The sequence below is a fragment of the Streptomyces sp. NBC_00536 genome (assembly GCF_036346295.1).
GTDB lineage: Bacteria > Actinomycetota > Actinomycetes > Streptomycetales > Streptomycetaceae > Streptomyces.
The window spans coordinates 516,652-574,322 of record NZ_CP107819.1 but is presented as its reverse complement, the minus strand read 5'-3'; the positions used below and the strand labels follow the sequence as shown (position 1 = coordinate 574,322).

Genomic DNA, 57,671 nt, shown 5'->3' with positions numbered 1-57,671 from the left:
AACTGCCACCAGTTCATATTGAACAGGTATCCGCTGCCACCGGCGAAGCGCAGGTACAGATCGTGGGTCCCGGTCGCACCGGTAACAGGGCACGAGACCGTGCTCCAGGTCTGCCAGCCTCCGGTGCCCGACACCGTGCAGGTCCCGACCGTTGGCCCAGTAGTACTGTCCAGGTGCAGCTCAACTCGGCCGCCGCTGGTGCTTGAGGCCACCCTGGCGGTGAACGAGCCGGCACCGGCGCCGAATGCCACGCCCTTGACCTTGATGTAATCGCCGTTCTCAATCCGGCTGATGTTCATCCCGCCCTCGCTGGAGGGTTCGGTTTCGATGCCGCTGCCCCACGCGATGGTCTCGGCTTCCTGGCGGACATAAGGATCGAGCGTGCCGGCCTGCGGCGCCCCGGCCGTCGTCATATCGATCGTTGGAATGGTGCCGTCGGCGTTGTAGCTGAACTTCTCCACTGCGACCGACCGGGTGAAGCCACCGCCGCCCGGAAGAGCGCCGTTGTGGTAGAAGAAGTACGAGCCGCCGTTGAAGTCGACGACGCCGACGTGGTTGGTGAAGCTGCTGCCCTGCGAGGGCATGATCGTGCCGCGATACGTCCACGGCCCGGTCGGGCCGGGCGAGGTGGAGTAGGCGATGAACTCCGAGCAGCATTTCGCCGCGAACACCATGTAGTACAGGCCGTTCCGCTTGTAGAACCACGGTCCTTCCTCGTACAGGGTGGGGCGGTTCGCATCTCCCGTGCGGGTGCCGAACCCCGCGGTGGTCAGCGGTATCTGCGTCGGGCTGCCGGAGTACGAGATCATGTCGGCGTTGAGCCGCACAAACCACAGATTCGGGTTGCCGTAATACAGGTAGGCTTGCCCGTCGTCGTCGATGAAGACGGTGGGGTCGATTTCGGAGTTCTGGATCAGTGGACCGCCGAGCGCGTCGTGGAACGGCCCGGTGGGGCTGTCCGAGACCCCGACTCCGATGGCTTGCGAGCCGTTGGTCATTCGCACCGGCACATACCAGTAGAACTTGCCGTTGCGGTAGACGGCCTGTCCCGCCCAGGCGTCCGCGCTGGCCCAGCTGAAGGTCGCCAGGCTCATCGGCGAGCCGTGATCAGTCCAGTTCACCATGTCCGACGAGGACGACACCCGCCACTCGCGCATCGTGAAAGACGTCGGCGTCGAGTTGTCCTCATCGTGTCCGGTGTACAGATAGACCCGGCCGTTGTAGACCAGAGGTGCCGGGTCGGCGGTGTAAATGTGTTGCACGATCGGGTTGTCTGCCTGGGCCGCGTCCGGAAGAAATGCCATCATGCATAGAAGGCTTATCGTCAAGGCGAGAACGCGTTTCGACGACCGCTGAAGTGCGAATGTCACTGTTTGAGTCCCTTATTCGGTTGGGATACGAAGGGGTGGCGTCGGCGGGGACCGCCAGAAGCCGGACATCTAGCGCTGCGGTGTCAGCACGCCCGGCCGGTACGGCAGGAGGCCGTGGTCCATGCCGTCGGTGCTGGGGTCGCGCCCCTGGTAGAGGAATTGCAGATCGCGCAGGTGTTGAGTAGCCAACCGGCGGTGAAGGATGCGGTGCCGCCGCCTTGGAGCGGCGGCACCGCTTGTACCCGTCAGGCCGGCGGCCGGGTCCGGTTCATCGGTAGCCGGCGGCGGCGATGTTCGCCTGGACCGCATTTTCGGTCGCATCCGACGGGTAGCCCGAGACCATGGCACCCTCGTAGAACGTGCCCGCGCTATCGTTGATATTGCCTACGTCGGGTGAGCAGCAGTCGCCGCCACTGCCCAAGACGATGGCGCCTTGCTTCTTCATCGGGCTGTATACATTGGGCTCGTTGGGAAGCGCGCCGTCCCATAGGGTGTTCAGGCTTCCGGCCTCGGCATTGCTGCCCTTGATCGCGAATCTCGACGTCCCGTTGTTTTTGAGTGTCGCCGTGACGAACTTGCTGGTGAACGCCTGCTGGTTCGGGTTCCACGTGCTGGCGCCACCCGGGAACAGGCCCCATTCGAGGTCGGCCTGCACCCAGGGTCCGGTTCCGGAGCAGCCGCCGAACCAGCAACTCGTCCCGAAGTAGATGGCGTCCATGGCACCTGGCCCGTCGGCCTTGCGGGTGGTTTCGCTGTTGCCGTAGTCGAAGCAGCAGCCACTGTTGACATGCGTACCGCTGGTGACCATGTACATGCCCTCGGGTGCGCTGCCCGTCGGGATACCCGTCAGGTGGCCGTCGCGCCAGTAGCTGGTCCCGGGGTTGATGTACAGCGAGTAGGCCTTGCTGCCACCGACAGTCAGCGATTCGGTGGTCGCTACGGCCGGGCGGGTCTGTGGTGAGCCTGGGACCACGCCGGAACCCTGGTACCACAGGTCGTTGCCACGCCCGGACTGATCGAACAGGACCGTGATGACACACGTGGTGTTTGCGCAGAAAGAGTCCTGGGCCGCCGCGTTGGCGACGCCGCCAGGGGTCAGTACGCCGATGTTGCGGGTCGTGTTGTCCGCGCGCCTGACCTGATACAGGTCTCCGTTGTAGGCGCTGTAGAGGGCGCGCGTTGTGCTGTGCGCCGCCACGCAGGGCGTACCACCTGCGCCGTAGATGTCGCACGGGCCGGTGCCGGTGCCCCCATCCACCCGGACGAGTTGCCACTGCTGGTTGGTGCCGCCCCAGTCGGTGTACTGCACGACGTTGGCGCCGTCGTTGGTGGCCGCGTTCTGGACCTCGACCGCCTTGTTGCTGTTGCGGTTGATCAGCCGGACGTAGCCGCTGTCGGAGTCGGCCAACCGGAACTGCTGGTTGGCGCCGCCGTGGTCGGTCCACTGGTGGATGGCGGCACCGTCGGCCGTCGACCAGCTGGACACGTCGATCACCTTGCCCGAGTGCCGCGCCTTGATCCGGTAGTAGCCGCCGCCGGAGTCCACGAACTGGAACTGCTGGTTGTTGGCGTTGGTGCGGGTCCACTGGACGACGTCGGCGCCGTCGGTGGTGGAGGAGTTGTGGACGTCGAGGGCCTTGCCGCTGTTGTGGTTCACCAGTACGTACCAGGCGGTGGTGTCCACCGTGGCGGCCGACGCCGGCGTCGTGGCCACCGTGAGCAACACGCCCACGATCGCCATGGCTGCCGCGGCGGCCACACCCGACCGCCACCGACGACGCCACCTCGCGGCGCGCGCTAACCAAACCGACATAGCGTCTTCCTTCCATCATTGGGATCGCCGACATGAGACGGGCCGCATCGGCCCGGACGCCGACGACACCCGCGCACGGACAACTGCCCGGGAAGTGAGTTGTTAGCGCTAACATTTTCGGGGGCGAGTCATGCAGGAGTATGCGGGGGTGTGGGTGTTGAGTGGCCAACCGGCGGTGCGGCTGAACGCACCACGTGTACTGTGAGCGCTAACATCGGCCGCGTCAAGATGTAACGGGAAGGTTTTCGGAGGAAGTCCCTCATTTAAACGACCAACTGGCGGGGAAATCACCCCAACCCGGCGCACCGTCGCCCTCGGTGCGCACGGCGGTCTGGTCGTGTATGCGGCGCGGCCGGACCACACCGCTGAACAGGGTGCGACCCTGCCACCGGGGCGCGAGTTCTTTGAGTATCCCGCCGAAGTGTGCGCGCGGGACCCCGGACAGGGCAGGATGGGAACAGGTCGTACGGGCCCGGGTAAACCTCACAACTCACTCAACCCATACGGCCGTTCTCACGTCACGGGCCAGTGCCACAGCACTCTTGATCGTTTACTAAGTGGAGCCTAAGCTCCTGTGCCCATGGAGATGGGGGAACCGGACCGCGGGCGGCGGGCATGGCGCGACGGGCTGGTCAGGCGTCGTACAGCCGTGGCTCTGCTGGCCGGGGCGGCGGGGCTGGTCGGTCTAGGGGCAGTGTTCGTCCTACTGCCCGGTGTGGTGGTCGACCACGATCTCGCCGGGGCGAGCGTCGCCGCACAGGATCGACTGAAAGCGGTGAACGATGTCCGTACGACGCTTCTGCAGGTGGTCGGCGGCCTGGTCGTGCTCTTCGGCGCGTATGCCACCTGGCGGCAACTGCGGGTGAGCCAGGACGGTTTGCGCGCCACCCAGGAGGGCTACGTCACCGACCGATTCAGCCGGGCCGTCGACCAGCTCGGCAGCGACAAGCTGGATGTGCGCATCGGTGGATTGCACGCGCTGTGGCGGATCGCGGAGCAGTCCGCCCGCGACCGGGAGGCCATCATCTCCATCCAGGCCGCGTATCTGCGTACGCACCTGCCCTGGCCACCCGCCGGGCTGGAATCACCGGCGGCAGACGTGCCCATCAACGACATCGCGCCCCTGGAGACTCGCGCCGCCGACGCCCAGGTGGCGCTGACCGCGCTCGGCGTGCTGTGCCAGCACCGGGAGCAGTCCTGGGTCAATCTCAGCATCACCGACTTGCGCCGGGCCGACTGCGACGGACTCTGGTTCCCCGAGGTCAACTTCGACCGCGCTTGCCTGGAGGCCGCGGGCCTGTACCACGCCAATCTGACCCAGGCCTCCCTGGTCTCGGTCAACCTGCGGCACGCCGACCTCACGACTGCGATTCTCCGCCGGGCTCGCTGCATTCTGGCCGACCTACGGGGCGCGAAGCTGGTTGAAACCGACTTGCGTGACGCCGACTTCACTGAGACCGACCTGCGCGAGGCGAACCTGCGCAAGGCCGTCGCCCACGGCGCGGTCTTCCAACGCGCCGATCTCCGCATGGCCGACTTGCGCGGCACCGACTTGAGCACCGCCAACCTTGTCGAAGCACGCCTGACCGGCGCCGTGGCCAGCGAGCACACCCGCTGGCCCGCCGACTTCGACCACACGGCCGCCGGAGTCGTCGACACCGATGACCCCGGCCCCGAACCCTCGCCCCTACTCCAGCCCCCGGGGATGACGCGGCAGGCGCCGCCGCTGCGGTCCACTCCCTGACCAAGACGCGCCGGTCAAGACAGCGGCGACCGCGATCCGCCTGACGGCACCACTCCTCCTCAGCGGCGTCCTGATCGCGCAGGGGCCTCACACCCCGGCGAACCGGGAACAGGTCCGAACGCCGGTTCACGCCATGCGGGCGCTCAGCGTGCGGACCACCTCGGTCAGGACCTTCGCGCGCCAGTTCTCGTCGGAATCCGGGTACTTGCCGACGCCGTCCGCGGTCGACATGCCGCCCACCTCGAACTGGTAGGGGCCCTGGTGGCAGATCATGGTGGTGGTCAAGCTCTTGGTGTAGCACCCGGCCGCACCCAGCGAGTTCCCCAGGTCCCGGAACTTCTTGGTGTCCCCGGCGGCCCGCTTCGCCTCGTCGTCGCGGTCCTCGGTGTAGGCGGCATCCACGAGAGCGGGATCCGCGACGGCCTTGAAGACGATGCGGATGTAGCTGTTGTGTTTGCCCTTGTACTTGGCCGGCAGGCTGAACTCGGTCTTGCACCCACCCGCCGGCACGTCGCCCGTGGTCCCCGGATCCGACTTCGCCATCGGGTTGAAGTTGAGGACGGTCACCTTGACCGGCTCGCGCTGGAAGTCCTTCGCCTGCGGCAGGATCGCGCGGACCTCCTCATCGCCCAGCACCTCGCACGCGTTGGGCCACTGGGCGAGGGGCACCGAAGCTCCCCGCGGGGGCTGCGCGCTCAGCCGCGCACCGGACGGCTTCGCCGCCCCGAAGGTCAGCGCGGGCGGCTCGCTGCTGCACCCGGACAGCACGACCGCGGCGGACACGACGGCCACGGCGGCCAGGACGGAACGGTTCGGATTCATGCTCGGCACGCCCAACTCCCCTATGCGGACACGGGGGATTCCCCCTCTTCAGTCCCCATTCTGGCCGGGCGCGCCGCCCCGCCCCGCCCGTTCCCGCCAGCTCCCCTGTGATCTTCCCGACAGCACCGTCCGGTCGGTACGCTCGACCCCGGGCGACGGGAGGCCACCGATGAGCGCAACGCCGTACGGGCACGAGGGCGCGGATGATGGTGCGGACCAGGGTGCGCGCGAGGGTACGAACAAAGGTACGGGCGCGGGCGCCGACCCCGGGCTGTACGGCCCCGGATCCGTGACCTGGCAGTGCCACGGCGACCCGATCATGTGGATCGCCGGAGTCCGCGCGCTCTACCTCCAGGCCCTCCACCCGCGCGCCGTCCGCGGAGTGATGGAGAACTCGGACTTCCGGCAGGACGCCTGGGGGCGGCTGCTGCGCACCGCCGACTTCGTCGGCACCATCACCTACGGCACCACCGAGGCCGCCGAACGCGCCGGGACCCGCGTCCGCAAGATCCACCGGACGCTGTCCGCCACCGATCCCGCCACCGGCGAGCGCTTCCCCGTCGACGATCCCGAGCTGCTCCTGTGGGTCCACTGCGCCCAGATCGACTCCTTCCTGCACATACTGCGCCGCTCCGGCGCCACCCTCACCGCCGCCCAGGCCGACCGGTACGTCGACGAGAACCGCACCAACGCCCGCCTCGTCGGTCTCGACCCCGCCAAGGTGCCCGCCACCACCGCGGAACTGGCCGCGTACTTCGAGGAGGTCCGCCCCCGCCTCGCCGCCGGAGCGGACGCCCGCGCCGTCGACGACTTCCTGCGCTCCCCGCCCGTCCACCCGCTCCTCGTGCCTGGCCGAAACCTGTTGTGGCGGCCGCTCGCCGGACTGGCCTACGGATCCCTCCCGGCGTACGCGCACCGGCTGTACGGGCGCCCCGCACCCGCCCCGCGCACCGTCACCCGGCGCCTGCGCCTCACCGGCCTCGCCCTGCGCAGCATTCCCGCAGGTCTGCGCTGGCAGCTGCCGCCAGGTCACATCTTGAGAGCGATGCGCCGCATGGGCCCCGGGAGCCGCCCCTCGACGCACGCACTGCGCACTTCAGCGGCCATACTGGACCGGCCGGGGAGGGTGGCGCACGACAACGGGGGCGGCAGTAGGACATGGCTGAGTCCAGACTGATCCAGGGCCGGTACAGGTCGCTCGATCTGATCGGTCGCGGTGGCATGGGCGAGGTGTGGCGTGCCCGCGACGAGTCGCTCGGCCGGCATGTCGCCGTGAAGTGCCTCAAACCGCTCGGCGCCGAACAGGACGCCCACTTCACGCAGGTCCTGCGCGAGCGCTTCCGGCGCGAGGCCCGCGTCGCCGCCTCGCTCCAGCACCGGGGCGTCACCGTGGTCCACGACTTCGGTGACGACAGTGCCACGGGCGGACCCCTCTACCTCGTCATGGAGCTGCTCGAAGGGAGCAATCTCAGCCAACTGCTGGAGGAGAACGACGCCCGCCCGCTGCCCGTCGACGACGTCGTCGACATCGCGGAGCAGCTGGCCGCCGCCCTCGGATACACCCACGACCAGGGCGTCGTCCACCGCGACCTCAAACCCGCCAACATCATGCGGCTCACCGACGGCACCGTGAAGATCTGCGACTTCGGGATCGCCCGGCTCGCCGCCGACATCGGCTTCACCGCCAAGCTCACCGGCGGCGGCATGGCCATGGGCACCCCGCACTACATGTCGCCCGAGCAGATCGCGGGCGGCGAGGTCGACCACCGCAGCGACCTCTACTCCCTCGGCTGCGTCCTCTACGAGATCGCCACCGGGGCCCCGCCCTTCGACCTCGGCGACTCCTGGTCCGTCCTGGTCGGCCACCGGGACACCGCGCCGGTGCCGCCGCGCGAACACCGCCCCGAACTCCCCGTCCACTTCGAGCAGGTGGTCCTGGACCTGCTGGCCAAGCGCCCCGAGGACCGGCCCGCCGACGCCCGCACCCTGCACCGGCGCCTGGCCGGGGCCCGCCGCGGCCCCGCCGCCGAACCCGCCACGACCGGAGCGCTGCCCGCATGGGCGCTCGGCATGACCGCCGGACGCAAGGCGGGCCTGGAGGCCCGCCCGGCGAGCGGCGCGTGGGCCGTGCTGACCGGTTCGTGGACCGCCGCGCGCCCCGCCGTGCCCGTCCGGGAACCCTCCGAGGCCCAGTCCACCCGCGAATCGGCCCCGCAGCCGCTCCCGGTGCCCGTCCCGCAGCCGGAGCCCGCCCCGGCGGACCCCGCCGCGGCCGACCCCCTCGCCGCCGCGACCTCGCCCGCGGCAGGCACCGTACGTCCGCCCGCGCCCGAGGACCCGCGGCTGACGGCCGCCTACGGCCAGGTCCGCCCGCGCCCGCTCGGCCCCGACCACCCCGAGACCCTGGCCGCGGTCTCCGCGCACGCCTTCGCCCTCAGCCGGGCCGGACGCCCCGCCGACGCCCTGGCCGCGCACACCCAGGTCGCCGAGGGCCGCGCCCGCACCCTCGGCCCCGACCACCCGGACACCCTCGCCGCGCGCCAGGAGACGGCGTACGTCCTGGGCCAGCTCGGGCGCCACCAGCAGGCGCACGAGGTCTACCGCACGGTGCTCGCCGCCCGCGAGCGGATCATGGGCGCCGACCACCCCGACACCCTGCGCTGCCGCCACAACCTGGCCTTCAGCCTGTCCCGCCTCGGCCGGCTCGCCGACGCGCACCGGACCGCCGAGGAAGTGGCCGCCGCCCGGGCCCGGGTGCTCGGCCCGGACCACGCGGACACCCTCCTCACCCGCTACGAGGTCGGCTACGCGCTGGGCCAGCTCGGCCGCTGGCAGGAGGCCCTCGCCGCCTACCGCGAGGTCGCCGCGGCCCGCGAGCGGATCCTGGGCCGCGACCACCCCGACACGCTCGCCGCCCGCTACGAGGTCGGCATCGGCCTGGGCCGGCTCGGCCGGACCCCGGAGGCGCTGGACCTGTTCCGCTCGCTGGCGCGCGACCGCACCCGCGGCTACGGCGCCGCCGACCCCGAGACCCTGCGCGCCCGCCACGTCGTCGGCGTCAACCTCGGCCGCCTCGGGCGCTGGGAGGAGGCGGTCGCCGAGGCCCGGCAGGTCGCCGCGCTGCGGGCCCGGTCGCTCGGCCCCGAGCACCCCGACACCCTGGTCAGCCGCCGCGAGGTGGCGGTGGGCCTGGGGCGCCTCGGCCGCTGGGACGAGGCGCTGCCCGTGTACCAGGAGGTGGCCGGGGCCCGGGAACGGGTGCTCGGAGCCGACCACCCCGACACGGTGGCGGCGCACGCGGACGAGGCGCACTGTCTGGAGCGGCTCGGGCAGGTGTGCTACCAAGAGCCATGACCAAGGAGCAGCGGTTCCAGGGCGTGTACGACGCGGTGATCGTGGGCGGTGGGCACAACGGCCTGGTGGCCGCCGCCTATCTGGCCCGCGCGGGACGCTCGGTCCTGCTCCTGGAACGGCTCGGGCACACCGGCGGCGCCGCCGTCTCCACCCGCCCCTTCGCCGGGGTCGACGCCCGCCTGTCGCGCTACTCCTACCTCGTCTCCCTGCTGCCGGACAAGATCGTGCGGGACCTGGGGCTGGAGTTCGCCGTCCGCAAGCGCACGGTCTCCTCGTACACCCCCACCGAGCGCGCGGGCCGGCCCGGCGGACTGCTCGTGGGCGGCGGGGAGGACCGTACGCGCGCGTCCTTCGCCCGGCTCACCGGCTCGGACCGGGAGTACGAGAACTGGCGGGCCTTCTACGCGAGCACCGCCCGCCTCGCCCGCAGGGTCTTCCCCACCCTCACCGAACCGCTGCCCACCCGGGCGGAGCTGCGGGCGCGCATCGACGACGAGGACGCCTGGCGGATGCTGTTCGAAGAACCCCTGGGGCGCGCGGTCGAGGAGCGGTTCGCCGACGACCTGGTGCGCGGCGTCGTGCTCACGGACGGCCTGATCGGCACCTTCGCCGACGCCCACGACCCCTCGCTCGCCCAGAACCGCTGCTTCCTCTACCACGTGATCGGCGGCGGTACGGGCGACTGGGACGTCCCGGTCGGCGGCATGGGCGCCCTCACCGACGCCCTCGCGGCCGCCGCGCGGGCGGCCGGGGCGCGGATCGTCACCGGGCACGAGGCGGTACGGATCGACGTCGACCCCGGCGCCGGATCGGAGCCGAGCGGCCCCGTGGAGGTCACGTACCGCACCGAGCGCGGCGAAGGCCGGGTGGGCGCCCGCAAGGTTCTGGTCAACGCCTCCCCGCAGGCGCTGGCCCGGCTGCTCGGCGACACCGCGCCGGACGCCCCCGAGGGCGCGCAGCTCAAGGTCAACATGCTGCTGCGCAGGCTGCCCCGGCTGCGCGACACCTCGGTGGATCCGCGCGAGGCCTTCGCCGGCACCTTCCACATCGCGGAGGGCTACGAGCAGCTCGCGCGCGCCCACCGGGAGGCCGCCGCCGGTGAACTGCCGTCCGCGCCGCCCTCGGAGATCTACTGCCACTCGCTGACCGACGCCTCGATCCTCGGCGCGGACCTGGCGGGGCGCGGCTACCAGACGCTCACCCTGTTCGGGCTGCACACCCCGGCCCGGCTGTTCGAGAAGGACAACCGGGGGACCCGGGAGGTGCTGCTCGCCGCGACCCTGGCCCAGCTGGACGCGCACCTCGCCGAGCCGCTCGCCGACTGCCTGGCCGTCGACGCCGACGGCCGCCCCTGCGTCGAGGCCAAGACGCCGCTCGACCTGGAACGCGAACTGCGGCTGCCCGGCGGGCACATCTTCCACCGGGACCTGTCCTGGCCCTTCGCGGAGCCGGAGACGGCGTCGGCATCGGCATCGGCGCAGGGTGCCGGGCGCTGGGGCGTGGAGACCCGGCACCCCGACGTGCTCCTGTGCGGGGCGGGCGCGGTGCGCGGCGGCGGGGTCAGCGGGGTGCCGGGGCACAATGCCGCGATGGCGGTCCTGGGCCGCTGACCTGCCGGCCGCGCGCCGCGCCCGCCGCGCGCCTGCCCGCTACGCGCCGAGCGGCTCGATGACGACGACCGGGATCTCGCGGTCGGTCTTGGTCTGGTACTCCTCGTAGGCGGGCCAGTGCTCGACCATCAGGGACCAGGCCGCGGCGCGCTCGGAGGAGTCGGCGGTGTGGGCCGTGCCCTGGATGATCTCGGGACCGACCTGGATGCGGACCTCGGGGTGCTCGGTGAGGTTCAGGTACCAGAGCGGGTGCTCGGGGGCGCCGCCCTTGGAAGCGACGATGAAGTACCGCCCGTCCTTCTCGCCGTAGATGAGCGGGGTGCGGACGGGGTTCCCGCTCTTGCGCCCGAGAGTGGTGAGAAGCAGGGTCTGGGTGCCGTTCCAGAACTGGCCTTCGGCCCCGCGGGAACCGACGTACTGCTTGACGTGGTCCAGCTGCCAGCCGGGCTTGGGGTCGGTCGGGTGGTCCCAGTCGATGCCGGTCATGTGCGGTCCGCCTCCAGATGTCGACTATCGGTGTTGAACCCTCAACGATCAACAACGCCCGGGGGCACGGCGTTTATGCCCCAGGTGTTCGGACGGAACGCCTGCGTCACCCGGCGCGCAACCGGGAAGATGACCCGGGGGCCCGTCAAGTGGCGTCCGCACGGCCACACTTACGGGAGCAGCTGGTGTCCTCGCAAGAGATCCCCATATCGATCACCCCACAGCAGGCCACCTACGGGGTGATCCTCTCCGTACCCCTCGCGACCGGCACCGCCCGGCTCAGGATCCCGCCGTCCCAGGACGGCGACCTCGTCCGGGCGCGCGTCGGCGACGCCGAGGTGCTGCTGCGCATCCAGGTGAAGCCGGCCGTGGGTGAGGGCCCGGTGGAGTGGCTCGGGCAGCCCGCACCGGCGCGGAACCCGGGCTCGCGGGCCGGCTGGTGGGTCCTCGGGGTCGCCGCCGCCGTGATCATCGGGCTGGTCGTGGCGAACAGCGGCGACCACGGCGCCGACACCGCGTCCTCCTCCCCGACGTCGAGCCCGACCGCGACCGCGACCGCGACCGATACCGCGAGCGTGACGCCCGTGCCGTCGTACAGCGCGTGGACGCCCGCCCCGGCCCCGCCCCCGCGCCCCGTGGAGACCCCGGCCACCGCCCTGCCCGTCCCCGGCGTCCCGACCCCCGAGGCGGCCCCGAGCCCCTTCGACCGGGGCACCTGCCTCAACGGCACGCTGCCGGACTCGACGACCGCGCAGCGCGTGGACAACGTGCGCGAGGTCCCGTGCTCGGCGTCGGACGCGCACTACAAGGTGATCGAGAGCATCCCCGGCACCTCGGACATGAACCGCTGCAACTCCAACCCCAAGACGCAGTACGGGTTCTCCTACCGCTACTCGCGCGGCGCGGTCACCCTCAACGAGTACGTCTACTGCCTGGTCGGCCTCGGCTCCTACGCCCGCTGAGGCCCGCTGAGGCGCGCCGTGAGTTCGCCGGTCAATTCGGCGACCGCGGACTCGGCGGCGGGGGAGACGGCGAACATGTTGAGGAAGCCGTGGACCAGCCCGTCGTAGTCGCGGACGAAGACGTCCACACCGGCGTCCTTCAGCGCGTCGGCGTAGGCCAGGCCCTCGTCACGGAGCGGGTCGTACGCGGCGGTGGCGATGACCGCGGGGGCGACGCCCTCGTGGCTCGCCGCGCGCAGCGGGGAGCACCGGAAGTCGTCGGCGGTGCGGGCGTCGTCCCGGGTGAGGATCGAGGTGAGGTCGCGGAGGTCCTGGAGGGTGAGCAGGTAGCCCTCCGCGTTCTCGGTGTAGGAGGGGTACTCGGCGGCGGTGCGGTCCGTCGCGGGGTAGGCGAGCAGCTGGGCGGCGAGCGGTTCCCCGTCGTCGCGGAAGGCGAGGGCGACGGAGGCGGCCAGGGCCCCGCCGGCGCTGTCGCCCGCGACGGCCAGCCGGTCGCGAAGGCCGCCGTAGGCGTCGATGTGTCCGGCCACCCAGCGGGCCGCGGCGAGGCAGTCCTCGAAGGCGGCCGGGAACGCGTCCTCGGGGAGCCGCCGGTAGTGCACGGCGACCACGACGGCCCCCGCGTCGCGGCAGATCCGGCGGGCGACGTGATCGTGGGTGTCGAGGTCCCCCACGATCCATCCGCCGCCGTGGAAGAAGACGACGGTCGGGGCGGACCGGGTGGCGCCGCCGGGCCGGTAGACCCGCACCGGTACGGGACCGGCGGCCCCCGGGACCGTGTCGTCCGCCACGGACCCGACCTCGATCGGAGCCGTCGGCGCCACCATCGCGTTCGAACGACGCTCCCCCTCGCGCAGGACTGCCGGATCGGCGTCGGCGATGCGCCCCCTGGGGGCCGCGTTGACGCTTTCGAGGAGTACGGCGAGGGACGGGTCCAGGGGCATGACGGAGAACCTTCCGGGGGCGGGAGGGGGGACGTCGACGGGTGCAGTGTCCCCCGGCCGACCGGGGCCGGCGCGGCGCCACGGCGATCAGGGGGTGTCTGGTGGATTTCCGTGGGGCGTCGCGACGCCGCGGAGATCCACCAGACACCCCCTGGGGCGGAGCGGGATCCCGCCGTCGGCGTCAGTCCGCCGAGCGGGTCCAGCCCGAGGCCACGAGGCGGGACGCGTCGGCCGGGCGGTCCTCGGCGAAGAGCAGGCGGGTGCGTTCCGACACGCGGATGACGTCGACGTACACCCCGCGCCCGACGTAGCGGCCGGTGGCCTCGTACCGCAGGCGCAGGTGGACCTCGCGGCCGGCCCACGCGGTGAGGGGGGCCTCCAGGCGGTGCCAGATGCGGCCCGACCAGCCGGTGACGGCGCCGTCCGGCCACTGTTCGGGGCTGCCCCCGGTCGAGCGCACCGTGCTGAACGGCAGCGGCTGCCACGGCCCGTCCGGTCCGGGCGCGGCCTCGGCCCGGAAGCCCCCCGCGCCCGGGACCGTGTCCCACCACAGCGCGCAGCGCAGCCGGGCCTCGGCGGTGGCGGGCGTGAGCGGCGGCAGCGTGAGCGTGCCGGACGCGCCGGGGGTGGTCCCGGAGAACCACGCGGGCCCGCCGTGCCGGGTGCGGACGGGGACCGCCCGGGCGAAGCTGTTGCCCACCGCCACCCGCGGTGCGCTGCCGGCCCGCCAGGTCCGTACGGGATGCACCGAGTTGCCCAGCAGGATCAGGAAGGAGTCCGTGGAGGGGTCCAGGACCAGTGAGGTGCCGGTGAATCCGGTGTGCCCGGCGGAGTGGGGCGTGGCCATCGCGCCCATGTACCAGTGCTGGTACAGCTCGAAGCCGAGGCCGTGGTCGTCGCCGGGGAAGGCAGTGTTGAAGTCGGTGAAGAGCAGTTCGACGGAGGCGGGGCGCAGGATCCGCTTCCCGGCGTACGCGCCGCCGTCGAGCAGGGTGCGGGCGAGGACGGCCAGGTCCCAGGCGGTGCCGAAGACCCCCGCGTGACCGGCCACCCCGCCCAGCGCGTACGCGTTCTCGTCGTGCACCTCGCCCCACACCAGCCCGCGGTCCAGCCCGGACCAGGGCGGGCGCTGGATCTCGGTGGCGGCGGTGACGCGGCGCCACGAGAGCGGGGGATTGAAACGAGTGCGGTGCATCGCGAGCGGAATGGTGATCTCGTCGCGGAGCAGGACGTCCAGCGTGCGGCCGGTGATCCGTTCCAGGAGCAGTTGCAGGGTGATCAGGTTCAGGTCGGAGTACCGGTAGACGCTCCCGGGAGTGTCCTGTGGCCGCACCGACCACAGCAGCCTCAGCTGCCCCGCCCGCGTGGACTCCTGGTAGAACGGCGCCCACGACCGCAGCCCCGAGGTGTGGGTCAGGAGCTGGCGGACCGTGATCGCCTCCTTGCCGCCGCCGGTGAACTCCGGCAGATAGCGGGCCGCCGGAGCCTCCAGTTCCAGGCGTCCCCGCTCCATCTGCTGCACCGCGAGCACCGAGGTGAACAGTTTGCTCAGCGAGGCCAGGTCGAAGACGGTGTCCTCGCTCATCGCGATCTGCTCCGCCGCCGGGAACTCCCGGACCCGGTCGGTCCGGCCGTCGTAGTCCGCGTACCGGACGGCGTGGCCCATCGCCCGGTGCAGGGCCACGGTCCGGCCGCGCCCCGCGAGCACCACGGCCCCCGCGTAGTAGGGGTGTTCGGGGGAGGGGCCGAGGAAGCGCCGGGCCTCCTCCGCCGTCGCCTCCAGGTGGCGCTCCAGCAGTCCCGCCTGGCGGGCCGACCCGTACCGCAGGCGCAGTCCCTGCAAGGCGCGCCGTTCGACCGGATTCCCGCCCGCGCCGGAGCCCGTGCCGGGGCCCGCCGCGGCGCCGTCCGCTCCCCGGGCCCCCCACCCGGACGCCCCCGCCGCTCCACCGGGCAGCGCCGCGTGCACGAGCAGGACCCCGCCGAGCGCGAGCAGCCGCGCCCCGAGCCGACGGCGGCTCAGGCCGTCACCTTCGTACGGGCGGCGGCCCGGGCCCTCGCCCCCGGAGGAGGGCCGTCCACTCCCACCGGCCCCTCCGCCCGCACCGGCTCCTCCCCCCGCACCGGCTTCCCCTCCCTCGTCACTCCCGCCCCTGACGACCCCCGTGCCCTGGTTCATGACCGGCCCTCCTGTCCGCTGTCGAGCGCGCCACCCAGTATCTGCCCGCGCATCCCGTCGACCCCGTCACGACCGGCCCGCAAAGAATCTGACACAGCATCAGAAAATCTCTTCCCTCGCGTCGCGCCCTGCGGCATCCTGCCGCCCATGGAGACGGAGCTGAGCAGGAAACTCGGAGTCGAACACGCCATCTTCGGCTTCACGCCCTTCCCGGCGGTCGCCGCGGCCATCACCCGCGCGGGCGGATTCGGCGTCCTCGGCGCGGTCCGCTACACCGCCCCCGACGACCTCAAACGCGATCTCGACTGGATGCAGGAGCACACCGACGGCAAGCCCTACGGCCTCGACGTCGTCATGCCCGCCAAGAAGGCCGTGGACGGGATCTCCGAGGCCGACATCGAGGCGATGATCCCGGCCGGGCACCGCGAGTTCGTCCGCGAGACCCTCGCCAAACACCAGGTCCCCGAACTCGCCGACGGCGAGGCCTCCGGCTGGCGGATCACCGGCTGGATGGAACAGGTCGCCCGCAACCAGCTCGACGTGGCCTTCGACTACCCCATCAAACTCCTCGCGAACGCCCTCGGTTCCCCGCCCGCCGACGTCATCCGGCGCGCCCACGACCACGGCGTCCTCGTCGCCGCCCTCGCGGGCACCGCCACCCACGCCCGCCGCCACGCCGAGGCGGGCATCGACATCGTCGTCGCCCAGGGCTACGAGGCCGGAGGCCACACCGGCGACATCGCCACCATGGTCCTGGTGCCCGAGATCGTCGAAGCCGTCGCCCCGCTCCCGGTCCTCGCCGCGGGCGGCATCGGCAGCGGCGAACAGATCGCCGCCGGACTCGCCCTCGGCGCCCAGGGCGCCTGGCTCGGCTCGCTCTGGCTCACCACCACCGAGGCCGACCTGCACTCCCGCGCACTCACCGAGAAGCTGCTCGCCGCCGGTTCCGGCGACACCGTCCGCTCCCGCGCCCTGACCGGCAAACCCGCCCGCCAGCTGCGCACCGAGTGGACGGACGCCTGGGACGATCCGAGCGGCCCCGGCGCGCTCCCCATGCCGCTCCAGGGCCTGCTCGTCGCCGAGGCGGTCTCGCGGATCCAGAAGTACGAGGTCCAGCCCCTGCTCGGCACCCCCGTGGGCCAGATCGTCGGCCGGATGAACAGCGAACGCAGCGTCCAGGCCGTCTTCGACGACCTCACCCGCGGCTTCGAGCGGGCCATCGACCGCATCACCCGTATCGCCGGCCGAGCCTGAGGAGCGGACAGGATGACCGACAGGATGACCGACACACCCCCCAACGGTTTCTGGGCCCAGGCCGCCGCCGACCCCGACCGCACCGTGCTCATCACCCCCGAGGGCGAGGAGTGGACCGCCGCCCGCCTGCACGGCGACGTCAACCGCCTCGTCCACGGCCTGCGCGCGGCGGGCCTGGAGCGCGGCGACGTCTTCGCCGTCGTCCTGCCCAACGGCGTCGAGTTCTTCACCGCCTACCTCGCCGCTGCCCAGGCCGGTCTCTACCTGGTACCGGTCAACCACCACCTGGTCGGCCCCGAGATCGCCTGGATCGTCTCCGACTCCGGCGCCAAGGTGCTCATCGCCCACGAGCGCTTCGCGGAGGCCGCCACCGCCGCGGCCGACGAGGCGGGGCTGCCCGCGAGCCACCGCTACGCCGTCGGAGCCGTCGACGGCTTCCGCCCGTACGCCGAACTCCTCGACGGCCGGAGCGCCGAGCCGCCCGCCGACCGGACCCTCGGCTGGGTCATGAACTACACCTCCGGCACCACCGGCCGCCCCCGCGGCATCCGCCGCCCGCTGCCCGGCAAGCTCCCGGAGGAGACCTACCTCGGCGGGTTCCTCGGCATCTTCGGCATCCGCCCCTTCGACGGGAACGTCCACCTCGTCTGCTCCCCGCTCTACCACACCGCCGTGCTCCAATTCGCGGGCGCCTCCCTGCACATCGGCCACCCGCTCGTCCTCATGGACAAGTGGACGCCCGCCGACATGCTGCGCCTGATCGACGCGCACCGCGCCACGCACACCCACATGGTGCCCACCCAGTTCCACCGCCTCCTCGCACTCCCGCAGGAGGTCAAGGACGGGTACGACGTCACCTCGATGCGCCACGCCATCCACGGGGCCGCGCCCTGCCCCGACCACGTCAAGCGGGCGATGATCGAGTGGTGGGGCAGCTGCGTGGAGGAGTACTACGCGGCCAGTGAGGGCGGCGGCGCCTTCGCCACCGCCGAGGACTGGCTCAAGAAGCCCGGTACGGTCGGCAAGGCCTGGCCGATCAGCGAGCTGGCCGTCTTCGACGACGACGGCAACCGGCTGCCGCCCGGGGAACTCGGCACCGTCTACATGAAGATGAGCACCGGCGGCTTCAGCTACCACAAGGACGAGGGCAAGACGAAGAAGAACCGGATCGGGGACTTCTTCACCGTCGGCGACCTCGGCCTGATGGACGAGGAGGGCTACCTCTTCCTCCGCGACCGCAAGATCGACATGATCATCTCGGGCGGGGTCAACATCTACCCGGCCGAGATCGAGTCCGCCCTGCTCACCCACCCGGCCGTCGCCGACGCCGCCGCCTTCGGCATCCCGAACGGCGACTGGGGCGAGGAGGTCAAGGCGGTCATCGAAGCGGCCGAGGGCCACGAGCCGGGCGAGGCGCTGGCCGCGGAGATCCTGGCCCACTGCGAGGCGCGGCTCGCGGGCTACAAACGGCCCAAGACGGTGGACTTCATCGAGACCATGCCCCGCGACCCCAACGGCAAGCTGTACAAGCGGCGGCTGCGCGATCCCTACTGGGAGGGTCACGAGCGCGCTCTGTGAGACGCGGGCGGGGTGCCCGAAACAGAGGGTTGCCCGAAGCGGAGGGTTGCCCGAAACGCCCGGACAACGTGTGAGATGTTCCACCTCGGGGCCCCGGCGGCGCGCCTTGCGCCGCGCCGCGGCGGCCGGTCTGGCAGCGTGGCCGTATGAGTACGGCAACCCGCACGTCCCCCCTGACCGACTGGACCCTCGTGGTCCCCGTGGTGGCGCTCGTCGCGCTCGCCTTCAGCTGGGGGCGCGACCTGCCCTCCTTCGCGGTGGCGCTCGTCGCCCTGTGCCTCGGGGGAGCGGTGCTGGCCGCCGTCCACCACGCCGAAGTGGTCGCGCACCGCGTCGGCGAACCCTTCGGCTCCCTCGTCCTGGCCGTCGCGGTCACCGTCATCGAAGTGGCCCTCATCGTCACGCTGATGGCCGACGGCGGGGACAAGACGGCCTCGCTCGCCCGCGACACCGTCTTCGCCGCCGTCATGATCACCTGCAACGGCATCGTCGGCCTGTCGCTCCTGGTCGGCGCCCTGCGCAACCGCGTCGCCGTCTTCAATGCCGAAGGCTCCGGGGCCGCGCTCGGCACCGTCGCCACCCTCGCCGTGCTCAGCCTGGTCATCCCGACCTTCACCACCAGCAAGCCGGGCCCCGAGTTCTCCACCGCGCAGCTCGCCTTCGCCGCGGTCTCCTCGCTGGCCCTCTACGGACTGTTCATCGCGGTCCAGACGGTCCGTCACCGCGACTACTTCCTGCCCGTCGACACCGACGCGAAGAAGCGCCGCGAGGCCGCCGGAGAGGAAGAGGAGCACGCCGAGCCGCCGACCGCCCGGGCCGCGGTGCTCAGCCTCGGCCTGCTGCTGGTCGCCCTCGTCGCCGTCGTCGGCAACGCCAAGGCCGTCTCGCCCACCATCGAGGCGGGCGTCGCCAGCGCGGGCCTGCCCAACGCCGTCGTCGGTGTGATCATCGCCCTGCTCGTGCTCGCGCCGGAAACCCTCGCCGCCGTCCGCGCGGCCCGCCGCGACCGCGTCCAGACCAGCCTCAACCTCGCCTACGGCTCCGCCATCGCGAGCATCGGCCTGACCATCCCGGCCATCGCGCTGGCCTCGGTCTGGCTCACCGGCCCGCTGCTGCTGGGCCTCGGCCCGATCCACATGGTGCTGCTCGCCCTCACCGTCGTGGTCAGCGCCCTGACGATCGTGCCGGGCCGGGCGACCCTGCTCCAGGGCGGGCTCCACCTGGTCCTGCTGGCCTCCTACCTCTTCCTCGCGGTCAGCCCGTGAAGCCCTGACCGCACGCGGGCCCCCGCGCCGGGGCCCGCGTACGTCGCTGCGTACCCTCAGCGCCGCTCGCGCGGCCGGACCACCCGCAGGGCGGGCGAGCTGAGGATGTCCTTCTCGCAGTAGCGCGAGGTCACCCAGCGCTCACCCGAGAACATCCGGGTCTGGTCGGCGTAGTACGGCGAGTTCGGGTTCGAGGACTGGCTGTACGACAGCAGCGTGCGGGCCACCGGGCAGCGGCTGCCGTCCCAGCCGACCGCCTGGATGTGGCTGGACCCGTGGAACACCTCCGTGTAACCGCCGCCGGCCGGGTTCCACACCGCCTCCACCTTGTCCCACACACCGAGCGCCTCGGTGCCGCCGCCGACCGGGATCCGTTCGCCGCCGCGCACCACGAACTGGTGCTCGCCGAGCGGCGCGTCCAGCGCGATGCCCGCCGCCTTCAGCTCCACGACCGTGTCCGCCAGGGCCCGCCCGACGCCGGGCGCCGCCTGGTTCAGGGTGCGGGGCGTGTGCACCGGATCGGCCGCCGAGAACGGCACCAGCCACAGGTCCTTCGCCGCCGCCGTCGACGCCGTCAGCCGACGCCAGAACCGGTCGAAGAGCAGCGCGCCCCGGCTGGCCGTCTCGGCCGTACGGTCCCAGCGCGCCAGCACCGGGCAGGCCGCGGCGACGTCCACCACGGTCCCGTCGCTCGCCGTCGCCGTACCGCCCGGCAGGGCGGCGCAGGCCTTCGCCGCGTCGGCGGCCGCCAGATCACCGGCCGGAACCCGGTTCGCGAACTGCTGCTTCTGCAGGTCCGCCACCGTCAGGCGGCCCTTCGCCGCCATCGCCGACACGTCCTCCAGCGCGCCGCGCGTGCGCAGCGAGCGGGCCGTCCCCGTAGTGCCCCACACCCGCTCGTAGCCGGTCAGCGGGTGCTCGGCATTGGCCAGCCAGGCGCTGTCGTTGGAGTTCTCCGCGTACACCGCGTCCCGCAGGGTCGGCGCCTTCGCCGGGCCGAACACCCCCGGCTGCACCGCGTCCGGGTCCGAGCCCAGCGCGCAGTCCCCGCGCGAACCGTCCAGCACCGCGAGCCCGGCCGCCGGATAGGTGGCCCGGCCCAGCGGGGTGGAACAGCGGGCCGCCAGCTCGTCGGTGATCCGGGGCACGATCTGGGACTGGGTGAACAGGGTCGCGCCCGCCGAGTCGGCGGCCAGCGTGTTGACCCAGGGCAGCCCCTGGGTGCGCCGCTGCGCGTCCTGGATCCCGGCCACCGAGTGCGCCTTGCCCATCGCGAGCGAGGTGTCGAAGGCCCGCAGGTTCACCGCGTTCGGGTCGTTCAGCGCGTAGGCCGTGGTCGCGGACCACGGCAGCGGCAGGGACGCCCCGAGCGAGGTGACCACCGGGCCGAAACGGGTCCACCACTGGGTGCGGCTGACCGGGGCGCCGCCCTTGACCGGGACGCTGACCGTCCGCGGGACCATCTTCTCGGACACGCCGTCGACCACGTAGGCCGTCGGGTCCGCCGGGTCCAGGGTGAGCTGGTGCAGATTGACGGGGACGCCGGTGGCCACGGTGTGGCTCCAGGCGACCTTGTCGTTGAAGCCGATGTTGACGACCACCGTGCCGAGCAGCGAACCGCCGGAGACGTTCAGCTCGCCGGGGATGGTCTGCTGCGACTGCCAGAACCGGCGCCCGCCCTGCCAGGGGTAGTGCGGATTGCCCAGCAGCAGACCGCTGCCGTTCGCGGTGGCCGAACCCGCGAAGACCACCGCGTTGGACCCCATGTCGTAGCGCGAGGTGTCGAAGAGCTGCCGGGCCGCCTCGGCCGCGGCCGCCGGGTCGATCCCGCCGCCGGGCGCGGGGGCGCTCGTACGGGCCCCCGCCCCGGAATCCCCGCCGATGGCCGTACGGGCTCCCGCGGCCCCGCCCGGCGGCTGCGCCGCGGTGATCCCGTCGATCCCGCGGCCCTGGCCGCCGAGCACCGCGACCGCGTACCCGCGGGCCGCCACGTCCACGGCGGTCACCGGGTGCACCCAGCCCGCGCCCTTGCAGGCCGGGTCGGTGATCTTGTTCTGCGCCAGCCAGGCGTTGTACCCGGCGGCCCAGCCGCGCATCAGCTCCTTGACGTCCTTGCCGGGACCGGCGGGCGCGGGCGTGGCCAGCAGCTTCTCGACCGTGCGCGATTCCCGTATCCCCTTGAAGTACAGGTCGCTGGAGAGGTTCCCGGCGGCCGAGGAGAGGGAGCCGTCGGGAGCGGCGTCCGGCCCGAACCAGCGCGAACGCTCGCCGGACACCGTCAGGAACCCGTCGGCCAGCACGCACACCTGGTCGGCGGCCTGCGCCCAGCCGGTGCCGAAGCCGAGGTTCGCGTAGTCCTTGGCGAGGATGTGCGGGACGCCGTTCTCCGTGTAGCGGACGAGGGCGGACAGACCGCCCCCCTTCGGCGCCAGGTCGGCCCCGCCGTCCGCGGCGGCCGAGGCCGCCGCCGGGGGGACCGCGGCGGCCGCCACGAGCAGCGCGGCGCCGGTCAGGGCGATCCGGCGCAGTGCCGGGCGAGTGCGGAATCGCAACATGCCTCCCAAGTAGCCTGCGAATGACTGTGGTTGCGCGTGAAACCGGTGGTGCGGCCGTGCTGTGCCCCCACACTCACGCAGGTGTGCTGATGCTCTGTCAACAACCCCTGATGCAAGACGAGATGAGGATCGCTTCATGACACAGGTGCGGGACAACACGGTCGACGGACTGCTGCGCGACAGCGCCCGGCGGGTCCCGGAGCGGACCGCGGTCCGCTACCGCGACCGGAACTGGACCTACCGCGCGCTCGACGGGGCGGTCAGCGCCGCGGCCGCCTGGCTCACCGGGGAGTGCGGCCTCGGCCCCGGCGACCGGGTCGCCACCTTCGCCCACAACTCCGACGCCTACCTGATCGCCTTCCTCGCCTGCGCCCGGGCCCGCCTGGTGCACGTCCCGGTCAACCAGAACCTCACCGGCGAGGACCTCGCGCACATCCTGGACGACTCCGCGAGCGCCCTGGTGCTCGCCGACCCGGACCTCGCCCCCCGGGTGCCGGACGGCCATCCCGTACGGGCGCTGCGCGACGCCCCCGGGTGCCTCCTGGCGGCGGCGGCCGGGCGGGCCCCGTACGAGGGCGGCGGCGCACCGGGGGAACTCGTGCAGCTGCTGTACACCTCGGGCACCACCGCGCTCCCGAAGGGCGCGATGATGACCCACGCCGCGCTCTGCCACGAGTACGAGAGCGCGATCGAGGCGCTGGACCTGACCGAGGACGACCGGCCCCTGCACTCGCTGCCCCTCTACCACTCCGCGCAGATGCACGTCTTCCTGCTGCCCTACCTCGCCGTCGGCGCCGAGAACACGATCCTCGACGCGCCGGTCGCCGAGGAGGTCTTCGAGCGGGTGGAGACGGGCGGGGCCGACAGTCTCTTCGCGCCGCCCACGGTGTGGATCGCCCTGGCCAACCACCCCCAGTTCGCCACCCGCGAGCTGGGCGGGCTGCGCAAGGCCTACTACGGGGCCTCGGTCATGCCGGTGCCCGTACTGGAACGGCTGCTCGCCCGGCTGCCCGGGCTCGCGTTCTACAACTGTTTCGGGCAGAGCGAGATCGGGCCGCTCGCGACCGTCCTGGGACCCGCCGAACACGAGGGGCGGATGGACTCCTGCGGGCGGCCGGTGCGCCACGTCGAGGCGAAGGTGGTCGACGAGGACGGCGCGGAGGTGGCCGACGGGACCGCGGGCGAGGTGGTCTACCGCTCCCCGCAGCTGTGCCGGGGCTACTGGAACGACCCGGCGGCGACGGAGAAGGCCTTCCGGGACGGCTGGTTCCGCTCCGGCGACCTCGCGGTGCGCGATGCGGAGGGTTACTTCACCGTGGTGGACCGGGTGAAGGACGTGATCAACTCCGGCGGGGTGCTGGTGGCCTCGCGCCAGGTCGAGGACGCGCTGTACACGCACCCGGGCGTGGCGGAGGCGGCCGTGGTCGGGCTGCCCGACGAGCGCTGGATCGAGGCGGTCACCGCCGTGGTGGTGCCGCGCGGGGCGGTGACCGAGGAGGAGCTGATGGCGTACGCGCGGGAGAAGCTCGCCCACTTCAAGGCCCCGAAACGGGTCCTCTTCGTGGACGCGCTGCCCCGCAACGCCAGCGGCAAGATCCTCAAGCGGGAGCTGCGGGACCGCTTCGGGGGTGCGGGCGCGGCCGGAAGGTAGGAGCGGGGCTCACGACCGCGGGCGGCCGGGCTTCGCGACCGCGGGCGGGCGGCCTTCAGGGGCCGCGGAAGGCCGTGGCGCGGACGGAGGAGCCGCAGAGGGCGAAGGCGCCGCCGTCGTCGGGCGCCAGCCGGAGCCCGCCCCCGCCCACGCCCAGCACGACCGAAGGGGCGACGGCCGGCTCGGCGCCGGAGGCGCAGTACCCCCGGCCTCGCCGAGGACCGGGGTGAAGGCGAGCCGTGTCGAGGCCTGGCCGCCGACCGCCAGCGGCACGGTGTGCGCCAGCCCCTCACGGACCACCGTGACGGGCTTGCTCCGGTCGGGTGAGTCGTTGCCCGGCCGTGGCCCGTGCCGTCTCCTGCGCCGCGGCGCCCGGGCCCGCGGCCAGCAGCAGGCCGCAAGTGAGGGCGCCCGCCACGAGGCAGAGGCCGCTTCGCGTCGTACCCGCCATGGGGGCCTCCTCGCGGTGCGCCGCACGGTCCCTCCCGGCGTCCCGCCGGCCCGCGACACCCGCGTGCGGCCGGCTTTTACCCGGTGATGCGATGCCCGTCAAGTCCCGAATGTCCGGAACGTGACCCGGGTGTCCCCGCCGGGGCTTACTGGTGACACGGAAAGGGACGGAACACCGGAAGACCTCCTCGGAGGAACTCCTCCTCCCCCCGGATGAATACACCGAATACAACCTCTGAGCAGTAGGAGAAGGCCATGAACCGTAAGACTCGCACCAACAACGTCGTCCGCACCAACCGCCGCGGATTCCGCCTGGCGACGCTCTTCGCTTCGGCGGCCATGGTCTCCGCAGGAGTCCTCATTCCGGCCTCCATGGCCTCGGCGGCTCCGATGCCCGCTCACGTGGCTGCGGCCTTCCCGTCCGCCGGTGGTGCCGGCGGGGACGGCGGTGAAGGCGGCGGCGGCCTGATCGGCGGGGGCGGCGGCTCCGGCGGCTCCGGCGGCGGCAGCGTCCTCGGCACCGGCGGCGCCGGCGGCAACGGCGGCAAGGGCGGCACCGGTGTCCTCGTCGGTGGCGGCGGCGGTGGCGGTGGCGGCGGTGGCGAAGGTGTCATCGGCGGCAACGGCGGCAAGGGCGGCGACGGCGGCGGCGGTCTGTTCGGCGGCAGCGCCGGCAACGGCGGCGGCGGCGGCGACGGCATCCTCCGCGGTGGCAACGGCGGCAAGGGCGGCCACGGCGGCGACGGCGTCTTCCAGGGCGGCAACGGAGGCAAGGGTGGCAAGGGCGGCGGCGGGATCTTCGGTGGTCTCGGCGGCGGCGGTGGCACCGGTGGCTCCAGCATCTTCTGACCGGCGCACCTGATCCGATGATCCGACGGGGTGGAGGCCTCCGGGCCTCCACCCCCACCCCCCACTCCTTTTCTCACCCCACCCCTTTTCTCGCCCCCGCAGTGCCCGAAAGCGGCACACGTGCTCACGGATACGGAGTACCTCCCATGTTCACAAGCTCCTGGCAGCGTCCGCTCATCCTGGCGGCGGCCTCCCTGGCTTTCGTCACCGGTACGGCGTGCGCCGCGCAAGCGTCGCAGTCCCAGGCCCCTGCGGGCGTCGCCTCCTCGGCCCTGGCAGGACAGCCCACCCACTGCGTCGCCAACGGCGGCGAGGGTGGCGAGGGCGGCGAGGGCGGGGCCGGCGGCCAGGGCGGTCAGCCCGGTCAGCCCGGTGAACCCGGCAAGCCCGGCGGAGTCGGCTGCTTCACCTTCAAGGACCTGCCCGACAAGCCGAAGGAGGAGCTGACGGTGGTGGACCGGGTGCGCATCGTGATGACGCTGCTGGCCGACGACTCCAAGGACAACAAGGAGAAGATCGCCAAGAAGTACAAGATCACGACCGAGCAGCTCGACACCTGGAAGAAGAACTACCTCGACGGCGACTGGTTCGCGCTGACGGCAGGCTCCCTCAGCGGCGTCATCTGACGCGGGAACGCCGCCTGAGGCGGAAGGAAGACGGAAGGTCCGGCCGCTGGGCGGCCGGACCTTCCCGTTCAGGAAACCGCCCCAAGACGCCCCGAACCGCCCCACTCGATCGGCCAAGGAGAATCCCATGCGTGTGCGTTCCTGGAAACTCAGTCTCGGTTTCGTCATCTCGACCACGGTGCTGGGTGTCGGCGCGCTGGTGCCCGCCGCCTCGGCCGCCACCGCCACCGCGGCCCCGGCGCACATGGTCCAGGCAGCCTCGGTGGTCAGCCACCGGCACGTACCCGGAACCGGCGGCGGAAGCGGCGGGTCCGGACTGGGCAGCCGGATCGGCGGCCAGGTCCAGGTGGGCAACGGCAGCGTCCAGGTCGGCGGCAAGGTGTGCGCGGGCAACTGCAACGGGACGGTCAACGGCTCGCAGGGCGGCAACGGCGGGGTCTGTGTCGGACTGTGCAACGGCAGCGCCAACGGGGGCGGAGGCACCCAGGGCGTCCCGGGCGGCGACGGCGGCAAGGGCGGCAACGGCGGAGTCTGCGTCGGCCAGTGCGGCGGCAGCGTCAACGGGGGCAACGGCGGCAACGGCGGCTCCGCACCCCCCGGGGGCGACGGCGGCACCGGGGGCCGGGGCGGCAACGGCGGCATCTGCGTCGGCGCCGGCTGCGAGACCAGCGGCCAGGGCGGCCGGGGCGGCACCGGCGGCGACGGCTGACCGGGGGTGAGCAGGTGGTGACCGGACCCGGAGCCGGGGCGAGCAGCGCTCGCCCCGGCTCCGGGTCGCTGGCTAGACTTTCCGCGGAGGCGCCTGATGGGCACGGTATCGAATCGAAGCCTGTACACGGGCCGGCCCTCCGGTCTGATCGGGCAGCAGATCGCGGGCTACCGGATCGAGCGCTTGATCGGCCGGGGCGGCATGGCCGTCGTCTACTGCGCCAAGGACCTGCGCCTGGACCGGATGGTCGCGCTCAAACTGATCGCCCCGGAACGCGTGCGCGACGAGGTCTTCCGCCGCCGCTTCACTTACGAGTCGCAGGTGGCCGCGCGGATCGACCACCCGCACATCGTGCCGGTCTTCGAAGCCGGTGACACCGACGGCGTGCTGTACATCGCCATGCGGTACGTCGCGGGGCTGGACCTGAGGGCCATGCTGGACCGGGACGGCCCGCTCCCCGTCACGACCGCCGTGCGCATCGCCGCCCAGGTGGCCTCCGCGCTGGACGCGGCCCATGACCACGAGCTGGTGCACCGCGACGTCAAGCCCGCCAACATCCTGGTCGCCGCGGGCACCGACAGCGACCACCCCGAACACGTCTACCTCACGGACTTCGGGCTGACGAAGAAGTCGCTGGCGCTCAGCGGGTTCACCACCGCGGGCGAGTTCGTCGGCACCCTCGACTACATGGCGCCGGAACAGATCGCGGGCCGGCCCGTGGACGGCCGGTGCGATCAGTACAGCCTCGGCTGCGTGGTCTACGAATCCCTCACCGGCGGCCCGCCCTTCGTGCGGGACGACGCCCCGGCGCTGCTGTGGGCGCACCAGTACGACCAACCGCCTCCCCTGGCGGAGAAGCGGCCGGACATCGCGCCGGGGGCGGGGGCGGTGCTGGCGAAGGCCCTGTCCAAGGTGGCGGAGGACCGCTACGGCTCCTGCCTGGAATTCGTGGCGGCCCTGCGCGTCGCGGCGGGCATCGGTACCGGCAAGGGCAACGGCATCGGCATAGGGAGTGGCGTCGGCGCCGGACAACGCGGAGACCGGGCATCCAGTTCGGATGCCCGGTCTGCCGGGATGGCGGGGAGCCGTGTGCCGTCTCCGGAGCCCCCGCCGGAACCGCCGTCGTGGGCGATGCCGGTCTTCGTCGGCCCGCTCGGTGGGCCGTAGGCCCCGGGGTCACAGCCCCAGGGAGATGGCGAGGCGGACCATTTCCGCCGTGGTGTTGATGTTCAGCTTGGCCCGGATGCGGCGGAGGTAGGCGTCGACCGTGTGCCGGGAGAGGCCCATCGAGCGGGCCGTCTGCACGTAGGTGCACCCTGCGGCGATGTAGCGCAGTGCCTCCTGCTCACGGGGGGCGAGTGCGGTGGCGCTGGCTTCGGTGCGTTCCATGGTGAGGGTGAGGCTCATGGGACTTCCTCCGACACATCGGCTCGGTCAGCGCTGCTCACATCCTCGGAAGCAGGGGACGAAATCCGTAAATGTGGATGTATGTCCCTGTTAAAGAGCTTGTCGGTGGGACTTCATGGTGGTGTCCGGCGATTGTCACAGGCGTGTCACACGACCCGTGTCACACGATGAGGGACTGCTCGGCCCAGATGGTCTTGCCGACCGTCGTGTGCCGGGTGCCCCAGCGCTGCGCGAGCTGGGCGACCAGCAACAGGCCCCGCCCGCCCTCGTCGAAGATCCGGGCCCGCCGCATGTGCGGAGCGGTACCGCTCGCGTCCGACACCTCGCAGATCAACGACGTGTCCTCATGGATCAGGCGCAGCTGGATGGGCGGTTCCCCGTAGCGGATGGCATTGGTGACCAGTTCGCTGACCACGAGTTCGGTGACGAAGGCCGCGTCGTCCAGCCCCCAGGCCGTCAGCTGGTCGGTGGCGTCCCGCCGGGCCTGGGCGACGTTCGCCGGGTCCGGCGGTACGTCCCAGACGACGACCTTGTCGGAGTGCAGGGCCCGGGTCCGGGCGATGAGCAGGGCGACGTCGTCCTCGGGCGGGTGGGTCATCAGAGCGGTCAGCACCCGGTCGCAGACCGCGTCCAGGGTGGAGGCGGGACGTACGAGGGCCGTGAACATGTTGTCCAGGGCCTCGTCGATGTCGTGGTCACGGGCCTGGAGCAGCCCGTCCGTGTACAGCGCGAGGATGCTCCACTCCGGCAGCTCCACCTCGACGGTCTCGAAGGGCAGGCCCCCCAGGCCCAGCGGCGGACCGGCCGGGACGTCGAGGAGGTACGCGGAGCCCTCCGGGGAGACCACCACGGGCGGCGGGTGGCCCGCCCGCGCGGCGGTGCAGTGGCGGGTGATCGGGTCGTAGACCACGTACAGGCAGGTGGTGCCGATGCCCCCGGCGGTGTCCCCGTCGTCCCGGCCGCCCTCGTCGGCGGACAGGTGGATGACGAGGTCGTCGAGATGGGTGAGCAGCTCGTCGGGCGGCAGGTCGACATCGGCCAGGGTGCGCACCGCGGTGCGCAGCCGGCCCATGGTGGCGGAGGCGCGGATGCCGTGGCCGACGACATCGCCCACGACCAGGGCCACCCGGGCGCCGGAGAGCGGGATCACGTCGAACCAGTCGCCGCCCATGCCCGACTCGCCGCCCGCGGGCAGGTAGCGGGAGGCGGTCTCCAGAGCCGAGTGCTGGGGCAGCCTGCCCGGGAGCATGCTGCGCTGCAGCATCATCGTGGAGGTGTGCTCCCGGTGGTGCCGGGGCGCGTTGCGGATGCTGGCCGCCGCCTTGTTCGCGAGCTCCTCGGCCAGCCACAGGTCCTTCGGCAGGAAGGGCTCCGCGCGCCGGTGGCGGCTGAAGAGGGCCACCCCGAGCGTGCTGCCCCCCGCGCGCAGCGGCACCACCATCAGCGAGTGGGCCCCGTACTCGGCGATCCAGGCGGCCGCCGGGTCCTGCGCCACCCAGCGGGCGACGCTCGGGTCGGCCGTCGCGTACACCGCGCCGCGCCCCGCGGCCAGGCATTCGGCGGGAGGCGACTGCGGCGGATGGACGGTCCGCTCCCCGACGGCGACCCGGGATTCCGGGTTTCCCGGCAGGACCGACCGTACGGCGGCACGGCGTACGGTCACCGGCCCCGCCACCACGACGGCGGAGGGTTCGGTGCCGCGCGGGAGGGGATCCAGCAGGTCGACCACCGCGAAGTCGGCGAGCCGGGGAACGGCGACGTCCATCAGCTCCTGCGCGGTACGGGCGCTGTCCAGGGTGGTGCCGACGCGGGCGACGGCGCTCGCGTCGTCGTCCGGCGCGAACGGCCGCCGCCCGTCCTCCCCGGTCCCGGAGGTGTGGTGCGCGGCCAGGGACACCGCGCGCACCAGACCGTCGGGATCCCGCAGCGGGGTCAGCGAGGTCGCCCAGCCGTGCTCCGCTCCCGGACCCGTCAGGGGGACGAAGGGGGCGTCCACGTACTGCGGCTCACCGGTCTCCAGCACCCGGCGCATCATCCGCTCGGTCTCGTCGCTCACCGGGTCCGGGGTGATGTCCGGCAGGCGCAGCCCCCGCAGCTCGGCCTCCGTGCGGGAGAGGGCGCGTTTGGTGCCCGCGTTCGCCCGTACCAGCCGCAGGTCCTCATCGAAGATCGCCAGGGGGAACGGCGACTGGGCGAACGCCCACTCACTCAGCGGTTCGCCCCAGGACGGGCGGGACGCGCCCGGCTCCTGCGGCCGCTCACCAGGAGAGGTGGGAACTTGCTCCATCGCCGCTCATCTCGCCCTCGCTAGTACTGCGCCGGGACCCACGGCACCCCGCAAGGCCAGGGGCTCCACTGACAAGCATCATCCGGCGGGGCGAGGAGCACCAACGCAGTGCCGTCACGGGCGCGCGAGGACCAGGGCGAGGACCGCGTCCCCCGCCTGCCACACCATCGCGCGGCGCCGCCCGCCGAGTACGGGCGGGTCCAGGCCCAGGATCACGACGCCGCGCGCGGCGGCGCCGAAGATGCCGCTCCGGTCGGCCTTGACCGCGGCCTCCTTCAGGGCCCAGGCCCCCGCCGCGAGAGCGGGCCGGTCCGTACCGATGAGTGAACGTTCCCGCGGTGACAGGACGTGGTCCGCGACCCGGTACACCGCGGCGGCCGAGCCGTTCTCGCACAGGTCCACCCCGACCGGTTCCGGTGCGAGGGCGGCGGCGACGTGGTGGGCGGTGTGGCTGATGGAAAGGTACACGCCGGGCACCGGGCTGCCGCTGACGAGGACCCGGGGGCTGCCGTCGTCGCGCGGGAGGATCTCCACGTCGTGCGCCGTCCCGGTGACGGCCACGCCGACCAGGAGCTTGGCGAGCAGCCGGCCGGCCAGCCACTCGGCCTGCCGCCAGGGCGGCAGGGCCCGCACCACGCGCTCTTCGGCCGGGGAGAGCGGCGGCGCCCGGTGGAGGTCGGCGCGCCGGGCCACGATGAGCCGGGCCCCGCCCCACCGGTGGACGGGGCCCGGTGCGATCGGCGGGAACGGGGGGTCCGTGACGACGGGGTGCGTGACGGCCGGGTGCGTGACCTTGGCGTCCATGACGGCGAATCCCATGACCGCGGGCTCACGCGGCCCGGGCGGCGTCCAGCTGCCGCAGCTCGTGCTCCAGCGCGGTCACGGCGTCACGGATCTGGCCGGGCGTGTGGTCACGGGTGACGAAGAAGCGCAGCCGGGCCATGTCCTCGGGGACGGCCGGGTGGAGGATCGGATTGACGCTGATGTCCCGCCGGAACAAGGCCTCCGCCAGCCGCAGGGTCCTCATCGAATCCCCGACGATGCACGGGACGATCGGTGTGCCGTGACTGTCCCCGATGCCGATCCCGGCGGCACGCGCGAGACGGACGAACAGCGCGGCGTTCTCCGCGAGGCGGCCCACCCGCTGCGGCTCGGCGCGCAGCAGCCGCAGTGCGGTCAGCGACGCCGCGGTGTCGGCCGGGGTCATGCCGGCGCTGTAGACGAATCCGGGAACGGTGTAGCGCAGGTACTCGATGACCGGGCGCTGCCCCGCGACGTAGCCACCACAGCTGGCCAGGGCCTTCGACAGGGTGCCCGACCACAGCTCGACCGACGGGCGGTCGACCCCGAAGTACTCGCCGATGCCGCGGCCCGTCGCGCCGATCGTTCCGATGCTGTGCGCCTCGTCGATCATCAGCAGCGCGCCGTGCCGCCGCTTGACCTCGATGAGGGCGGGCAGATCGGCGATGTCGCCGTCCATGCTGTACACGCCCTCGATGACGACGAGCACCCGCCGGTACTGGTGGCGGACCCGCCCGAGGAGGGCGTCGAGGGCGGCGGCGTCATTGTGGGGGAAGGGCCGTCGGGTCGCCCCGGACAGCGTGCAGCCTTGCAGGATGCTGTCGTGCGCGAGGGAATCGTGGACGACGAGGTCCCCGGGGCCGACGAGGTGCCCGATCACGGTGACGTTCGTGGCGTGCCCGTTGGCCAGGGTGATCGCGGCCTCGCTGCCGAGCAGACCGGCGAGTTCCGCCTCCAGTTCCAGGTGGACCGGACGGCTGCCGGACAGCAGCCGGCTGGCGGACGCGGACGTACCGCAGCGTTCGATCGCCTCCTTGGCCGCCGCGTGCACGTCGGGGTGCGTGGCCAGGCCCAGGTAGTTGTAGCTGGAGAACGAGACGAGTTCCCTGCCGTCGATGACGGTCGTGTCCGTCATACCGCCCTCGTGGACGAGGAAGTACGGATTGGACAGCCCCGTACGGGAGAGCGCGGCGAGGCGCTCGCCGTGGGCGGTGACCTCGGGGAAGCACTCGATCCGGGTGTGCTCCTCGGGCAGCGGGGCGGCCGGGGTGGCCGGGGCGGACGCTTCCACGGGCGCCGGCATCGCGGCGTGGCCCGCGCGCTGGCCGGGGACGGCCGCCGGTACGGCTGCCAGTACGGCGGGTACGGCGGGTACGGAGGGTACGGCGCCGGGCTCACCGGTGGCGATCAGCGCGGCGATCCTCCCGATGGTCGGCCGGTCGGCGACCCGTTCGTCGAACCTCCACCCCGGCCACTGCCGCTTGAGGGAGGTGAACAGGTCGGTCAGCATCAGCGAGTCGAACCCGAGGTCCTCGACCAGCAGCTGGTCCTCGCGCAGATGATCCACGGGAAAAGCGCTGATCCGGGCCACCTGTGCGGTCACGGAGTCGGTGACGGCGTCGCTGACCGAAGGGGTGACGGAACCGGTCACCGCGTCGGCGACCGGAGCGGGCGGGTCCGTGGGCGCTACGGGCGCGGCCGGGACGGCAGGGGTCGCGGGGACCGGCGCGTCACACCCGGCCGGGGCGACCGTCGTGTCCGGGGTGGCCTCCTTCGCGGGCCCCTGGCCCGCGATCCAGTAGGAGCGGGTGTCGAGCCGCGCCACCGGCAGGTCCAGCAGGCGGCGGTCCTCGCGGGGAACCAGGGCGCGCGGGTCGACCGGGACGCCCAGGACCGCGAGCCGGGCCAGGGCCCGTACGAAGGTACGCCCGCCGTCCGGCGCCTCCCCGTCGACCGGGACCACGTGGACGTCGCCGTGACCGCTGAGGTTGCGGCGGACCGAGGTGAGCAGCGAGCTGCCGCCGGTCACCTGGAGGAAGACGCGGGCCCCCTCGTCGTACGCGGTCCGGACGGCCGCGCCGAAGCGGACCGGTGCGGACGCGTGCCGGGTCCACAGCGCGCGCAGCCGTTCGGGGTCGGCGGTGACCCGCGCGTCGACGGAGGACACGAAGGGCACGGTGGGGCTGCTGATGCGGCGGGCCGCGAGGCCCGCGCGCACGCTCTCCTCGGCGGCGGCCAGCCGCGGCGAGTGGAAGGCGTGGGACACCTCCAGCGCCGCCGTGACGACCCCGGCACCGGCGCAGACCTCCCGCAGGGCGGCGAGCCCTTCCGCCGAGCCGCTCACCACGATCTGCCGCGGCTGGTTGAAGCAGGCGAGCCACACGTCCTCGATTCCGTCGACGAGCCGGCGGCAGGTCTCCTCGTCGCTCTGCACGGCGAGCATCCCGCCCGGGAATCCGCTCTCGGCCCGCCGCAGGGCCGCGCCCCGGTGGAGGAGCAGCCGGACGGTGTCCACGGGGGTGAGCGCTCCGGCCGCGGCGGCCGCGGCGAACTCCCCGACGCTGTGGCCGAGGGCGAGGCCGGGGGTGATGCCGCAGTCGGCGAGGACGCGGGTGGCGGCGATCTGGACGGTGCCGAGCAGCGGCTGGCACACCTCGGTGGCGGTGAGCCGCAGCCTGCGCTCCTCGGCCGCGCCCCGGGACGCCGGGGCCTCGCCGTACAGCAGATCGCCGAGATCGAAGCCGAGGTCCCGGCGGGCCACGGCGCCGAGGACGTCGACCGCGGACCGGAAGGCGGGGAACCGCTCGTGCAGGTCCCGCATCATGCCCGGCCGCTGGCTGCCCTGGCCGGGGAAGAGGAAGGCGATCCTGCGCTGTGCGGCGGGAAGGGGGGCGTCGGCGGCGAAGGCGCCGTCGCCGAGATCGCCCCGGGCCCCGGCTGCGAGCTGTTCACGGGCGTCGCGCAGCCGCAGCAGAAACGCTTCCGTGTCATCGGCCACGACCACGAGCCGGGACTTCAGGGGCGCGCGGGAGCCCAGGGTGTGGGCCACGGCTGCCAGCGGGGGGCGGTCCGCCGCGTCGAGTGCGCCGAGTACGTCGAGTACGTCGTCGATGTGCTCGGCCAGGAGCTCCGGGTTCCCGGCCGAGAGGAGGACGAGCTGGGGTCCGGTGCCCCGGGCGTCGTCGGTGCCTGCGCTGCCGTCGGCGCGTTCCGGGAGGAGGCCCGGGGCCGGGGCGGGCCGCTGCTCTTCGAGCACCACGTGGACGTTCGTGCCGCCGAAGCCGAAGGAGCTGACGGCGGCGCGCCGCGGGGTGCCGGTGCCCGGAAAGGGACGGGCGGTGTCGGCGAAGCGCAGGCCCGTGGCCGCTATGCCCAGGTCCGGATGGGGGGCGGTGTCCGGCTGCGGCACGATCGTACGGTGATGGACGACCAGGGCCGTCTTGATCAGTCCCGCGATGCCCGCCGCGGCCAGGGAGTGCCCGATGAGGGCCTTGCCCGAGGCGAGGTAGCACAGGCCCGGGTCGTCGTCGGGGTACTCGGTGCGCAGTCGGCGCAGTGCCTCCGCCTCGGCCCGGTCCCCGGCGGCGGTGCCGGTGCCGTGGGCTTCGAGGAAGCCCACCGAGGAGGGGGGAATCCCCGCGTCGTCGTAGGCCCGGCGCATGGCGCGCAGCTGGCCCTCGGCGGTGGGGACGAGGGGTCCGGGAGAGGCTCCGTCGTTGGCCGAGCCGATGCCCTTGATCACCGCGTAGACGCGGTCGCCCGCGGCGAGCGCGTCCACGAGCGGCCGGATGACGACCACCCCGGCGCCTTCGCCGAGGACGAAACCGTCGGCCCGCCCGTCGAACGGGCGGCACACCCCGGTGGCGGACAGCGCGCGGAGCTTGGAGAAGGCGACCAGGCTGTCGGGCGTCAGGTTGAGGTACACACCGCCCACGAGGGCGATCCGGCAGGTGCCCTGGCGCAGCTGGGCCACCGCCTGGTCGAGGGCGACCAGCGAGCCGGAACAGGCGGCGTCGACCGCGAAGCTGGGGCCACCGAGGCCGAAGTACCGGCTGACCGTGCCGGACGCCATGCTGAGCAGGCTGCCGGGCAGGGTGAAGGCCTCCAGGGTGGCGACGTGCGCTGTCTGTTCCGTCTGTTCCGTACCGGTTTCGAGGGCGCGCATGTGGCCCGTCATGAGGTCCTTGTAGTCGGACACCGACAAGCCGAAGAAGACCCCGGTGTTCTCCCGGTCGAAGTCGCCGCGGCCCAGCCCCGCGTCGTCGAGCGCCTCGCGGGCGACGCCGAGCATCAGCCGGTGCTGCGGGTCCATGGCCCGGGCGCGCGCGGGGGGCACCCCGAAGTGGAAGGCGTCGAAGCGGTCCACGTCGTCGAGGAAGGAGACCTGATCGGTATAGGCGGCATTGGGCGCCGACGGGTCGCCGGGTGCGTGGAAGGCCTCGTGGTTCCATCGCTCCCTCGGGACGGGTGCGAACTGCCGTTCCCCGCTGAGCAGGAGCTTCCAGTAGGCCCGGACGTCCGGGGCGGCGGGAAAACGGCAGCCGATCCCGGTGATGGCGATGTCGTTCATGAGGGGGCATCCTTCGGCGCGGTGGCACAGAACGGTGGATTTCCACCGTGCCCGCAAAAGGCGTGGGCCCGTAGCCCCGGCTATTCGTCACTTGACAGGAGGCCGTCCGCGTACAGGCGGCGCAGGGTCCGGCGCTCGTGGACCAAGCGCCCGACGAGCGCGCCGCCGTAGACGACGAAGCCGACGCCGACGAGCCAGGACTGGACGACCAGCAGGGTGCCGAAGGGGCCGTAGGTGACGGCGTTCGAGGCGATGAGGGGGGAGAAGACCAGCTGGGAGAAGATCCGCAGCCCGAGCAAACCGAGGCTGGTGGCCACCGCCCCGGGCAGCAGGGCCCGCCAGCGGACCCGGCCCCCGAGCAGCAGCCGTTGCGAGCCCCAGAAGAACAGGCAGGTGCCGAAGAGGTCGCCCGCCGTGCCCAGGACCGTCCCGATCGCGTCGTCCGAGGGGGAGGGGATGACGACGAGCAGGGCGATGTAGAACACGAGCAGGGCGAGCCACACGACGTGCCGCCACATCGTGTGCCAGCGGGCGGTCGGCAGGTCCCAGACCTTCTCGTACCCGGTCTGGACCGCCGAACCGAAGGTCAGGCCGAAGACCGCCAGGGCCGCCAGGCCGAAGGCGGTGGTGCGCTCCAGCGCCTGGTTCGCCGTCCCGAAGAGGACCTCGACCCGGGCCCGCGAGGACATGCTCACCCCGAGGGCCTGCCCCAGCCAGCGGCCGAACCCCTCGCCGCTGCCCGGCGAGGCTGCCGCCACGACGATCAGCAGCGGCACGAGGGTGAGGAACCCCAGGGCCGCGAAGCCCATGGCCCGGTGCATCAGCTCCATCTCCCGGCCACGGCTCCAGGCCAGCCCGGCGAGGGACGCCTGGAGCCGGTCGTGGAGCAGCCGGAGGGACGGGGTCACGCACCATGGCCTACCCGCGCGCGCCCCCCGCTTCCCGGATGCGGCCCGGAATTGCGCCCGATGGGGCGGTTTCAGCCGCCCGAAGGCGTGTCCTCACGGCCCCGGAGGTCCACGATGCGTTGCAGCTTGCCGACCGAGCGCTCCAGGGTGTGGGGGTCCACCACCTCCACGCGGACGGAGACCCCGATGCCCTCCTTCACCGCCCGGACCACGGTGGCGGCCGCCGCCTCGCGCTCGGCAGGGGTGGCCTCCGGGCGGGCCTCGGCGCGGACCGTGAGGGCGTCCATCCGGCCCTCGCGGGTGAGGCGGAGCTGGAAGTGCGGGGCGAGCACCGCCGAGGACGTCCGCAGGATGACCTCTTCGATCTGTGTGGGGTAGAGGTTGACCCCGCGCAGGATGATCATGTCGTCGCTGCGGCCCGTCACCTTCTCCATCCGGCGGAAGGCGGGCCGCGCGGTGCCGGGCAGCAGACGGGTCAGGTCCCGCGTGCGGTAGCGGATCACGGGCATGGCCTCCTTGGTGAGGGAGGTGAACACCAGCTCGCCGGGCTCCCCGTCCGGCAGCACCTCGCCGGTGAACGGGTCGACCACCTCCGGCAGGAAGTGGTCCTCCCAGATGGTCAGCCCGTCCTTGGTCTCGGCGAATTCCTGGGCGACGCCGGGGCCGATCACCTCCGACAGCCCGTAGATGTCGACGGCGTCGATGCCGAGCCGTTCCTCGATCTCCCGGCGCATCTCCTCGGTCCACGGTTCCGCGCCGAATATGCCCGTCCGCAGGGAGGTGGACCGGGGGTCGATGCCCTGGCGTTCCATCTCGTCCAGCAAGGACAGCATGTACGAGGGCGTCACCATGATGATCTCGGGGCGGAAGTCCTGGATCAGCCGGACCTGGCGGGCGGTCATCCCGCCGGACGCGGGCACGACCGTACAGCCCAGGCGCTCGGCGCCGTAGTGCGCGCCGAGCCCGCCCGTGAACAGTCCGTACCCGTAGGCGATGTGCACGATGTGGCCGGGGCGGCCGCCCGCCGCCCGGATCGAGCGGGCGACCACCTCGGCCCAGGTGTCGAGATCGCGCTCCGTGTAGCCGACGACGGTCGGCGCCCCGGTCGTCCCGCTGGAGGCGTGCAGCCTGCGCACCTGGGAGCGGGGGACGGCGAACATCCCGAACGGGTAGTTGTCGCGCAGGTCGGCCTTGGTGGTGAAGGGGAACCGGGCCAGGTCGGCGAGCGAACGGCAGTCGTCGGGGTGCAGTCCCGCCTTGTCGAAGGACTGCCGGTAGAAGGGGACGTGGTCGTAGGCGCGGCGCAGGGTCGCGCGCAAGCGGCTCAGCTGGAGCTCCGCCAGGGCATCGGCGGTCAGCCCTTCGCTGAGGTCCTTGAACCCGCGGTCCTCGATACCGCCGTCCTCGAAAGCGGAAGCATGGGAAGCAGCCATCTCGTCACCCCGTTGTGAGCCCATCGACGCCAACCGACCGATCATTCGGTAGCCTGCCGGAGCCCGTGGCGGAAATCAATGACTCGAACGAGTGATCGCCTGATTGGATGGCGATCATGTCCCTCTCGCACACGCGTTCCGACGCGCACTCCGACACCCGTTCCGGTTCCTTCACGGCCCACGACGGCACCCGCCTCGCCTACCGCTCCATGGGCGAGGGGGAACCGCTGATCTGTCTCCCCGGCGGGGCCATGCGGGCCTCCGTCTACCTGGGCGACCTCGGCGGGCTCGCGGCGACCCGCCGCCTGATCCTTCTCGACCTGCGCGGCACCGGCGACTCCGAGGTGCCGGCCGACCGGGCGACGTACCGGGTGGACCACCAGGTCGCCGACGTAGAGGCGCTGCGGGTCCACCTCGGCCTGGAACGCATGGACGTACTGGCGCACTCGGCGGGCGGCAACCTCGCCCAGCTCTACGCCGCCGCCCACCCCGGACGGCTGCGCGCCCTGGTCCTGGTCACCCCCACGGCGTGGGCGCTGGACGTACCGGTCACCCCGGAGCTGCGGCTGGAGGCGGCCGAACTGCGGGCCGGGCGGGAGCCGTACGACGCAGCCATCGCGGCCTACCGGACCATCCTCGACGGCGGTGGCGGCGATGCGGAATGGGACCTCGCCATGCCCCTCTTCTACGGACAGTGGGACGACGCGGCCCGCGCCCACGCGGCGGCCGGCGTCGAGGAGCAGAACGAGGAGGCGGCGGGCGTCTACGCCGCCCCCGAGGCCTTCGACCCGCCCGCCACCCGGGCCGCCCTCCAGGAGGTCACGGCCGACGTCCTGGTCCTGTCGGGGGAGCTGGACGGCAACCCCCGCCCCGAACCGGCCGCGCGCATCGCCGCGCTGTTCCCGTACGGGGTCCACGACGTCCAGCCGGGAGCGGCGCACTTCCCGTGGCTGGACGACGCGCCGTGGTTCGCGGCCCGGGTGGAGCGGTTCCTGGCAGGGGCGGAGGCGGAGGCGGGGGCGCGGACGCGGGTCTGAGGGCACCTCCCGCGCGACGGCGGGCCCGTCGGCGTACCGTCGGAAGCAGGTACCCCCCTGAAGGGAGGCCGTGGCGATGTCCGTCATCGACCCCGCGGTATCGGTGCGGCTGAGCGCCTCCGGCGCGCGGCGCCTGGTCGGGTTGCTGGCCGAGGTGTCCCGGCTGCTGGAGGATCCCGGACCGCCGCGGCTGACCGACGAGCAGGCCGAGGTGCTCGGCCAGGGCATCGGCCGCCAGGAACTCGCGCACTGGAGCCGTGCCCTGGCCGCGGAACTCCGCGTCGACCTCTGACCCGGCCGGACCCGCGCGCCGGTTCGCCCGCGTCAGGCCTGCGCCCGCTCCGCCTCCGAGGCCACCGCCTTCGCCCACCGGTAGTCCGCCTTGCCGCTGGGGGAGCGCTGGATGCTCGGCGCGATGACCAGCTGGCGCGGGATCTTGTACCCGGCGAGCCGGGTGCGGCAGTGCACCTGGATCTCCTCCAGGGTGGGTTCGGCCGCGCCCGCGCGCACCTGGACCACCGCCGCGACGTGGTTGCCCCACTTCGCGTCGGCGACCCCGGCCACGAGGGCGTCGTAGACGTCCGGATGCGACTTGAGGGCCTGCTCGACCTCCTCCGGATAGACCTTCTCGCCACCGGTGTTGATGCACTGCGAGCCGCGCCCGAGGATCGTGACGATGCCGTCCCCGTCGACCGTCGCCATGTCGCCGAGCAGCACCCAGCGCTCCGCGCCCTTCCGGAAGAAGGTCTCCGCCGATTTGACGGGGTCGTTGTAGTAGCCGAGCGGCACGTGCCCGCGCTGCGCGAGCCGCCCGGGTTCGCCGACCGCCACCGGCTCGTGCGTCACCGGATCCACCACCTGCGTACGGTCGTTGACCTCCAGCCGGAACCCCTTCTCCGGGCCGGAGTCGCTGGTCGCCCGGCCGTTGGAACCGGACTCGGACGAGCCGAAGTTGTTCAGCAGCATCACGTGCGGGGCCAGCGCCTGGAATTCGGCGCGCACCGTCTCCGACATGATCGCCCCGGAGGAGGAGACGCTGAACAGCGACGACAGGTCGGCGCCCCGCAGCGGCCCGCGCAGCGCGTCGATGAGCGGCCGGAGCATCGCGTCGCCGACCAGGGAGACGCTGGAGACCTTCTCCTTCGCGATCGTGCGGATCACGTCCTCGGGCGTGTACTTGCGGTGGATCGCCACCCGCTGCCCGTAGTTGAAGGCGACGAACGAGGTCAGCGTCGAGGTGCCGTGCATCAGCGGGGGAGCGGGGAAGAAGGTCAGCCCGGGGCTGTTCTTCGCGACCCGCTCGGCGAGTTCCTCCGGCCGCCGCACCGGCTGCCCCGAGGGCTCGCCGCCGAACAGCCCGGCGAAGAACAGGTCTTCCTGGCGCCACATGACGCCCTTGGGCATGCCGGTGGTGCCGCCGGTGTAGATGATGAAGAGGTCGTCGGGCGAACGCGGGCCGAAGCCGCGCCCGTCGGACCCGGCCGCCTCGGCCTCGGCGTACGGTACGGCGTCCAGGTGCGGGGCGTCGGCGGGAGCCGTCCCCACGCGGATGAGGTGGCGCAGCTTCTCGGTCTGCGGCAGGGCGCCCGCGACCCGTTCGGTGAACTCGGCGTCGAAGACGAGCGCCGCGAGGTCCGCGTCGCGGTAGAGGTAGACCAGTTCCTCTTCCACGTAGCGGTAGTTGACGTTGACCGGGACGAGCCGTGCCTTGAGGGCGGCCAGGACGGTCTGCAGGTACTCGACGCCGTTGTAGAGGTGAAGGCCCAGGTGCTCGCCGGCCTTCAGCCCGCTGTCCAGCAGGTGGTGCGCGATCCGGTTCGCCGCCGCGTCCAGCTCTCCGTACGTGAGGCGGCGCTCCGCGCCCGTGCCCGGGTGGTCCACGTACACAAGGGCCTCGCGGTCGGGAACCACGTCGACGACCGACTCGAACAGGTCGGCAAGGTTGTACTCCACCGTTCCTCCTGACCCCGGAAAATCCGCATGACAGAGCCGCGCTGGGCGGCACGGCGGCCATTAGAGCGCCGTGCCTGCCAAGTGGGAAGGGTGCCACCCAAGAAATCTGACTGGGTGTCAGAAAACTATTGAACTGCACCCGCCCCTCCTGCAACCTGTTCTAGGTCTTGAGAGGGAGGACGGCAATGGGTGGGACAGAACACCTGACCGTGGAACGGCACGGCGCCACGCTGGTGCTCACCATGAACAGGCCCGAGGCGAAGAACGCGCTCTCGCTGCCGCTGCTGGTCGGGCTGTACGACGGCTGGCTCGAAGCGGACGCGGACGACGGGATCCGGTCGGTCGTCCTGACCGGCGCGGGCGGCGACTTCTGCGCGGGCATGGACCTCAAGGCCCTCGCGGGCCGGGGGATGGCGGGCGACCAGTACCGGGACCGGCTGAAGGCCGACCCCGACCTGCACTGGAAGGCGATGCTGCGCCACCACCGCCCGCGCAAGCCCGTCATCGCGGCCGTCGAGGGCTACTGCGTCGCGGGCGGCACCGAGATCCTCCAGGGCACGGACATCCGGGTGGCCGGAGCGGGCGCCACCTTCGGCCTCTTCGAGGTCAAGCGGGGCCTGTTCCCCATCGGCGGCTCGACGGTCCGGCTGCCCCGGCAGATCCCGCGCACGCACGCGCTCGAAATGCTGCTGACCGGGCGGCCGTACGGGGCCGAGGAAGCGGCCAGGATCGGCCTCATCGGGCAGGTGGTGCCCGACGGCACGGCGCTGGAGAAGGCGCTGGAGATCGCCGCACTGGTCAACGCGTGCGGGCCGCTCGCCGTCGAGGCCGTCAAGGCGTCGGTGTACGAGAGCGCCGAGCTGACCGAGACGGAGGGACTGGCCGCCGAACTCACCCGGGGCTGGCCGGTCTTCGACACGGCCGACGCGAAGGAGGGCGCCCGCGCCTTCGCCGAGAAGCGACCGCCGGTCTACCGCCGCGCCTGACGGCGTCGGCTCTGTCGTCACCTTCCCGTCTGCCCCGGAGAATCGGAGAGCACCCATGACAGCCGCCCCCACACCGGACGTGCTGCGCGCGCCCCTCGTCGTCGAGTTCCCCTTCACCCGCTCCCTCGGGCCCGTGCAGAGCGCCTTCCTCACCGGGCTGCGCGAGCGCGTCGTGCTCGGGGTGAAGACCGCCGACGGCCGGGTGATGGTGCCGCCCGCCGAGTACGACCCGGTCACCGCCGAGGAGATCCGGGACCTCGTCGAGGTCGGCGCCACCGGTACCGTCACGACCTGGGCCTGGAACGCCGACCCCCGCCCCCAGCAGCCCCTCGCCACCCCCTTCGCCTGGGTGCTCGTACGGCTCGACGGCGCCGACACCGCCCTGCTGCACGCGCTCGACGCGCCCGGCCCGGAGGCCGTCCGCAGCGGGATGAGGGTCCGGATCCGGTGGGCCGCGGAGCGGACCGGGGCGATCACCGACATCGCCTGCTTCGAACCGTACGAGGACGAGCACGGGGACCCGCACGAGGGAGAGGCCGCTCCCGCCGGGCAGCCGCACGACGGCGTCTTCGAGGACGCGGTCACCGGCATCGTCGCCGAGGCCCGCCTCGACTACGTCTACAGCCCCGGCCGCGCCCAGACCGCGTACATCAACGGGCTCGCCGAGCGCCGCACCATCGGCGAACGCTGCCCCTCCTGCCACAAGGTGTACGTCCCCCCGCGCGGCGCGTGCCCCACCTGCGGCGTCGCGACCACCGACCGGGTGGAGGTCGGTCCGGCCGGCACCGTCACCACCTACTGCATCGTCAACATCAAGGCCCGCAACCTCGACATCGAAGTCCCCTACGTCTACGCGCACATCGCCCTCGACGGCGCCGGTCTCGCCCTGCACGGCCGGATCGGCGGCATCCCCTACGACCAGGTCCGGATGGGCCTGCGCGTGGAGCCGGTCTGGACCGAGGGCGGCAGCCACCCCGACCACTACCGGCCCACCGGTGAGCCCGACGCCGACTACGACGTGTACAAGGAGCTGATCTGATGGCCCGCGCACGCGCGTCCCGCGAGGTCGCGGTCGTCGCCTTCGCCCAGAGCGACCACCTGCGCCGCACCGACGAGCTGAGCGAAGTCGAGATGGTCATGCCGGTCCTGCACCGGGTCCTCGCCCAGACCGGGCTGAAGGCCGGGGAGATCGGCTTCACCTGCTCCGGCTCCAGCGACTACCTGGCGGGCCGGGCCTTCTCGTTCACCATGACCCTCGACGGCGTCGGCGCCTGGCCGCCGATCTCCGAGTCCCACGTGGAGATGGACGGCGCCTGGGCGCTCTACGAGGCCTGGGTCAAGATCCAGACCGGCGAGGCCGACACCGCGCTCGTCTACGCCTACGGGAAGTCCTCCCCGGGATCCGTCCGCGACGTCCTGACCCGCCAGCTCGACCCGTACTACGTCGCCCCCCTCTGGCCCGACTCGGTGGCCCTGGCCGCCCTCCAGGCGCAGGCGCTGATCGACGCGGGGGAGACCGACGAGGAGGCGCTGGCCGCGATCGGCGCCCGCAGCCGGGCCGACGCCACCGGCAACCCGCACGCCCAGCTCAGCGGCGCCGTCCCGCAGGGCGACTACCAGGTCCGGCCGCTGCGCACGGGCGACTGCCCGCCCATCGGCGACGGCGCGGCCGCCGTGATCCTCGCGGCCGGTGACACGGCGCGCGCCCTGTGCGCGCGCCCCGCCTGGATCACCGGCATCGACCACCGCATCGAGGCCCACAGCCTGGGCCTGCGCGACCTCACCGACTCCCCGTCCACCCGGCTTGCGGCCGAGCGCGCCGGGGTCTTCGACGCGCCCGTCGACACCGCCGAGCTGCACGCGCCGTTCTCCGCCCAGGAAGTGGTGCTGCGCAAGGCCCTCGGGCTCGGCGACGCCGTGCGCGTCAACCCGTCCGGCGGGGCGCTCGCGGCCAACCCGGTGATGGCGGCCGGGCTCATCCGGATCGGCGAGGCCGCCGCCCGGATCCACCGCGGCGAGTCCGACCGGGCCGTCGCGCACGCCACCTCCGGCCCCTGCCTCCAGCAGAACCTGGTCGCCGTCCTGGAAGGGGAACGGGCATGAGCACCCCGGGCAAGGAACCGGTCGCCGTCATCGGCATCGGCCAGACCAAGCACGTGGCCGCCCGCCACGACGTCTCCATCGCCGGACTGGTCCGCGAGGCGGCCGTCCGCGCCCTGGCCGACGCCGGTCTGACCTGGGCGGACATCGACGCCGTCGTCATCGGCAAGGCCCCCGACTTCTTCGAGGGCGTGATGATGCCGGAGCTGTACCTGGCCGACGCCCTGGGCGCGGTCGGCAAACCGATGCTGCGCGTGCACACCGCCGGGTCGGTGGGGGGCTCGACCGCGCTGGTCGCGGCCAATCTGATCGCCGCCCGGGTCCACCGGACCGTGCTGACCCTGGCGTTCGAGAAGCAGTCCGAGTCCAACGCCATGTGGGGCCTGTCCCTGCCGGTTCCCTTCCAGCAGCCGCTGCTGGCGGGCGCGGGCGGCTTCTTCGCCCCGCACGTGCGGGCGTACATGCGGCGGACCGGCGCGCCCGACACGGTCGGCTCGCTCGTCGCCTACAAGGACCGGCGCAACGCGCTCAAGAATCCCTACGCGCACCTGCACGAGCACGACATCACCCTGGAGAAGGTCCAGGCGTCGCCGATGCTGTGGGACCCGATCCGCTACTCCGAGACCTGCCCGTCCTCCGACGGGGCCTGCGCGATGATCCTCACCGACCGGGCGGGCGCGGCCCGTTCGCCGAAGCCGCCGGCCTGGGTGCACGGCGGGGCGATGCGCAGCGAGCCGACCCTCTTCGCGGGCAAGGACTTCGTCTCGCCGCAGGCGGGCAAGGACTGCGCCGCCGACGTCTACCGGCAGGCGGGCATCACCGACCCGCGCCGCGAGATCGACGCGGTGGAGATGTACGTGCCCTTCTCCTGGTACGAGCCGATGTGGCTGGAGAACCTCGGATTCGCGGACGAGGGCGAAGGCTGGAAGCTGACCGAGGCCGGGGTCACCGAACTCGACGGGGACCTCCCGGTCAACCCGTCGGGCGGCGTCCTGTCCACCAACCCCATCGGCGCCTCGGGCATGATCCGCTTCGCGGAGGCCGCCCTCCAGGTGCGCGGGCAGGCCGGAGAACACCAGGTGGAGGGGGCCAGACGGGCGATGGGGCACGCGTACGGCGGCGGTGCGCAGTTCTTCGCGATGTGGCTGGTGGGAGCGGAGGAACCGGCCAACTGAGGCCCCTGGGACGGAAATCGGTTTCCGGACAGCGGAGCCGGGCCCGCCGCCCGGTGACGCACCGCGCCCTGTCCGGCACGGCCGGTGGTGGTTAACCTGGCCCCCGGACGACGTACCGGGAGTACCGGGAGGAGCACGCACGTGGCCGAGAGCATGACTTCGAAGCCCTTCGCCGGCTGGGACAAGCCGGACCTCGATCTCAGCGGGGCGGACTGGCAGTCGAGCAGCCGGGGAGCCGGTGACGTCCAGATCGCCTTCGTCGAGGGCTTCATCGCGATGCGCAACAGCGAGCGGCCCGAGAGCCCCTCGCTGATCTTCGCGCCGGACGAGTGGCGCAAGTTCGTGCTGGGCGCGCGCGGCGGCGAGTTCGACCTGACGTAGCGCGGCGCACCACCGGGGCGCGGAGCCGCCGCCCCCGGTGGCGCCGCGCGCCCCCGCCCACGGCGCCGAACCGGTCATAGCGGGACGATCGGTAGGGTGTCGGCATGAGCGGAGAGAGCGACCTGAGGAAACTGCTGAGCGGCATGCGCCCCGAGCTGAACGAGGGGCGGTACGTCTTCTGCACCGTGCCCGGACCGGCGGCCCCGGCCGGGGTCACCCCGGTGGCCACCGTGCTGGAGTCCGAGGGCCTGACCCTGGTGCTGCGCCAGGAGGACGCCGACGCGGCCGCACTGGCGTACGAGTACGTGGCCGGGTGGATCACCCTGCGCATCCACTCCGCCCTCGACGCCGTCGGACTCACCGGTGCCTTCGCCGCCGCCCTCGCCGCGCACGGCCTCAGCTGCAACGTGATCGCCGGCTACCACCACGACCACCTCTTCGTGGCCGTCGAACGGGCCGCCGAGGCGGTCGCGGTTCTGGAGGCACTGGCCGCCGAATCGGCTGAATGACGCCGTACGGAAAAGAATCCGATCTTTCCCGAACGACGGGCTTCCGCCAAGGTCACGCGGGCGTACGCTGATCCCCCGAACAGGTCTGGGGGGTACCAGTCATGACGGAACGCCGGACCCGTACGCGGCGCGAATTGTTCGAACGTGAAGCCGAACTGGCCACCGTGGACGAGGCCTTGGACCAGCTCGCCGGACCCCGTCGCGGTACCGGTACGGGCGCCCGCGCCGCGCCCCGTCCCGGAACCGGTCCGGGGACCAGCGGTGGCGCGCTCCTCGCCTTCTCCGGCCCCGCCGGACTCGGCAAGACCACCCTGCTCGCCGAAGTGCGCCGCCGCGCCCGCGCCCGCTCCTGCACCCTGCTGGCCGCCCGCGGCGGCGAACAGGAACAGAACCAGCCCTTCCACGTCGCCCGCCAGCTCATCCAGCCCCAGCTGGCCGGCCGCTCCGAGGACGAACTGCGCGCCGCCCTCGGCAGCTGGTACGCCATCGTCGGCCCCGCCCTTGGCCTCTGCGCGCCCGAGGAGGGCGCACCCCCCGACCCGCAGGGTCTGCGCGACGGCCTCGACTGGGTCCTCACCCACCTCGCCGTCCAGCGCGCCCCGGTGGTCCTCGTCCTCGACGACGCTCACTGGGCCGACCCCGAATCACTCGGCTGGCTCGCCGCCTTCGCCCCCCGCGCCGAACAGCTCCCGCTGCTCCTCGTCGTCGCCTACCGCCCCGACGAACTGCCCGCGCACGCCGACGCCTTCCGCACCCTGCCCGGCCGGGCGGGCAGGCGCCCGCTCAGCCTCGCCCCGCTCACCGCCGCCGCCGTCGGCGCACTGCTGCGCGACCGGGTCGGCGACCACGCCGACGACGCCTTCTGCCGGGAGGCCTGGGCCGTCACCGCGGGCAACCCCTTCGAGGCCGTCGAACTGAGCGCCAAGGTCCACGACCGCGGCCTCGACCCCGTCGAATCCAGCGCCCCACTGCTGCGCGACCTCGCCGCCGCCCAGCGCGGCAGCGGCCTGGTGGCCCGCCTCGAACGCCTGGGGCCCTCCACCGTCCGCTTCGCCTGGGCCTGCGCCGTCCTCGGCACGGCCATCCCGCGCGACCTCGCCGCCCGGGTGGCCGGGCTCGGCACCGAAGAGGCCGTCGACGCCACCGAACGGCTGCGCGGCGCCCGCATCCTCTGCGCCGCGGCCGAACAGGAGGGCGGGCCCGCAGCCGACGGCGGTCCCGAGCCCGACGGCGGCCTCGAATTCGTCCACCCGCTGATCGCCACCGCCATCTACCGGGCCATCCCCGACGGCCTGCGGGTCGCCCTGCACGGCCAGGCCGCCGTCGCCGTCGTCGACGGCGGACTCGGCCCCTCCGCGGCCGCCCGCCACCTCCTGGAAGCCCACCCCGACAACGACCCCTGGGTGGTGCGCACCCTGCGCGAGGCCGCCCGCGAGAACCTGCGGGCCGGAGCCCCCGAGGCCGCCCGCCGCCAGCTCGCCCGCGCCCTGCGCGAACCCCCGGACTTCGACGAGCGGGCCGCCGTCCTGTACGAACTCGGCTGCGCCTCCCTGCTCACCGAACCCGCGAACACCGTGAACCACCTGCGCGCCGCCCTCGCCGAACCCTTCGACGACCCGGCGCTGCGCCAGGGCATCGTGATCCGCCTCGCCCAGGTGCTCGCGCACAGCGACCGGCTCGCCGAGGCCTGCGAGGCGCTGGCCCGGGAGATCCCCCGCACCCCGGACGTCCGGGGGCGGCTGCGCCTGCAGTCCGAACAGTTCATGTGGGGCGCCTTCAACGCCGCCGAACCCGACTCCCCGGCCCGCTCCCGCCGCCTCGCCCGGCTCGCCGACCGGCTCACCGGCCGTGACCTGACCGAGCGGTACGTGATCGGGCTGCGCGCCTGGGACGCGACGCTGCGCGGCGAACCCGTGGACGTGGTCCTGCACCACGCCGGGCGAGCCCTGGGCGACGGCTTCAGCTGGGCGCACGAGGACCGCGGCTTCGAGGTCCCGGTGCTGGCCGCGATGGCCCACATGTACGCCGACCGGCCCGAGCGGGCCGAGGAACTCTTCGCGGCGGGCACCGCCGAATTCGAGCGCCAGGGGTGGCGCGGGGCGCACCTGTCCTTCGCGTACAGCCTGCGCGCGTACATCCGCTACCGCGGCGGGCGGCTGGTGGAGGCCGAGGAGCTGGCCAGGGCCGGACTGCGGCTCGCCGAGCGCGTGGGCCGCCGTACGCCCGTGCACTGGTACGCCATCGCCATCCTGATCGAGACCCTGCTGGCCCGGGGCCGGGCCGAGGAGGCGTGGGACCTGGCGCGCGCCCACGGCTACGGCGAACCGTTCCCGGCCGCCGTGGTCTTCCCGGACTCCCAGACCGTCTACGCGGAACTGCTGCTGGCCCGGGGCAACACCAAGGCGGCGGCGGCCGAGTTGGAGGCGGTGGACCGGCGGCTCACCCCGCGCGGCATCCAGAACCCCGCCTGGTGCCCCTGGCAGCTCCACCTGGCCGAGGCCGTGGCGGCCGAGGAGCCCGCACGGGCCCGCGCGCTGGCCGCCGACGCCGTCCGGCGGGCCCGGGTCTTCGGCGCGCCGTCGGGGATCGGGCACGCCCTGCGGGTGGCGGCGCGGGTGGGACCGCCCGAGGAGCGGGTGGCGCTGCTGGAGGAGTCGGTGACCCTGCTGAACGGCTCACCCGCCGGGTACGAGCGGTGCCGCTCGCTGCTGGACCTGGGGGTGGCCCGGCGGGACCCGGCCCTGCTGGAGCGGGCGGCGGCGGTGGCGAGGTCCTGCGGGGCCGACGGCGTGGCCGCCGAAGCCGAAGCCGCCACCGCCACGGCCACCGCCACGGCGACGGCCGCCGTGGTGCCCGGCCCGTAACCGCGCGCCCCCGGGCCGGGCACCTCGGACCGCGCGCCCCGGGCCGGGCGCCCGAACGGCGGCTCCGGAGGCGCTTCCCGGGCGGTTCGGGGCCCCGGGGCGGAAAACTCACGCGGCCACGTACCATGGCCGCATGTCCTTCCTCCGCCGCCGCAGCGCCGCCACTCCCGCGGGCCCGGACTTCGATGTCCTCGCCATGGACCCGGGCGACTGGCCGGGCAACCTCGGGGCCGGGCTGCTCCCCGCCCCCGACGGCAGCTGTCAGGGTGTCTTCCTGCGCTACGACCTCTTCGGCGGCCGCGGCCCCGCGATGATCATCGGCAACCTCCCCGAGGGCTCCCCGGCCCGTGAGCTGGCCGACAAGGAGGTCCCCTTCGAGGTGGCCCAGCTCCTCCAGGCCCTGGAGAACGACGAGGACGTCGAGGTCACCGGCGCCGAGGACTGCCCCGTCATGCAGGGCGACAACCTCCTCATCGTCCGCAAGGTCAAGCTGTCGGAGTCCCGGATCTCCTGCGTGCAGTTCGACCGCAGTGACAACGTCCTGGTCACCATCGCCAGCTGGGACCGCCCGATCACCGACGACCTCTACGCGCTGCTCAAGCCGCTCCCCGCGGAGCTGTTCCAGCAGGGCTGAGCCCCCGGGCGCATTCGCTCACGCGTCCGCGATGTCGTTCGCCGCCACATGGCCGAACGTCATCGCGGGACCGATCGTCGAGCCCGCCCCCGCGTAGCTGTGGCCCATCACGGCCGCACTCGCGTTGCCCGCGGCCCACAGCCCGCGGATCACCGAGCCGTCCTCCCGCAGCGCCCGCGCCCGTGCGTCCGTCACGATGCCGCCCTTGGTGCCCAGGTCACCGGGCACGATCTTGAACGCGTAGAACGGCGGCGCCCACACCGGGGCCAGGCAGGAGTTCGGCTGCACGCCCGGGTCCGTGTAGTAGTGGTCGTAGGCGGTGTCGCCCCGGTGGAAGTCCGGGTCGGTGCCGTTCCACGCCTGTGCGTTGAACCGGTTGAGGGTGGCGCGCAGCGCGGCCGCCGGTACGCCGATCTGGCCCGCGAGGGCGTCCCAGGACCACGCCTTCTTCGCCGCGCCCGCCTGGTACCAGGAGTCCGGGAAGACGATCGTCGGCAGGACGTCCTTGAACAGGTACTTGTTGCGGTAGTTCTGGTCGACGATCAGCCACGCCGGGATGTGCGACCCCGTCCCGCGGTCCTTCTCGTACATCACGTGCACCACATCGCTGTACGGGGCCGCCTCGTTGACGAACCGGGCCCCCGCCCCGTTGACGATCAGGCCGCCGGGCAGGGTGCGTTCGGCCAGACAGAAGTACGGTTCGCCCGGCAGCGGGATCGAGGGACCCCACCACGCGTCCTCCATCAACGCGAGCGCCGCCCCGGCCCGTTGGCCCGCCCGGATGCCGTCGCCCGTGTTCTCCTTCGCGCCCACCGACCACTGGGTGCCGATCGGCTGCTGCTGGTACTGCGCCCGCATCTCGGCGTTGTGCTCGAAGCCGCCCGAGCCGATGACCACGCCGCGCCGGGCCCGTACGGTCCCGCGCGCGCCGTCCTTCTCCACGACCACCCCGGTCACCGCGCCGCCCTCCTGCACCAGGTCCACCAGCGGGCTGTTCAGCCAGAGCGGCACCCCCGCCCGGATCAGCCCGGCCCGCAGCCCCGTGGCCAGCGCCTGGCCCATGGTCAGCGGCTTCTGCCCGCAGGCCGCGGCCGCGGCGCCGCGCGCCAGGCACTCGGTGGACACCGCCAGGCCCTTGGCACTGACCGCCGCCAGGTTGAGCCACTTGTAGTCCTGGCTGAACACCACCATCCCGGCCGGGACCGGCAGGTACGCCGGGTTCAGGTGCGCGAGTTCGGCGCCCAGGATGTTCCCGTCGATCTGCCCCGGCTCGATGGAGCGCCCGTTCGGCAGGCCGCCGGGCAGGTTCGGGTAGTAGTCGCTGTAGCCGTCCATGAACCGGAACGTGAGCGGGCTGTGGGCCATGACGAAGTCCAGCATCCGCGGCCCGTTCGCCAGGAACGCCTGCTGACGGGCGGCCGGTACGCCGGGCCCGACCACCGCCGACAGGTACGCGGCGGCCTTCTCCGGGGTGTCCGGCACCCCCGCCCCGAGGATCACCGAGTTGTTCGGCAGCCAGATCCCGGCGCCCGAACGCGCCGCGGAACCACCGAAGGTGGGCGCCTTCTCCACCACCAGCACGCTCAGGCCGCGCCCGGCGGCGGTCAGCGCGGCGGTCATCCCGGACGCCCCCGAGCCGACCACCACGACGTCGTACTCGCCGAGCACGGGGACGTCGGCGGCGCGCGCGAGGGCGGACGGCAGGCCGGCGGCCAGCATCCCGGCGCCGGTGCCGGCCAGGACCGCGCGCCGGGAAGGGGAGGTCGCTCTGTCGGACATGGGCAGGCTCCAGCGGTGTGGGGAGGAAGGGCGGCTCTCCAGCATTTCTGATGCTGAGTCAGAAAAGGTGTTCGGGGGATCATGTGATGTCAAGACATGCGCAGGGGCGGCGAGATACCCCCTAGTGCTCCCGAACGTGCGAAATCCCGTGGTGCGCACACTGGGTGTGCGCACCACGGGACCGTCGGAGCCGGGTGTCAGCGCGTGCCGACCGCCGCCCGGACCGCCCTGCGGGCCATCCCACAGTCGTCGTGCAGCCTGCGCAGCAGCAGGCGGTGCTCCTCACCGCTGGACAGGGCGCCCGAGGGCAGCGGCTGGGCCGGGGCGGCCGCCAGGATCGACCGCTGGACCGCGGTCTCCGCCATCCGGATCTCCCGGGTCAGCACCAGCATCAGGTTGACCAGGAAGGCGTCCCGGGACGCCGGGCCCGCCGACTGGGCGAGCCTGCTGATCTGCCCGCGGGCGGCCGGGGCGTCGCCCAGCACCGTCCACAGGGTCGCCAGGTCGTAGCCGGGCAGGTACCAGCCCGCGTGCTCCCAGTCGAGGAGCACCGGCCCCGCGGGGGAGAGCAGCAGGTTCGACAGCAGCGCGTCACCGTGGTTGAACTGCGGCTGCACGCCGCCCATCTTCAGCCCGTGCAGCAGCTTCTGCAGGTCGCCGAGGTCCCGGTCGGTCAGCAGGCCCAGCTCGTGGTAGCGCGAGATCCGCGAGGCGTACTCCAGCGGCCGGCCGAACAGCTCACCCGGCGGACGCCACTGGTTGACCCGGCACACCGCGCCCAGCGCCGCCCGTACGTCCGGCCGCGGCGGGGCCTCGACCGGGTGCCGCTGCAGTGCTGCGACCCGGCCCGCCATCCGCTCCACGATCAGTACGCAGTTCTCGGGATCCGCGGCGATCAGCCGCGGCACCCGGACCGGCGGGCGGTGCCGGACGAAGGCCCGGTACGACGCTATTTCGTGCCGGTACCGCTCGCGCCACTCCGGCGAATGGTCCAGTAAAACCTTCGCGACGGCCGTCATCCGTCCTGTGGTGCCCACCAGGAGGACCGAACGGCCGCTGCGGCGTAGCACCTGCACCGGCGCGAACTCCGGACAGATCCGCTGCACCGAGGCGAGCGCGGTGCGCAGTTGCGCGCCCTGCGGGCCCGAGAGGTCGATTCTGCCGCTGATCGGCTGGGCCCCGTTGCCCGGCATCCGCCGTGCCCGTACGGCGGCCTGTGCCGGGTTGGAGGGGCGGCCGGGCTCGAGGTAGGGGCCGCCGCCCGCCTGGAAGGTGCGGTGCGGCCGGACGGGCGCGGACACGGAGGACGTTGCTGCGTACATGATGATACGGATCCCTTCGTGCGCCGACGAGTTGCGTACGCCGCCCCGCTCGATCCCGTACATCACCCTGGGGAGTTCCGCCGGTGACCGGGTCGGGGAGGCGCATTCCTACCTGACACCCAGGTGTGGGTGGCACACCATCTGGCGCACCCTGGCGAACCCTGGCGAATAGTCGCTCGGCATCTGACGGGGGGTTACTGTCAACTCAGCCGAGAACCTGGGGGCTTGACGTGAGCAAAGGACCCAACACCCGCCTGTCCGATCTGTTCGGGCTGGCCGGGTGGTCCAAAGGCGAACTCGCGAGGATGGTCAACCGGCAGGCGGCGGCCATGGGCCACCACCAGCTGGCCACCGACACCTCGCGGGTACGGCGCTGGATCGACGTGGGGGAGACCCCGCGCGAACCCGTGCCGACCGTACTGGCAGCCCTGTTCACCGAGCGGCTCGGTCGTGTCGTGACCATCGAGGACCTCGGGTTCGTACGGCAGCGGCGCACATCGCCACGGCAGCAGGACGGGGCGCAGGAGAACCCCGACGGCCTGCCGTGGGCGCCCGAACGCACAGCCGCGGTCCTCACCGAATTCACGGGAATGGACCTCATGCTCAACCGTCGCGGTCTGATGGGCGCGGGCGCCGCGCTCACCGCCGGCTCCGCCCTCACCAACGCCATGCACGACTGGCTGCACTCCGACCCCCTGCCCGCCACCCCCGCGCCACGCTTCGGCGGGGACGGGTTCCAGGCCGATCCCGCGGGCTACGACCGCTACGAGGCCGCGCCCATCGGTTCCCAGGAGATCGAAGCGCTGGAGCGCTCGGTGGAAGTCTTCCGGGCCTGGGACGCCTCCAGGGGCGGTGGCCTCCAGCGCAAGGCCGTCGTGGGCCAGCTGAACGAGGTGGGCGGCATGCTCGCCTACCACCACCCCGACCACCTCCAGCGCAGGCTCTGGGGGGTGGCGGCCAACCTGGCGGTCCTGGCGGGCTGGATGTCGCACGACGTCGGCCTCGAACCCACCGCGCAGAAGTACTTCGTCATCGCCGCGCACGCGGCCCGCGAGGGCGGCGACCGGCCCCGGGCCGGCGAGGCCCTGTCCCGGGCGGCGCGCCAGATGGTCCATCTGGGCAAGCCCAACGAGGCCCTGGACCTGATGAAGCTGGCCCAGTCCGGCTCGGGCGAGGAGACCCTGCCGCGCACCCGCGCCATGCTGCACACCATCGAGGCGTGGGCGCAGGCCGCGATGGGCAAGGGCCAGGCGATGCGGCGCACCCTCGGCGAGGCCGAAGACCTGTTCGTCTCCGACAAGAGCGATGTCCCGCCGCCCAGTTGGATGCAGCACTTCGACGAGGCCGACCTGCACGGCATGCAGGCGCTGGCCTTCCGCACCCTGGCCGACCACGATCCGAGCGCCGCGCCGATCGCCCAGCAGCACGCCCGCGAGGCGCTGCGGCTGCGCGCGTCCGGGCACCAGCGTTCGCAGATCTTCGACTACATCTCGATGGCCTCGGCCTGCTTCCTCGCCGACGACCCCGAGCAGGCCGACCGGTACGCGCGGCTCGCGCTGGTCTCCATGAACGAGACCTCCTCGCACCGCACATGGGACCGGCTGCGCGAGATGTACCGCCTCACCGGGCAGTACTCCGGCTACGGGCGGATCGACGAGCTGCGCCAGGAGATCAAGATGGCCCTGCCGACGCGTCCGGTGCGAGGAGGCCGGGGCACCCAGGTGTGACGACCACGGAAACGATCACGGATACGACGAAGGCCGCGCCCGTCGGCGCGGCCCCGGACCTCTGCTCCACCACCTCTTGGATGGTGCGGCTCACTCCCCGACCCTGGCGACCAGGACGCACGCGTCGTCCTCGCGCCCGGTGTCGCCGAACTCCTCGATGACCGTCCGTACGCAGTCCTGGGCCGAGCGGGCCACCGCGAACCGGGGTGCGAGCGCCAGCAGCCGCTCCGCGCCGTCCGCCCGGCTGAACTCGATGCTGCGCGGCGTCAGTCCGTCCGTGTGCAGGACGAGGACGTCGCCCGGTTCAAGCCGTTCCTCGCGCTGCCCGTACGCCGCCCCGGAGGTCGCGCCCAGCAGGATGCCCTCCGGCGGCTGCAGGGCGCGGCCGTGGCCGCCCCGGAAGAGCAGCGGTGCCGGGTGCCCGGCCTGGGCCCAGGAGAGCACCCGGCGGGCGGGGTCGTAGCTGCAGCACACGGCGGAGCCGAGCGCGGGCTGGACGGAGGTCTCCAGCAGTTGGTTCAGCCAGCCCATCAGGGGGCCCGGCTCGATCCCGGCCATCGCCATGCCGCGCAGCGCGCCGAGCATCATCGCCATGCCCGAGGTGGCGGTGACCCCGTGTCCGGTCAGGTCTCCGACCGTGAGCATGGAGCGCCCGTCGGGCAGTTCCAGGGCGTCGTACCAGTCGCCGCCGATCAGGGCGCTCGTCGCCGAGGGGAGGTAGTGGGCGGCCACGTCCAGGGCGCCCGCGGCGGCGTGCGGGAAGCGCAGGGTGCCGCCCCACGGGGGGAGGACCGCCTCCTGGAGTTCCACCGCCAGGCGGTGTTCGGTCTGGGCGATCTGCCGCTGCTGCTGGAGGGAGTCGCGGGTCTCGCGCACCGCGCGTTCGCTGCGCCGCAGGTCGCTCACATCGCGCAGGACGGCCCACATGGACGCCGTACAGCCGTCGGACTCGTCGAGCACGGGCTCCCCGCGCATGTGCAGGGTGCGAACCCGGCCGTCCGCGCGGACGATGCGGAACTCGCCGTCGATGGCCTTGCCGTCGACCAGACAGGCCGTCACCATCGCGGTGAGCAGGGGCTGGTCCTCGACGAACAGGGTGGAGCCCAGCTCGTCCAGGGAGAGCGGGCCGGCCTCGGGGGAGCGGCCGAAGATCACGAACAGCTCGTCGGACCAGCTGACTTCGTCGGTGAGCAGGTTCCACTCGGCGCTGCCGACCCGGGTCTGCTGCGCGTGCTCCGTGCCGGGCTCCGGCGCGGGCTGGTGCGCGGCCGTCCGGTACGGGGCCCCGTTCGCGGGCGAGGGAATGGCGGGCAGGCCTTCCTTGAGCTGCCCCAGGTGCTCGCCCAGGTCGTCGAGGTGGTGCACGGCGAGGTCGCACAGCGCGCGCTGCCAGCGCCCCTGCGGGTCGTCGTCGTCCACGACGGTGTCGCGGCGCACCGCGTCCACGTCTCCGCGCAACCGACGGGTCTGCGTGATCAGCGCGTCCACCGACCCGGGCCGGGGGGGCTGCGCGGGACGGCCCGCGAACAGGTGGGACGGCATGAGAACTCCGATACAGGCGCGGCACGGCCAAGTCTGAAGGAAGGACCGGTTACGACTGTTGCACAGACGGCAATGGGCTGTAAGCCGTTTGGCAACATCAGCGCCGTTCCTGCCTCCGTCATATGTCAAAGGCCTCCCGGCCCCCCCTTGGCTGTACGAACAGATCCGGTCAGGGCGTCAGACGCTGACCGGAACCGGGTGGATCTCCGTGGCCGGGTGCCCGGCCCGCTCGTGGATCCGCTGGACCGCCTCGGCCGAAGGCGCCTCGGAGAGGCAGTACACCGTGCCCGACGCCGGGTCGGCCCAGGCGCGCTCGAAGTGCACGCCCTCTTCGGCCTCGATCGCCAGGTCCGCCCGGTGGGCGGCCGACAACTGCTCCTCGGTGATGCCGTGCATGCCCTGGTGGACATCCATGAACAAGCTCACGGCGCTCCACCTCCTCACTGTCCTGTGGTGTCTGCGGTGGTGCTCCTTCCATGGTCCGCCCGGACGGGCGGCTCGGCGCGCCGCACCGGGGACGTGGGGTGGGGTGGCGCGGGTGGGGTGGCGCGAGGTGGCGCGGGACTGGCCGGAATCCGCCGACCGGCGCGGCGCATTCGTGCGTACGGCCGAACCGTGCGAGTGGGACCCGCCACCGGTCCGTCCGGACCCCGTGTCACGACGCCCCGCCGCACGCCCCCCGAACGGAGGACCCCGCGTCCCGGCCATGACTTCCCTGCACCCGCGGTGATCGCTACTCTACGTGCCGGTAATGAGCCAAGTGGGGTACGGCGAACAGGGCGGGGCGCAGCCATATGACGGGAACGACCGGAGCGAGCGGCACGACGGGGCAGGGGCAGAGCCGCCGCGGCTTCCTCACCTACCTGGTCGCCGCTCCCACCCTCGCCCTGGTGACCCGCGCCGGGGCCGACGCCCTCGCGCCGCAGAGCGCCCACGCCGCCATCCCCACCCTGCCCGCCATCGCGGACCTGGTCGACCTCGGGGACATCTTCATCCTGGCCGGGGCGCCGACCTCCGCCCTGCTGCTGCTCACCGTCGAGGCCGACGGGACCATCCGGTTCCGGCTGCCCCGCGAAGAGGTCGGCCAGGGACTCACCACCGCGGTCGCCATGCTGGTGGCCGAGGAACTCGACGCCCCGCTGGCCGCCGTACGCGTCGAACTGGACGACGCCCGCCCCGAGCTGCTCTTCAACCAGCTCACCGGCAGCTCCAACGCGATCCGCTCGCTGTACGGACCGGTCCGCCAGTGCGCCGCGACCGCCCGCGCCCGCCTGGTCGCCGCGGCCGCCCACCGCTGGAACACCCCGGCCGCGGGCCTGACCACCGCGAACGGCGCCGTCCGCGCCCCCGACGGCCGTACCCTCGGCTACGGCGCCCTCGCCGCGGCCGCCGCCGACCCGGGTCTGATCGTCCTCGGCGCCGCCCCGAAGCCCGCCGCGCGACAGACCCTGATCGGCACGCCCACCGGCCGGATCGACGCCCGCGCCATGGTGACGGGGAAACAGCAGTACACCCTCGACCTCGACGTGCCCGGCGCCAAGCCCTGCGTCCTGCGCCGCCCGCCCACCCTCGGCGGCTCCGTCCGCTCCGTCGCCAACCTGGCCGCCGTCAAGGCCATGCCGGGCGTCCTGGACGTGGTCACCGTCGCCACCGGGGTCGCCGTCGTCGCCGAGACCTTCGGCCAGGCCATCGACGCCAAGGCCGCCCTCCAGGTCACCTGGGGTCCCGGGCCCGCCGACGCGCTCTCCGACGACCAGGTCCGGGCGAAGCTGCGCACCGCCAACCCGGTGCCGCTGCTGCCGCCGCTGCTCACCCCGTACGTGGACGGCGAGTTCGACTTCGCCTTCGTCAGCCACGCCCCGATGGAGACCAACTCGGCGGTGGCCGACGTGCGCGAGGACCGCGCCGAGATCTGGTCCGGGCTGAAGTCCCCGATCGTCGCCCGCGAGACCATCGCCGCCGAACTCGGCCTGCCGCTCGACAAGGTCACGGTCCATGTGGTCCAGGCCGGCGGTTCCTTCGGACGCCGGCTGTT

Annotated in this window: 43 protein-coding genes (2 of these 43 only partly in view); 25 read left to right on the top strand and 18 right to left on the bottom strand. The window is 72.9% G+C overall.

The window, feature by feature from the left end:
- Both OHS33_RS02500 and OHS33_RS02495 read right to left on the bottom strand, forming a co-directional pair.
- Positions 1 to 1,307, bottom strand: the 5' portion of a protein-coding gene (locus OHS33_RS02500) for a family 43 glycosylhydrolase (protein WP_330328721.1). The gene continues 466 nt to the left of window position 1, outside the view; 1,307 of the gene's 1,773 nt are visible here — the first part of the coding sequence; the start codon lies at positions 1,305 to 1,307; its stop codon lies off the left edge, out of view.
- A 331-nt stretch (positions 1,308 to 1,638) separates the two neighbouring features.
- Positions 1,639 to 3,111: an arabinofuranosidase catalytic domain-containing protein gene (locus tag OHS33_RS02495; protein WP_330334872.1), complete on the bottom strand. Its 1,473-nt coding sequence runs from the start codon at positions 3,109 to 3,111 to the stop codon at positions 1,639 to 1,641.
- 727 nt (positions 3,112 to 3,838) lie between these two features.
- Between OHS33_RS02495 and OHS33_RS02490 the strand changes: the two genes are divergently transcribed.
- Positions 3,839 to 4,927 carry a pentapeptide repeat-containing protein gene (locus tag OHS33_RS02490; protein WP_443065408.1) on the top strand — a complete coding sequence of 363 codons (1,089 nt, stop codon included), beginning with the start codon at positions 3,839 to 3,841 and terminating at the stop codon, positions 4,925 to 4,927.
- 126 nt (positions 4,928 to 5,053) lie between these two features.
- On the opposite strand, the gene OHS33_RS02485 is transcribed toward OHS33_RS02490, so the two are convergent.
- Positions 5,054 to 5,758: a hypothetical protein gene (locus OHS33_RS02485; protein ID WP_330328719.1), complete on the bottom strand. Its 705-nt coding sequence runs from the start codon at positions 5,756 to 5,758 to the stop codon at positions 5,054 to 5,056.
- Positions 5,759 to 5,918: 160 nt separating this feature from the next.
- Here OHS33_RS02485 and OHS33_RS02480 point away from each other — a divergent pair, with 160 nt between their 5' ends.
- Genes OHS33_RS02480 through OHS33_RS02470 form a run of 3 tightly spaced genes read left to right on the top strand, consistent with a single transcriptional unit; the run spans position 5,919 to position 10,713 of the window.
- Complete coding sequence (locus OHS33_RS02480) at positions 5,919 to 6,926, top strand: oxygenase MpaB family protein (protein WP_330328718.1); 1,008 nt, start codon at positions 5,919 to 5,921, stop codon at positions 6,924 to 6,926.
- Positions 6,908 to 9,103: a serine/threonine-protein kinase gene (locus tag OHS33_RS02475; protein ID WP_330328717.1), complete on the top strand. Its 2,196-nt coding sequence runs from the start codon at positions 6,908 to 6,910 to the stop codon at positions 9,101 to 9,103. The genes OHS33_RS02480 and OHS33_RS02475 overlap by 19 nt, the downstream gene beginning before the upstream one ends.
- Positions 9,100 to 10,713 (top strand): phytoene desaturase family protein, encoded by a 1,614-nt coding sequence (locus tag OHS33_RS02470; RefSeq protein ID WP_330328716.1) that lies wholly within the window; start codon positions 9,100 to 9,102, stop codon positions 10,711 to 10,713. The genes OHS33_RS02475 and OHS33_RS02470 overlap by 4 nt, the downstream gene beginning before the upstream one ends.
- A gap of 39 nt (positions 10,714 to 10,752) precedes the next feature.
- On the opposite strand, the gene OHS33_RS02465 is transcribed toward OHS33_RS02470, so the two are convergent.
- A complete protein-coding gene (locus OHS33_RS02465) occupies positions 10,753 to 11,199 on the bottom strand; it encodes a nitroreductase family deazaflavin-dependent oxidoreductase (RefSeq protein WP_330328715.1) in 447 nt (148 codons plus the stop codon).
- A 185-nt stretch (positions 11,200 to 11,384) separates the two neighbouring features.
- Between OHS33_RS02465 and OHS33_RS02460 the strand changes: the two genes are divergently transcribed.
- Complete coding sequence (locus tag OHS33_RS02460; RefSeq protein ID WP_330328714.1) at positions 11,385 to 12,161, top strand: LppU/SCO3897 family protein; 777 nt, start codon at positions 11,385 to 11,387, stop codon at positions 12,159 to 12,161.
- Here the strand turns inward: OHS33_RS02460 and OHS33_RS02455 are convergent.
- Together OHS33_RS02455 and OHS33_RS02450 are read right to left on the bottom strand one after the other, a co-directional pair.
- Positions 12,149 to 13,105, bottom strand: a complete 957-nt coding sequence (locus OHS33_RS02455; protein WP_330328713.1) for an alpha/beta hydrolase — start codon at positions 13,103 to 13,105, stop codon at positions 12,149 to 12,151. The two genes, OHS33_RS02460 and OHS33_RS02455, sit on opposite strands and share 13 nt — an antisense overlap.
- 181 nt (positions 13,106 to 13,286) lie before the next feature.
- Positions 13,287 to 15,284: a serine hydrolase gene (locus tag OHS33_RS02450; protein ID WP_330328712.1), complete on the bottom strand. Its 1,998-nt coding sequence runs from the start codon at positions 15,282 to 15,284 to the stop codon at positions 13,287 to 13,289.
- Between the two features lie 147 nt (positions 15,285 to 15,431).
- On the opposite strand from OHS33_RS02450, the gene OHS33_RS02445 reads away from it, so the two are divergent.
- From OHS33_RS02445 to OHS33_RS02435, 3 genes are all read left to right on the top strand, one after another.
- Positions 15,432 to 16,538, top strand: a complete 1,107-nt coding sequence (locus tag OHS33_RS02445) for a nitronate monooxygenase (RefSeq protein ID WP_330328711.1) — start codon at positions 15,432 to 15,434, stop codon at positions 16,536 to 16,538.
- 24 nt (positions 16,539 to 16,562) lie between these two features.
- Complete coding sequence (locus OHS33_RS02440) at positions 16,563 to 18,116, top strand: acyl-CoA synthetase (RefSeq protein WP_330328710.1); 1,554 nt, start codon at positions 16,563 to 16,565, stop codon at positions 18,114 to 18,116.
- Positions 18,117 to 18,262: 146 nt separating this feature from the next.
- On the top strand, positions 18,263 to 19,381 hold the full coding sequence (locus tag OHS33_RS02435) for a calcium:proton antiporter (protein ID WP_330328709.1): 1,119 nt from the start codon (positions 18,263 to 18,265) through the stop codon (positions 19,379 to 19,381).
- Positions 19,382 to 19,437: 56 nt separating this feature from the next.
- On the opposite strand, the gene OHS33_RS02430 is transcribed toward OHS33_RS02435, so the two are convergent.
- A complete protein-coding gene (locus OHS33_RS02430) occupies positions 19,438 to 21,936 on the bottom strand; it encodes a penicillin acylase family protein (protein WP_330328708.1) in 2,499 nt (832 codons plus the stop codon).
- Positions 21,937 to 22,072: 136 nt separating this feature from the next.
- On the opposite strand from OHS33_RS02430, the gene OHS33_RS02425 reads away from it, so the two are divergent.
- The 5 genes from OHS33_RS02425 (at position 22,073) to OHS33_RS02405 (ending at position 27,388) form a co-directional block, all read left to right on the top strand.
- Entirely contained in the window at positions 22,073 to 23,587 is a 1,515-nt protein-coding gene (locus tag OHS33_RS02425) for a fatty acyl-CoA synthetase (RefSeq protein WP_330328707.1), read from the top strand.
- Positions 23,588 to 24,292: 705 nt separating this feature from the next.
- Positions 24,293 to 24,886, top strand: a complete 594-nt coding sequence (locus OHS33_RS02420; protein ID WP_330328706.1) for a hypothetical protein — start codon at positions 24,293 to 24,295, stop codon at positions 24,884 to 24,886.
- 146 nt (positions 24,887 to 25,032) lie between these two features.
- Positions 25,033 to 25,512, top strand: a complete 480-nt coding sequence (locus tag OHS33_RS02415) for a hypothetical protein (protein ID WP_330328705.1) — start codon at positions 25,033 to 25,035, stop codon at positions 25,510 to 25,512.
- 127 nt (positions 25,513 to 25,639) lie between these two features.
- Positions 25,640 to 26,221: a hypothetical protein gene (locus OHS33_RS02410; RefSeq protein ID WP_330328704.1), complete on the top strand. Its 582-nt coding sequence runs from the start codon at positions 25,640 to 25,642 to the stop codon at positions 26,219 to 26,221.
- Between the two features lie 96 nt (positions 26,222 to 26,317).
- On the top strand, positions 26,318 to 27,388 hold the full coding sequence (locus OHS33_RS02405; protein WP_330328703.1) for a serine/threonine-protein kinase: 1,071 nt from the start codon (positions 26,318 to 26,320) through the stop codon (positions 27,386 to 27,388).
- Between the two features lie 9 nt (positions 27,389 to 27,397).
- On the opposite strand, the gene OHS33_RS02400 is transcribed toward OHS33_RS02405, so the two are convergent.
- From OHS33_RS02400 to paaK, 6 genes are all read right to left on the bottom strand, one after another.
- Positions 27,398 to 27,628 carry a response regulator transcription factor gene (locus OHS33_RS02400; RefSeq protein WP_330328702.1) on the bottom strand — a complete coding sequence of 77 codons (231 nt, stop codon included), beginning with the start codon at positions 27,626 to 27,628 and terminating at the stop codon, positions 27,398 to 27,400.
- A gap of 160 nt (positions 27,629 to 27,788) precedes the next feature.
- A complete protein-coding gene (locus OHS33_RS02395) occupies positions 27,789 to 29,915 on the bottom strand; it encodes a SpoIIE family protein phosphatase (protein ID WP_330328701.1) in 2,127 nt (708 codons plus the stop codon).
- Between the two features lie 114 nt (positions 29,916 to 30,029).
- Positions 30,030 to 30,734 carry a 4'-phosphopantetheinyl transferase family protein gene (locus OHS33_RS02390; protein WP_330328700.1) on the bottom strand — a complete coding sequence of 235 codons (705 nt, stop codon included), beginning with the start codon at positions 30,732 to 30,734 and terminating at the stop codon, positions 30,030 to 30,032.
- Positions 30,735 to 30,744: 10 nt separating this feature from the next.
- Complete coding sequence (locus OHS33_RS02385; protein ID WP_330328699.1) at positions 30,745 to 35,286, bottom strand: type I polyketide synthase; 4,542 nt, start codon at positions 35,284 to 35,286, stop codon at positions 30,745 to 30,747.
- A gap of 80 nt (positions 35,287 to 35,366) precedes the next feature.
- Positions 35,367 to 36,116, bottom strand: a complete 750-nt coding sequence (locus OHS33_RS02380; RefSeq protein ID WP_443065407.1) for a YhjD/YihY/BrkB family envelope integrity protein — start codon at positions 36,114 to 36,116, stop codon at positions 35,367 to 35,369.
- Positions 36,117 to 36,265: 149 nt separating this feature from the next.
- Positions 36,266 to 37,627, bottom strand: a complete 1,362-nt coding sequence (gene paaK, locus OHS33_RS02375) for a phenylacetate--CoA ligase PaaK (protein ID WP_330328697.1) — start codon at positions 37,625 to 37,627, stop codon at positions 36,266 to 36,268.
- A gap of 116 nt (positions 37,628 to 37,743) precedes the next feature.
- Here paaK and OHS33_RS02370 point away from each other — a divergent pair, with 116 nt between their 5' ends.
- Both OHS33_RS02370 and OHS33_RS02365 read left to right on the top strand, forming a co-directional pair.
- Positions 37,744 to 38,664 (top strand): alpha/beta fold hydrolase, encoded by a 921-nt coding sequence (locus OHS33_RS02370; RefSeq protein WP_330334871.1) that lies wholly within the window; start codon positions 37,744 to 37,746, stop codon positions 38,662 to 38,664.
- Positions 38,665 to 38,740: 76 nt separating this feature from the next.
- Positions 38,741 to 38,956 carry a hypothetical protein gene (locus OHS33_RS02365; protein WP_330328696.1) on the top strand — a complete coding sequence of 72 codons (216 nt, stop codon included), beginning with the start codon at positions 38,741 to 38,743 and terminating at the stop codon, positions 38,954 to 38,956.
- A gap of 32 nt (positions 38,957 to 38,988) precedes the next feature.
- Here the strand turns inward: OHS33_RS02365 and OHS33_RS02360 are convergent, their stop codons facing one another.
- On the bottom strand, positions 38,989 to 40,617 hold the full coding sequence (locus tag OHS33_RS02360; protein WP_330328695.1) for an acyl-CoA synthetase: 1,629 nt from the start codon (positions 40,615 to 40,617) through the stop codon (positions 38,989 to 38,991).
- Between the two features lie 185 nt (positions 40,618 to 40,802).
- Here OHS33_RS02360 and OHS33_RS02355 point away from each other — a divergent pair, with 185 nt between their 5' ends.
- The 8 genes from OHS33_RS02355 (at position 40,803) to OHS33_RS02320 (ending at position 49,266) form a co-directional block, all read left to right on the top strand.
- Complete coding sequence (locus tag OHS33_RS02355) at positions 40,803 to 41,603, top strand: crotonase/enoyl-CoA hydratase family protein (protein WP_330328694.1); 801 nt, start codon at positions 40,803 to 40,805, stop codon at positions 41,601 to 41,603.
- A 55-nt stretch (positions 41,604 to 41,658) separates the two neighbouring features.
- Positions 41,659 to 42,642 (top strand): Zn-ribbon domain-containing OB-fold protein, encoded by a 984-nt coding sequence (locus OHS33_RS02350; protein WP_330328693.1) that lies wholly within the window; start codon positions 41,659 to 41,661, stop codon positions 42,640 to 42,642.
- The gene (locus OHS33_RS02345; RefSeq protein WP_330328692.1) at positions 42,642 to 43,706 is read left to right on the top strand and encodes a thiolase domain-containing protein; all 1,065 of its coding nucleotides are present in this window, start codon (positions 42,642 to 42,644) and stop codon (positions 43,704 to 43,706) included. The genes OHS33_RS02350 and OHS33_RS02345 overlap by 1 nt, the downstream gene beginning before the upstream one ends.
- Positions 43,703 to 44,878 carry a thiolase domain-containing protein gene (locus OHS33_RS02340; protein WP_330328691.1) on the top strand — a complete coding sequence of 392 codons (1,176 nt, stop codon included), beginning with the start codon at positions 43,703 to 43,705 and terminating at the stop codon, positions 44,876 to 44,878. The genes OHS33_RS02345 and OHS33_RS02340 overlap by 4 nt, the downstream gene beginning before the upstream one ends.
- 153 nt (positions 44,879 to 45,031) lie before the next feature.
- On the top strand, positions 45,032 to 45,259 hold the full coding sequence (locus OHS33_RS02335; RefSeq protein ID WP_443065406.1) for a DUF397 domain-containing protein: 228 nt from the start codon (positions 45,032 to 45,034) through the stop codon (positions 45,257 to 45,259).
- A 104-nt stretch (positions 45,260 to 45,363) separates the two neighbouring features.
- Positions 45,364 to 45,768 (top strand): ACT domain-containing protein, encoded by a 405-nt coding sequence (locus tag OHS33_RS02330; RefSeq protein ID WP_330328689.1) that lies wholly within the window; start codon positions 45,364 to 45,366, stop codon positions 45,766 to 45,768.
- Between the two features lie 101 nt (positions 45,769 to 45,869).
- A complete protein-coding gene (locus OHS33_RS02325; protein ID WP_330328688.1) occupies positions 45,870 to 48,632 on the top strand; it encodes an ATP-binding protein in 2,763 nt (920 codons plus the stop codon).
- 133 nt (positions 48,633 to 48,765) lie between these two features.
- Entirely contained in the window at positions 48,766 to 49,266 is a 501-nt protein-coding gene (locus tag OHS33_RS02320; protein WP_330328687.1) for a hypothetical protein, read from the top strand.
- An 18-nt stretch (positions 49,267 to 49,284) separates the two neighbouring features.
- Here the strand turns inward: OHS33_RS02320 and kstD are convergent, their stop codons facing one another.
- On the bottom strand, positions 49,285 to 51,045 hold the full coding sequence (kstD, locus tag OHS33_RS02315; RefSeq protein ID WP_443065187.1) for a 3-oxosteroid 1-dehydrogenase: 1,761 nt from the start codon (positions 51,043 to 51,045) through the stop codon (positions 49,285 to 49,287).
- A 197-nt stretch (positions 51,046 to 51,242) separates the two neighbouring features.
- Positions 51,243 to 52,367 (bottom strand): aminoglycoside phosphotransferase family protein, encoded by a 1,125-nt coding sequence (locus OHS33_RS02310; protein WP_330328686.1) that lies wholly within the window; start codon positions 52,365 to 52,367, stop codon positions 51,243 to 51,245.
- Positions 52,368 to 52,597: 230 nt separating this feature from the next.
- Here OHS33_RS02310 and OHS33_RS02305 point away from each other — a divergent pair, with 230 nt between their 5' ends.
- The gene (locus OHS33_RS02305) at positions 52,598 to 54,094 is read left to right on the top strand and encodes a DNA-binding protein NsdB (RefSeq protein ID WP_330328685.1); all 1,497 of its coding nucleotides are present in this window, start codon (positions 52,598 to 52,600) and stop codon (positions 54,092 to 54,094) included.
- Positions 54,095 to 54,184: 90 nt separating this feature from the next.
- Here the strand turns inward: OHS33_RS02305 and OHS33_RS02300 are convergent, their stop codons facing one another.
- Both OHS33_RS02300 and OHS33_RS02295 read right to left on the bottom strand, forming a co-directional pair.
- Positions 54,185 to 55,636: a PP2C family protein-serine/threonine phosphatase gene (locus OHS33_RS02300; RefSeq protein ID WP_330328684.1), complete on the bottom strand. Its 1,452-nt coding sequence runs from the start codon at positions 55,634 to 55,636 to the stop codon at positions 54,185 to 54,187.
- Positions 55,637 to 55,813: 177 nt separating this feature from the next.
- Positions 55,814 to 56,062: an SCO4226 family nickel-binding protein gene (locus OHS33_RS02295; protein WP_330328683.1), complete on the bottom strand. Its 249-nt coding sequence runs from the start codon at positions 56,060 to 56,062 to the stop codon at positions 55,814 to 55,816.
- 368 nt (positions 56,063 to 56,430) lie between these two features.
- Here OHS33_RS02295 and OHS33_RS02290 point away from each other — a divergent pair, with 368 nt between their 5' ends.
- Positions 56,431 to 57,671 carry the 5' portion of a xanthine dehydrogenase family protein molybdopterin-binding subunit gene (locus OHS33_RS02290; RefSeq protein ID WP_330328682.1) on the top strand. 1,003 nt of this gene lie beyond the right edge of the window, so 1,241 of the gene's 2,244 nt are visible here — the first part of the coding sequence; the start codon lies at positions 56,431 to 56,433; the stop codon falls past the right edge of the window.

Coding starts and splice junctions, on each gene's coding strand:
- OHS33_RS02495 (WP_330334872.1), bottom strand. CDS start 3,111: ATGGCGATCGTGGGCGTGTTGCTCACGGTGGCCACGACGCCGGCGTCG.
- OHS33_RS02480 (WP_330328718.1), top strand. CDS start 5,919: ATGAGCGCAACGCCGTACGGGCACGAGGGCGCGGATGATGGTGCGGAC.
- OHS33_RS02475 (WP_330328717.1), top strand. CDS start 6,908: ATGGCTGAGTCCAGACTGATCCAGGGCCGGTACAGGTCGCTCGATCTG.
- OHS33_RS02470 (WP_330328716.1), top strand. CDS start 9,100: ATGACCAAGGAGCAGCGGTTCCAGGGCGTGTACGACGCGGTGATCGTG.
- OHS33_RS02465 (WP_330328715.1), bottom strand. CDS start 11,199: ATGACCGGCATCGACTGGGACCACCCGACCGACCCCAAGCCCGGCTGG.
- OHS33_RS02455 (WP_330328713.1), bottom strand. CDS start 13,105: ATGCCCCTGGACCCGTCCCTCGCCGTACTCCTCGAAAGCGTCAACGCG.
- OHS33_RS02450 (WP_330328712.1), bottom strand. CDS start 15,284: ATGAACCAGGGCACGGGGGTCGTCAGGGGCGGGAGTGACGAGGGAGGG.
- OHS33_RS02445 (WP_330328711.1), top strand. CDS start 15,432: ATGGAGACGGAGCTGAGCAGGAAACTCGGAGTCGAACACGCCATCTTC.
- OHS33_RS02440 (WP_330328710.1), top strand. CDS start 16,563: ATGACCGACACACCCCCCAACGGTTTCTGGGCCCAGGCCGCCGCCGAC.
- OHS33_RS02435 (WP_330328709.1), top strand. CDS start 18,263: ATGAGTACGGCAACCCGCACGTCCCCCCTGACCGACTGGACCCTCGTG.
- OHS33_RS02430 (WP_330328708.1), bottom strand. CDS start 21,936: ATGTTGCGATTCCGCACTCGCCCGGCACTGCGCCGGATCGCCCTGACC.
- OHS33_RS02425 (WP_330328707.1), top strand. CDS start 22,073: ATGACACAGGTGCGGGACAACACGGTCGACGGACTGCTGCGCGACAGC.
- OHS33_RS02420 (WP_330328706.1), top strand. CDS start 24,293: ATGAACCGTAAGACTCGCACCAACAACGTCGTCCGCACCAACCGCCGC.
- OHS33_RS02415 (WP_330328705.1), top strand. CDS start 25,033: ATGTTCACAAGCTCCTGGCAGCGTCCGCTCATCCTGGCGGCGGCCTCC.
- OHS33_RS02410 (WP_330328704.1), top strand. CDS start 25,640: ATGCGTGTGCGTTCCTGGAAACTCAGTCTCGGTTTCGTCATCTCGACC.
- OHS33_RS02405 (WP_330328703.1), top strand. CDS start 26,318: ATGGGCACGGTATCGAATCGAAGCCTGTACACGGGCCGGCCCTCCGGT.
- OHS33_RS02400 (WP_330328702.1), bottom strand. CDS start 27,628: ATGAGCCTCACCCTCACCATGGAACGCACCGAAGCCAGCGCCACCGCA.
- OHS33_RS02395 (WP_330328701.1), bottom strand. CDS start 29,915: ATGGAGCAAGTTCCCACCTCTCCTGGTGAGCGGCCGCAGGAGCCGGGC.
- OHS33_RS02390 (WP_330328700.1), bottom strand. CDS start 30,734: ATGGGATTCGCCGTCATGGACGCCAAGGTCACGCACCCGGCCGTCACG.
- OHS33_RS02385 (WP_330328699.1), bottom strand. CDS start 35,286: ATGAACGACATCGCCATCACCGGGATCGGCTGCCGTTTTCCCGCCGCC.
- OHS33_RS02380 (WP_443065407.1), bottom strand. CDS start 36,116: ATGGAGCTGATGCACCGGGCCATGGGCTTCGCGGCCCTGGGGTTCCTC.
- paaK (WP_330328697.1), bottom strand. CDS start 37,627: ATGGCTGCTTCCCATGCTTCCGCTTTCGAGGACGGCGGTATCGAGGAC.
- OHS33_RS02370 (WP_330334871.1), top strand. CDS start 37,744: ATGTCCCTCTCGCACACGCGTTCCGACGCGCACTCCGACACCCGTTCC.
- OHS33_RS02365 (WP_330328696.1), top strand. CDS start 38,741: ATGTCCGTCATCGACCCCGCGGTATCGGTGCGGCTGAGCGCCTCCGGC.
- OHS33_RS02355 (WP_330328694.1), top strand. CDS start 40,803: ATGGGTGGGACAGAACACCTGACCGTGGAACGGCACGGCGCCACGCTG.
- OHS33_RS02350 (WP_330328693.1), top strand. CDS start 41,659: ATGACAGCCGCCCCCACACCGGACGTGCTGCGCGCGCCCCTCGTCGTC.
- OHS33_RS02345 (WP_330328692.1), top strand. CDS start 42,642: ATGGCCCGCGCACGCGCGTCCCGCGAGGTCGCGGTCGTCGCCTTCGCC.
- OHS33_RS02340 (WP_330328691.1), top strand. CDS start 43,703: ATGAGCACCCCGGGCAAGGAACCGGTCGCCGTCATCGGCATCGGCCAG.
- OHS33_RS02335 (WP_443065406.1), top strand. CDS start 45,032: ATGACTTCGAAGCCCTTCGCCGGCTGGGACAAGCCGGACCTCGATCTC.
- OHS33_RS02330 (WP_330328689.1), top strand. CDS start 45,364: ATGAGCGGAGAGAGCGACCTGAGGAAACTGCTGAGCGGCATGCGCCCC.
- OHS33_RS02325 (WP_330328688.1), top strand. CDS start 45,870: ATGACGGAACGCCGGACCCGTACGCGGCGCGAATTGTTCGAACGTGAA.
- OHS33_RS02320 (WP_330328687.1), top strand. CDS start 48,766: ATGTCCTTCCTCCGCCGCCGCAGCGCCGCCACTCCCGCGGGCCCGGAC.
- kstD (WP_443065187.1), bottom strand. CDS start 51,045: ATGTCCGACAGAGCGACCTCCCCTTCCCGGCGCGCGGTCCTGGCCGGC.
- OHS33_RS02310 (WP_330328686.1), bottom strand. CDS start 52,367: ATGTACGCAGCAACGTCCTCCGTGTCCGCGCCCGTCCGGCCGCACCGC.
- OHS33_RS02300 (WP_330328684.1), bottom strand. CDS start 55,636: ATGCCGTCCCACCTGTTCGCGGGCCGTCCCGCGCAGCCCCCCCGGCCC.